Here is a 57,671-nt window from a genome sequence, read left to right as displayed (position 1 = left end):
GCGCACGCGCCGGCCTTGCCGCCGATGCAGGCGTGCGAGTCCCGCCGTCACCGTGGTCTTGCCCTGCCCGGATGCGGGCGCGGTGATGAACAGCGCGGGACAACGGCGCACGCTCATGTCAGAACTCCACGCCGCGCTGCGCTTTCACGCCTTGCTCGCGATACGGATGCTTGACGATGCGCATTTCGGTGACGAGATCGGCTGCTTCGATCAATGCGTCGGGCGCATGACGGCCCGTCACGACCACGTGCAGCATCTCCGGGCGCGCATCGAGCACGCCGAGCACTTCGTCGAGCGGCAGATAGTCGTACTTCAGCACCGTGTTCAGTTCGTCGAGGATCACCATCGCGTATTCGCCGCTTTCGATCATCCGGCGCGCTTCGTCCCAGCCTTTGCGCGCGGTCGCGATGTCGGCGTCGCGGTTTTGCGTATTCCACGTGTAGCCGTCGCCCATCGTGACGAAATCGCAGGTTGCGATCGCGCCGAGAAAGTCGCGCTCGGACGTATGCAATGCACCTTTGATGAACTGCACGACGCCCAGTCGCATACCGTGTCCGAGCACGCGTACGGCCATGCCGAATGCAGCGGTGGTCTTGCCTTTGCCGGTGCCGGTGTTGACGATCAGCAGACCCTTTTCGACGGTCGCGCCGGCCTGTTTCTTTTCATGTCCCTCGCGACGGCGTTGCGTCATGCGTTGATGCGATTCGGGATCGGTCTTCATCGAATATCCTGGTGTTGATGCGTGTCTTGATAGGTATGGGCGTGTCCGGCGCCATCGCTCGCGACGTTCGCGATGCGCGCAACCGCCACGGTCACGCGGCCGGTGATCGTCTTTCCGACGATCAGGCTGGCGCCCGGCGCGGCGAGCAATGCGCACGGTTCGCAGACGCCCGCGACGCCCGCATGCTCGCATGCGGCTACGGAATGCGAGAGTCCGGCAATCGGTCCGGACATCAGCGCAGTGATCTGTTCACGGCTGAACGTTCGCAATGGAAAATCGTGGCATGCGCAAAACGCATGCAAGCCGGGTTCGGCGGCTTTTGTGTCGAGCGTGGCGATCGCGAGGACTGCGTCGAGCGAATGCGTGCCGAGCGCGGCACGGACCGCCGCGTCGATTTCGTCCGCCGACACGCCGCGCCTGCAGCCGATCCCGACCACCAGCGTCTTCACGGTGCCGCCACGACGGCGCTTGCTGGCGTCGCCAGCGTCGCCACCGCGCCGATCACGACGATCGACGGCGAACCGAGCCCGAGCCGGTCCACTTCGTCGGCGAAACCGTGCAGCGGCGCGAGCGCGTGACGCTGCTCGGGGCGCGTCGCGGATTCGATTGCGGCGCATGGGGTATCCGGCGCCATGCCGGCGTTCAGTAGCGCGGCCGTGATGTCATGCAGACGACGCATGCCCATGTAAATCACCAGCGTCATGCGGGTTGCGACCAGCGTGGTCCAGTCGGGCTCGGCGCTGCCCGCGCCGTGGCCGGTGACGAACACCACGCCTTGCGCATGGTCGCGATGCGTGACGGGAATGCCGATCGCAGCGGGCGCGGCGATGCCGGCCGTAATGCCGTTGACGATGTCCACCTGAACGCCGACCGCCTGCAACGCCTGCTGTTCTTCGCCGCCGCGTCCGAACACGAACGGATCGCCGCCCTTGAGTCGCGCGACGCTGCGTCCTGCGTTTATATGTTCGAGCATCATCGCGACGATGCCTGCCTGCGGCGTCGACGGATGACCGCCGCGTTTGCCGACGTAGACGATCTGCGCGTCGTTGCGCGCGAACTGGAGCACGTCGGGATTGACGAGGTCGTCGACGAGAATAACGTCGGCTTGTGCCAGCGCGCGGGTTGCCTTCAGCGTCATCAGTTCGACGTCGCCGGGGCCCGCGCCGATCAGCCATGCGCGCGTCATGCGAAGGCCCGTCGCGTAGACGTCGTGGTAGAAGCGGCCAGCGAACGGATGCATGAACGCAGCACGAGGGTCGACGTGCCGGTGCAGTAGATAAAGAGTTGGGTCATGCGTGAATCATACAGAGCGCGCGATGCGCTGAATAACTGCATGCGCGAACGCGCGTGCGGGCACCAGATGCGCGCATACGATAGCACACGCGATACCGGAAACGCCGCACTGGCGGGCCTTTTGCTTACGATGCGCTTTCTTGACGTTGACGGCGCGCGGGCCTAAACTCGCACGCACTTTGGTGCTCGCGTGCGCGCTCGTTTCGCACGCGGTTAAACGGGAAACAGGGTGTCGTTCCAGCTTGAACGGCTCAACCTGTGCTGCCCCCGCAACGGAAGGCAAAGGCATTGCGCGAGCAATGCGGAGCCGGCTTCAAGGCGTGCGCATCGTGACGCGCGCCTTACATCCACTGTGCGCGGCAACGCGCGCGGGAAGGTGAAGCGGCGCTTTTGCCAGCCCGGATACCGGCCAGATACATGTGATGAACGCCGCGGGGATGCGGTGTTGATCGTTCACCTCATTCTTCAGCCGTTTCGCGCACGGGTTGCTGCAGTCACACATCCGGCACCCGACGCAACGGCTTGCGCGCCGTTCGAACGGCGTACCACGGAGTAGCGATGCAGACCCAACAGATGCGCAAGATTCCCGTGACCATCGTCACCGGCTTTCTCGGTAGCGGCAAGACCACGCTGCTGCGGCACATTCTTCAGCATGCGGGCGGCAAGCGCATTGCGGTGATCGTCAACGAGTTCGGCGAGCTCGGCATCGACGGCGAAATCCTGAAAGGCTGCGGGATCGGGTGCGACGACGAAGGCAACGAAACCGAAGGCGCACTGTACGAACTCGCGAACGGCTGTCTGTGTTGCACCGTGCAGGAAGAGTTTTTCCCGGTGATGGAAAAGCTGGTCGAACGTCGCGACCAGATCGATCACGTGCTGATCGAAACCTCGGGTCTCGCGCTACCCAAACCGCTGGTGCAGGCATTCAACTGGCCGTCCATCAAGAACAGCTTCACGGTCGATGCCGTTGTCACGGTCGTCGATGGTCCGGCAGCGGCAAGCGGCCAGTTCGCGGCTAACCCGGGCGCGGTCGATGCGCAACGTCGCGCCGATCCGAATCTCGATCACGAATCGCCGCTGCATGAACTGTTCGAAGATCAGTTGTCGGCGGCGGATCTGGTGATCCTGAACAAGACCGATCTGCTCGACGACGTGCAACAGGCCGCGGTCGAAACGCTGATTCGCGAAGAAATTCCGGCACACGTGAAGGTCGTGCGCGCGCAGGCGGGTCGCCTGGACCTGCATGCGCTGCTCGGTCTCGAAGCGGCGTCGGAGACCACGATTCACCTGCGTCACGATCATCACGGCTCGGCCGACGACGCCGATCATCATCACGACGAGTTCGATTCGGTCATCGTCGAGACTCAGGCGACCTCGCGCGAAGCGGTGATCGCCGCGTTGCAATCGCTGGTCGAAACCAGCACGATCTATCGCGTGAAGGGTTTTGCCGCGCTGCCGGGCGCGCCGATGCGTCTGGTGATTCAAGGGGTCGGGCGTCGTTTCGACAGCTATTTCGACCGCCGCTGGCAAGCGGGCGAAGCGAACGTCAGCCGCTTCGTGCTGATCGGCGAAGACCTCGATCAGCACGCGTTGCAACAGGCGTTCGACGCGGCGCTGGCCGCGCCCGCCGTCGCGCGCACCGAAGCGCAACAGGCGTAACCCGGATGCATTCTGCTGCGCACGACACCCGGCGGTTTCGTCGACGATACCGCCGGCGTGATCCGGATCGATCAGCGGCCCGCTGAGATCGTCGTGCTCAGTTCGGCTGATACGACGCTGTCGCTGCTCGCGAGCGTCGTGGCGAGGCTCGGAGAGGGCTTCCCGAGCGTCCGGCTCGCCAACGTTACGTATCTGCGTCAACCGGCGTCCGTCGACTTCTACCTCGACGACGTGCTGCAGCATGCACGCGTGGTGATCGTCGATCATCTCGGCGGCGAAGCGTACTGGCCGTATGGCATCGAACAGGTCGTCGCACTGGCCGGGCGCAAAAACCAGACGCTCGCGATGTTCTCCGGCGATCTTCAGGAAGACCCGAACCTGCTCGCGCGCAGCACGGCCGACGCTGCGTTGTGCCATCAGCTATGGCGTTATCTGCGCGAAGGCGGCCCGCAAAACGCCGAAAATTTCCTGCGATGCGCGGCGCATCGCGCGCTCGGTTGGGGCGACGAACCGGCGCCGCCGCGTACCTTGCCCGCCGCGGCGCTCTATCATCCGCAGCACGACGTACCGACTATCGCCGACTGGCAGGCGCGCTGGCACGCCGACGCGCCGGTCGTCGCGATCCTGTTCTACAAGGCGCATCTGCAGGCAGCCAATACGGCCGTCTTCGATGCGTTGATCGACGCACTCGATGCAGAAGGATTGAATCCGCTGCCGCTCGCGATTACCTCGCTGAAAGACGCGGTGAGCCGCGACGTGCTCGACCGGTTGTGCGCGCAACATAACGTCGCGCTGGTGCTGAATACCACTGCATTTGCCGCCTCCGCGATCGACGATCCGGCGCCGCTCGCGCTGGCCGGCGACGCGCCGGTGATGCAGGTGATCCTCAGCGGCGGCAATCGCGACGACTGGCAGAAAGACAATCACGGCCTCAACTCGCGCGACATCGCGATGCATATCGCGTTGCCCGAAGTGGACGGCCGCATCGTCACGCGCGCGATCAGTTTCAAGGGGCTCGCGTACCGCTGTCCGCATACCGAGGTGGACGTGGTGCGCTATCAGCCGGATCACGAGCGCGTTGCGTTTCTCGCGGCGTTGAGCCGTCGTTGGTGCACGCTGCGCACGCGTCCGAACGCGGACAAAAAGCTTGCGCTGATCCTCGCGAACTATCCGATGAGCGAAGGGCGCATCGGTAATGGCGTGGGGCTGGATACGCCGGCATCGGTGGTCGGCATTTTGCAGATGTTGCGCGACGAGGGTTATCGCGTTGCCGATCTGCCCGAAGACGGCGATGCGTTGCTGCGATTGCTCACGCAAGGCGTGACGAACGATCCGGTCGTGCGCGATTTGCGTCCCGCGTTGCAAAGCCTGTCGCTCGACGATTATCTGCGTCACTTCACGCAGCTTCCCGCCGATGCGCGCGACGCGTTGAACGCGCGCTGGGGCACGCCGGAACAGGACCCGACGCTGCGTCGCGGCCGTTTCGTGATTGCGGGCTGGCGATGCGGCAATGTATTCGTCGGAATACAGCCGTCGCGTTCACGCGAACAGGGCGATTACGCGAGTTATCACGACGCCGATCTGGTGCCGCCGCATGCGTATCTCGCGTTCTACTTCTGGCTGCGTGACGCATACGGAATCGATGCGGTCGTGCATGTCGGCAAGCATGGCAATCTCGAATGGCTGCCGGGCAAAAGCGTCGCGTTGAGCGACGCGTGCTGGCCCGACATGATTCTCGGGCCGATGCCGCATCTTTATCCGTTCATCGTCAACGATCCCGGCGAAGGCAGCCAGGCGAAGCGGCGCGCACAGGCGGTGATCATCGATCATCTGATGCCGCCGCTCACGCGCGCGGAAAGCTATGGCCCGTTGCAGGATCTCGAACGCCAGGTGGACGAATACTATGAAGCGCTGATGGTGGATCCGCGCCGCGCAAGACTGTTGCGCCGGACGATTCTCGCCACCATTGTCGATCACAAACTGCACGACGAACTCAGCGTCGACGCACCGAGCGGGCAGGATGCGGAAGACGCATTGCTGACGCGCGTCGATGCGTGGCTATGCGAGCTCAAGGAAGCGCAGATCCGCGATGGCCTGCATACGTTCGGTCGATCGCCGCAAGGCGTGCAGCGGCGCGATACCTTGCTCGCGCTCGGTCGTTTTCCGGTGGGCGATGGTCAGGGCGCCAAAGCGGGTTTGATCGATGCACTCGCCAAAGACTTCGGGATCGATCATTTTTTCGATCCGTTGACGGTCGATTGGGCCGCGCCGTGGAGCGGTCCGCGTCCCATGCGTTTAGCGCATGTCAGCGATGCGCCGTGGCGTCATACCGGAGACACCCGCGAGCGGCTCGAATTGCTGGCCGCGCAGTTGCTCGAACAGGTCTGCGATGACGTACACGCATGCGAGCATGCGAACGATGAATGCGCGGCGGCGTTGCCGCATGCGCATCGTGTGATCGAACGTTTGCGGCAGGATGTGTTGCCGCGTCTGGACGCATGCGGTCCGCAGGAATTACAGAACCTGAAGCGCGGTCTCGACGGGCGTTTCGTGCCGCCGGGCCCGAGCGGCGCGCCGTCGCGCGGGCGTCCCGACGTGTTGCCGACCGGCCGCAATTTCTATTCGGTCGATACCCGCGCCGTGCCGACACAAGCGGCGTGGTCGCTCGGTTTAAAGTCGGCGCAGCAACTGATCGAACGCCACTTGCAGGAGCATGGCGATTATCCGCGCGCGATCGGCCTGTCGGTATGGGGCACGGCGACCATGCGCACCGGCGGCGACGATATTGCGCAGGCGCTCGCGTTGCTCGGCGTCAGGCCGAAATGGGCGGCGGGCAGTCATCGCGTGACCGATTTCGAAATCATGCCGATCGAAGCCTTCGACCGGCCGCGAATCGACGTGACGCTGCGGGTGTCCGGCTTCTTTCGCGATGCATTCGCCAATGTCATGCATCTGTTCGACGCGGCGGTTCAAGCCGTCGCTGAACTCGACGAACCGGAAGATCTGAACCCGATCCGCGCTCGCGTGATGCGCGAACGCGACGCGCTGGTCGCGAGCGGCATGGACGCGGCCGAAGCGCGTCGGCGGGCGGGCTGGCGCGTGTTCAGCGCGCGTCCGGGCTCGTATGGCGCAGGGTTGCAGGACATGATCGACTCGCGGCAATGGCAGACCGACGCCGACCTCGCGAACGCGTATCAGGCGTGGGGCGGCTATGCATACACGCAGAAAAGCAGCGGCGAAGCCGCACATTCCGCGTTCGGCGCACGGCTTGCGTCGATGGATGTGGTGCTTCAGAACCAGGACAATCGCGAGCACGACGTGCTCGATTCGAACGATTACTACCAGTTTCAGGGCGGCATGGTCGCGGCGGTGCGGCACCTCGCGGGCGCGCAGCCGCATGTGTATCACGCGGACCATAGCAACCCCGCCGCGCCGCGCGTGCGAACCTTGACCGAGGAAATTGCGCGCGTGATCCGTTCGCGCGTGGTCAATCCGAAATGGCTCGACGGCGTGAAGCGTCACGGCTACAAAGGCGCGGCGGAAATCGCGGCGACCGTCGATTACCTGTACGGCTACGATGCGACCGCACGCGTGATCGCCGATCATCAATACGCGCTCGTGACCGATGCCTACCTGAACGACGCCGACACGCGTGCGTTTATCGAGCGTCACAATCCGCATGCGCTGCACGGGATCTGCGAGCGTCTGCTCGAAGCGATGCAGCGCGGTTTGTGGCAGGCGCCGGGCGCGTATCGCGCGCAAGTCGAACAGCATCTGCTCGCCAGCGAGCAGCATATCGAAGGAACCCGAACATGAATGCAGCGGCGCAGCGGCCGGCGTTTCCGTTTGCCGCGCTGGTTGGTCAGCAGGCGTTGCAGCAGGCGTTGTTGCTTGCGGCGATCGATCCCGGTCTTGGCGGCGTACTCGTCACCGGTCCGCGCGGCACGGCGAAATCCACCAGTGCGCGAGCGCTCGCGGAGTTGCTGCCGGAAGGCCAGCTCGTCACGTTGCCGCTCGGCGCGAGCGAAGACCGTCTGATCGGCACGCTGGATATCGAAACCGTGTTGCGCGACGGTTCCGTGCGTTTTTCGCCTGGATTGCTGGCGAGAGCGCATCAGGGCGTGCTCTACGTGGACGAGGTAAACCTTCTGCCCGACGCGCTGGTCGATGCGTTGCTCGATGCCGCCGCGAGCGGGGTGAATACCGTCGAGCGCGACGGCATTTCGCATAGCCACGACGCGCGTTTCGTGCTGATCGGCACGATGAATCCGGAAGAAGGCGAACTGCGTCCGCAACTGATCGACCGCTTCGGTCTGATGGTCGAACTCGACAACTGTTTCGATCCGGCCGTGCGTCAGCAGATCGTCAAGGCGCGACTCGCGTTCGATCTCGATCCGCATGCGTTTCGCGCATCGTGCGCGGCGCAGCAGGCCGGGTTTGTCGAGCGGATTCGTGCGGCGCGGGCGGTGCTGGCTGGTCTCGCATTCAGCGATGCGTTACACGCATACGTCAGTCAGCGCTGTATCGAGGCGGCCGTAGACGGGTTGCGCGCCGATCTCGTGATGCTGCGCGCGGCGCGCGCGCTGGCCGCGCTCGAAGCGGCGGAGTCGGTGACGACCGCGCATGTCGACCGGATCGCCGATGCGGTGTTGCTGCATCGACGGCACGAGCGCAGCGAGTCCGATGCGCAGCAGCAACCGCAAGCGCAAACGCGCCAGCAGCCGCAAGCAGGTGCGCAGCAAGAACCGCGAGACGACACCAACACCCGCGCATCGGAAGACGGCAATTACGGCTATCTGCCACCCGAGCCTACCGGCATTACGTCGGTCAAAGGCGTGATTCCGCTGAATCCAAAAAAACGCTAGGCCATCGGAACGACGCCGCCGCTGACGCGCTCAGCGGTTTTCGATGGCGCGACAGGGCGCAAATAGTAACGACGTCACCGCGTGCGCATGCTGGCATGCGCGCCACGCATGCGAAACCGCAAGCCATGCGTGGGAATCATGCAGGCGCGGCACGCATCGCGTGGCCCGCGACGTTGATCGCCCGACGTCAGCATCCGCTGCGTGCCGATCACCTGCGCTTTCTGCCGAAGACATCGCAACGCAGCACGATGCACTGCTTCCTGCTGGATTGCTCGGGATCGATGCTGAGCGGCCAGCGTCTCGCCGATGCCAAGGGTTTGCTGGTCGCGCTGTTCGATCGCGCGAGCGCGGACCGTGCGGAGGCGGCGCTGATCTGTTTCGGCGGTACGGGCAGCGATCTGCGTTTCGGACCGGCGGTGCCACGCTGGTGGAACGAGCGCTGGCTGCGCCCGGTAGGTGGAGGTGGCGGTACGCCGCTCGCGTCCGGTGTGCGGCACGCGTCGGCATTGCTGTCACAAGCCGCGCGGCGGCGACCGGCACAGCAACGCTGGTTATGGATTCTGACCGACGGCCGCAGTCGCGACATGCCGATCCGGCCGGATCACGCCGACCGGATCGTATTCGTCGATTTCGAAAGCGGCGCAGTGCGCCTGGGACGCTGTGAAGCGCTGGCGGCCGCGTGGGACGCGGCGTGGCTCAAGCCGCAAGACCTGCTGGTCTAGCGGGTCGGATTCGACCAGTACTGCACGTCGTCCTGCCGGTCGAAAACGAATACCTTCAGCGCCATCTGCTGCACGGTATCGAGCTGGTCGAACTCCATACCGTGCATCGTCAGACCGTCCGGCGTGGCCGGGCGCTGCACGTTACGCACGATTGCCGTGGTCTCGACATGGGAACCCGGCGCGGGCGATTTCAGACCGAACGACACGCGGACCCGGTCACCGACCTGGCCGAGCGGCAGTGGTGCCGACAACGAAATACCCAATGCGCTGATACCCGTCGCCAACGCGACGCCGTCGTAGCTGTCGCCGGTCACGCCAAGGCCATAACGCACTGCGAGGCGGGTGCGCACGCGAATCGACTTGCGCTCGCGCAAGCGGCGTATCACACCAGGCCTGGACAGCACGACGTAATCGAAGGGCAACTGGCAGACCGCATCGACCGTGCAGACGAAGCGGAATACAGCCTGGCTCGCAATCGCGACGATCTCGACATTCTCGCCGGGCGCGAGCGGAACGGGCCGGCCGGACGTCATCGGCGGGGTGATGAAGATCGATTCGTTCGGCGCAAAACCGATGATCCGGCAAGGCTGCATCGGCGTGCCGCCGCCTACCTGCGAGCGCAGTCCAAGCAACCCGCCGATCGCGAGATGCATGTCCTTGACCGTCAGCGGCACCGTCGAGTCGGGCTTTGCCGCTTGGTTGTCGGCCGACGCGGGACTCGCGCCGGCGTCTTCCAGGTCGTCGCCGCGAATCGGTTTGAACGTGTCGAACAGGAAGCGACGTTCGGCGTCGTTGAGCAGGATAGCGCCGCGATCGTAGAGCAACGCGTGGTCGCTCGCGTCTGCGATGGGCCATTCGAGCGGCGTGCCGGTCGGCACCATGTCGACACTCAAGATTTGAGGTGCGGCTTCGCGGGACGCTTCAGTCGTGGTTTCCATTGGCTCTCAGACTATTTGATGTTTTTTGTCGGTCACTTTGACGCGTGATCTCAACGCGTCGCGTCATTGTGACCCGAAATTACTTTTTCGGCACCTGTCTGCCGATACCGCTTTTAACTCAAGGTTACAGGGCTTGGGAATTGCTCGACTCCGTGGAAGTACCGGCAAGCATGTCGCGTCCGACATCGGCCAGAACAACCAGAACGGAGCGTATCGTGATCGGTGTCATCATTCCGGCCCACAACGAAGCGGGCAGCATCGCGCGCTGCGTGAGTTCAGCGCTGGCTGCGGCGCGTCATCAGGACCTTGCCGGCGAAGCAGTGAAGGTGATCGTCGTACTCGACAGTTGCAGCGACGACACGGGCGCGATCGCGACGGCGTTGGGTGCCGATGTCATCGAAATTACACATCGCAATGTCGGGTTTGCGCGTGCCGAGGGCGCGCGTTGTGCGCTCGACGCGGGCGCGCGATGGCTCGCCTTCACCGATGCAGATACCGTCGTGCCGGCCGACTGGCTGGTGTGTCAGCTCGCGTGCGACGCGGAAGCGGTCTGCGGTGTGATCAGCGTGGACGACTGGACCGGACACAGCGAGCGGGTGCGCGAGGATTTCTTGCAAACCTATCGCGATGCGGACGGGCACCGGCATATTCACGGCGCGAACCTCGGCGTGTCGGCGGCCGCTTATTTGCGCGTGAATGGTTTTCGCGCACTCGATTCGAACGAAGACGTAGCGCTGGTCGAAGCATTGATCGCGGACGGTGCGACGATTGCATGGACCGCGTCCACGCGTGTCGTGACGAGCGCGCGACTCGACTCGCGCGCACCGCGCGGATTCGGTGCGACCTTGCGTGAAGTGGGGCGACGTCTTGCGTCGCCGGACTGGTCGCCGCTCAACGCGGTGGGTGAACTCGACTAGTCCGGCGCAGGGGAATGGCGACTCGCCATGTTCGAACGTGCTAGCGGCTTACCGGCGAACGCGCTATATCAAGCGCGTAAGCGGGTCGGCGGATCAGTCGTGGCGAGTGCTTGAGTCTGAGTAGTATGTAGCTTTAGTGCAGTGAAGGCGGGCGATTCAATGCCACGAGAAAAGTACTGAAGTTTTGCGACCACGGATTGTAGTCGGCGAGATCGTGAACCAGCGTGTGCAGCAGTTCGGGCGCCATATCGCGCTCGAATTCATTGGCATCGGCCAGTTCGATGCGCGACACGAGGTCTTCATCGACGATCACGACGAGATCGCGCGGATAACCCGAGCGTGCGGAATGCTTCGGTTGCAGATGACGAATGCAGAATTCCCGCTCTGCCAGACGCGTAATCGAGCTATGCGGAAGAAGGGCAGACAGTAGGGCGCTAATGCGACTGGCAAAGTTATCCATTTTTTCTGAGTCCATGAAAACGGGTTTGGAAAGTCGCCTGCTCAGCTGCGAGACTGAGGCGCAACATCGTGTCGCATTTCCCGATTCGCCCAACGGACAGACAGAAGCGGGAAAAGCGTTACGCTGCAGTGCGCAATGAAAATAGCATGAAGCGTGCCTAACCGGCCAACATAAAGCGTAACTGTCTGGAAGGATTTGTCAGCATAGGTTTCAGGCGCTCATCGCAAAGCGCGAATATCGCTGTATGACCGGGATTGGGGCGGAAACTGCATGCTGCGCGCGTATGTTTTACGCGGACGGCGAAACCGTGCATGCGAAACGGGCATTCAGGCCGCGCCAACTCACGTCCACGGAACATGAACGCCGTCGATACTGCGATCGAGTTGATACGCAGCGCTGATAAGTGCCAGATGGGTAAGCGCTTGCGGAAAGTTGCCGAGGGGTTCGCCGTCGATTGCGACTTCTTCGGAAAACAGGCCCAGATGATTCGCATGCGCGATCATCTTCTCGAACACGAGCCGGCCTTCGTCGATGCGGCCGGCGCGCGCCAATGCCTCCGCATACCAGAACGAACACGCGCTAAAGCCCCCTTCCACGCCGGGCAAACCGTCGAGATTATCGCCGCGCGTATAGCGGAAAATCAGCGGGTCGACGCTGAGTTCGCGGCCGATCGCGTCGAGTGTCGACACCCAGCGCGGATCGGTCGAGCTGATAAAGCGGACTAGCGGCATCATCAATATCGACGCGTCGAGTGCGTCGGATTCCGGCGTCTGCACGAATGATTTTCGCGCGCTATTCCAGAAGTTTTCGTGAATGTCGCGATGAATCGCATCACGGGTTTCGAACCACGTCTTAAGCGGCGCGGGCAGCGAGCGCTTGTCCGCGAGTCGCAGCGCACGATCGACGGTAACCCAGCACATCAGACGCGAATGCAGCAGCGGGCGCTGGCCATTGCGAAATTCCCAGATGCCGTGATCCGGTTCCTGCCAGTGATCGACGACATAGTTGACGATGCGCGTCACGTTGCACCAGCCGTCGTATGAAATCGCGCGACCATACTTGTTGAACAGATACGCTGCATCGAGCAGCGCGCCGTAGACATCGAGTTGAATCTGGTCGCGTGCGCCATTGCCTCGCCGCGCGCGATTCTTGTCACGCTTGTCGAGCAATGCGTCGAGATCCGCTTCCTCGGGCGCGGGTTCGCCATCCACCGTGTACATCGCGCGCAACGCGCCATCCGATGCGCAATCGCGATTGCGCGCGCCGATCCATCGCATGAAGTGCGCGGCCTCGCCGGTATAGCCCAGTCGCAATAGCGCATAGACCGAAAACGCCGCATCGCGAATCCATGTAAAACGATAATCCCACCGACGTGTGCCGTTTTGACTCTCGGGCAAGCCGAATGTCGCGGCCGCAACGATCGCGCCGTGCTCGCGTGAACTGAGTAGTTTCAGCGTCAATGCCGAACGCATGACGATCTCGCGATAGCGGCCGCGATAGGTCGAGCGCACGGACCAGGTACGCCAGAATGCAGTCGTATCGGCGAGCATCGTGTCGAAATCGAACGTGTAGTTGTCGAGCGTGCGCGCATCGCCCAAAACGAAACACGCCGTCTCGCCCTGGTTGAGTTCGAACTGCGCGCGCGCGTCGTCGTGGTGAAGCGACAGTGGTACCGATGCTTTGAGCGCCAGCATGTCGACCGTCGGCGCAGTGCTGTCCGGGTTGTCGTCCGATGCATCGTCTATCGTGAATTCGGCCGTGTGTCCGGTATCGCCGAGTCGCGCCCGATGACCGCGTTGTGCATAGTCGAAACGTGGCGCGCAATCGAGCGATATCGTCATCGTGCCGTAGACCATCCGTACCATGCGGATCAGGCAATTCGGCGCGGCATCGGCAGTGCGGGGGCCGTCGTCGGTGACGGGCATCAGGTCGATGAGTTCGCACACGCCTTCGTCCGACATGAAACGTGTCAACAGTACATTGGTTTCCGGCAGATACATCTGCTTGATGTTCGTCGCTGCCGTGTGCGGCGCGATCGAAAAATGGCCACCGCGCGCAGGGTCGAGCAACGCAGCGAAGACGGTCGGCGAATCGACGCGCGGATAGCACATGAAATCCACCGATCCACTCAGCGACACCAGTGCCGTGGTTTCCATATTGCCCACCACACCCTGTTCGCCGAACGTAACGTGTGGCTTCGAGCGCGCCGCGCGCCGCTCAGCCATTGTCTTCAAAGCCCGGATACAGCGTCATGCCGCCATCGACGAACAACGTGGTGCCGGTCACGTAATCGCTTTCGTCGGAGGCGAGCCAGACGGCCGCCTTGCCGATATCGTCGGGCTCGCCGACGCGTCCATACGGAATCAGTTTCAGAAGGCGCTGCAGCGCTTCCGGCGACTCCCACGCGTCCTTGTTGATGGGCGTCTTGATCGCGCCGGGCGCGATGCTGTTCACGCGTATGCGTTGCGGCGCGACCTCTTGTGCGAGAGTCTGCATCATCATCTGCACGCCGCCTTTCGAGGCCGCATAGTTGATATGACCGGCCCACGGGATGACCTGATGAACCGAACTCATGCAGATGATCTTGCCCAGTGCTTTGGACACGGGCCGCGCGCCACGTCGCAGGAATTCGCGGACCGCCGCCTGGGCCGTCAGGAACTGGCCGGTCAGGTTTACGTTGAGTACCGCATTCCAGTCACGCAATGTCATTTCGACGAATGACGCGTCCTTTTGCAAACCCGAATTTGCAACCACGATATCCACGGTGCCGAACCGCGTGCGACACGCTTCGAAAAGCGCATCCACCTGCTGTGGATCGGAGACGTCCGCCTTGACGGCGATGGCCGCGCCACCCGCACGGATGATTTCCGCGGCGAGCGCTTCGGCCGGTTCTGGTTGCGAGTAGTAGTTGATGACAACGGATGCACCCGCTTCGGCGAGCGATGTCGCAACGCCGAAGCCGATGCCCGAACTCGCGCCCGTGATCAGCGCGACCTGGTTTTCAAGGAGTTTTTGCATGGGACTCGATTGGAAAGTGAAAGGCCAGGCCGCGCAATGCGATCACAGTCGCGAAGTGCGCTAGACGATGCCCATCACCAGCAACACGATGACAATGATCAGAACAAGACCGAGACCGCCGCTTGGGCCATATCCCCACGAACGGCTATGAGGCCAGGACGGAAAAGCGCCGATCAGAAGAAGAATCAGCACAATCAGCAGAATAGTTCCCAACATATAGACCTCCCGGTTTAAGTAAGACGACCGGATAGGCTCTCCGGTCGCCACGCGCCGTTTGCAGCTCACGCACTGCGTGAAGTCTGCGACGGCCGGCGACGATAAACCTGTGTCAGCAATACGTATGCCCGCACGCACGCGTTGTTTATCGTGCGGTGCAGCAGCCTCCGATGTGCGCTGCAGCGCGCACTTTTCGGCGGACGGGTAGACTTGACGATCAGTTGTCGGCAGTTATCGCGGTCGATCCGCAAGCACTCATCGGAGGATGTTCGATGGAATACAGGCATTTGGGCGCGTCGGGTTTCAAGGTTCCGGCACTGAGTTTCGGTACTGGCACGTTCGGCGGTAAGGGCGAGTTTTTTCAGGCGTGGGGCCAGACGGATGTCGCCGAAGCGCGTCGTCTGATCGACATCTGTATGGATGCAGGCGTCACGATGTTCGACACGGCCGATATCTACTCGGGCGGTGCGTCGGAGTCGGTGCTGGGCGAAGCGCTTAAGGGCAAGCGCGACAAGGCGATCATTTCCACTAAAGCGACATTCCGGTTCGACGACTCGCCGAACAATGTTGGCTCATCGCGTTTCCATCTGATTCAGGCAGTCGATGCAGCGCTCAAGCGCTTGCAAACCGACTACATCGATCTCTTTCAATTGCATGGCTTCGACGCGAAAACGCCCGTCGCCGAAGTACTGTCCACACTCGACGATCTGGTGCGCGCGGGCAAAATCCGCTATACGGGCGTGTCGAATTTCTCCGGCTGGCATCTGATGAAATCGCAGGATGTCGCCGACCGCTATGGCTATCCGCGCTACGTTGCGAATCAGACTTACTACTCGCTCGTGGGGCGTGACTATGAGTCGGAGTTGATGCCGCTTGGAATCGATCAGGGCGTCGGTGCCGTGGTGTGGAGTCCGCTAGGCTGGGGACGTCTGACCGGCAAGATCAAGCGCGGTCAAGCGTTGCCTGCGTCGAGCCGTTTGCATAAAACCGCGGATCAAGGGCCGCCGGTACCTGAAGAGTACTTGTACCGCGTGCTGGATGCGATCGAGGAAGTGGCGGCGGAGACGGGCAAGAGCGTGCCGCAAATTGCATTGAACTGGGTGCTGCAACGCCCGACGGTATCGACCGTACTGATTGGCGCTCGCAACGAAGAACAGTTGCGTCAGAATCTCGGCGCGGTGGGCTGGAATCTGACTGCGGAGCAGGTCGCGAAACTGGATGCCGCGAGTGCAGTGCGCCCCGCGTATCCGTATTGGCATCAGGAAGGATTTGCGGAGCGCAATCCTTCTCCGGTTTAGTGGGTTAGTGGCTTAGTCGTTTAGGCAGCTCAAGCAGTTCAAGCGGTTCTTTAAAGGAGAGAGGGGCGTGGCCCCTCTCTCTGTCTATTTTTCCATCGACACCTGATACTTCCCAAGACTCGCTTCACTATTCAGTTGAGCGCGCTTGAGCAATGCCTGTTGCGCCGCTTCGACGTTCTCGTCTTTTCCTTTCCACGCAGTCAAAGGCGGTTCCTGAAGTGCGCGGCCATATGAAAAGGTCAAGCCCCAAGGTAGCGGCCCGAGCCGGTTCATCGCATCGAGATTGAGTGTCGCTTCTTCAGGCGTTTGTCCGCCCGACAGAAACACGATACCCGGCACGGCTGCCGGCACAGCGCGTTTAAGCACTTGCACGGTGTGCGCTGCGACGGCGGCGGTGGCGGCGACTGGTTTGCTGTCAGTGCCGGACAACACCATGTTCGGTTTGAGCAGCATATGTTCGAGCGTCACGCGATGACGATGCAGCGCGCCGAATACCTCGTGCAGCACTTCCGCCGTGACCTGCGCGCAGCGCTCTATCGTGTGCGCACCATCCATCAGTACTTCAGGCTCGACGATCGGCACGATACCGGCCTGCTGACAGATCGCCGCGTAACGTGCCAAAGCGTGCGCATTCGCTTCCATCGCGAAGGCGCTGGGTAAGGTCGCGGTGATGTTGTAGACGGCGCGCCACTTCGCAAATCGCGCACCCTGTTTCTTGTAGCCGTCGAGTCGCGCTGCCAGCCCGTCGAGCCCTTCGGTGATTTCGTCGCCAGGCGCAAGCGCGAGTGCGGTTTTGCCGAGATCGACCTTGATTCCCGGCACGATGCCCGCGCTGGCCGCGAGTTCGGGCAAAGGCGTACCGTTGTCCGCTTTCTGACCCAAGGTTTCTTCATAGAGGATCACGCCGCTGATAAACGCCCCGAGTCCCGGCGTCGATAGCAGCATCGTCCGGTATCGGCGGTGATTCTCTTCCGTCGAGTCGAGTCCGATGGTCTTGAAGCGTTTGGCGATGGTCGGGCCGCTTTCGTCTGCGGCAAGCAGCCCTTTGCCGGGTTGGACCATCGCATCGACTGTGGCTTGAAGTTCGCTTTGGGTGCTCATGAACGTATCCTCGTTGATGTAGCCGACAGGCAACCGGCCAGCGGTCCCAACCAGGCGGACCGCGCCGCGCCGTATTACTCGCCGATCAGATGAAGCACGATATCGCGCGCCGACGGATGCCGGCGGTGTTCGAACAGATACAGACCTTGCCACGTGCCGAGCACCATCCGGCCATGTTCGACCGGCACCGACAACTGCACCTGAGTCAATGCCGTGCGCAGATGCGCAGGCATATCGTCGGGGCCTTCGGTGTCGTGCTCGTAACGGCCGGGGGCTTCGGGGGCGATGGTGTCGAAATACGCTTCGAGGTCGCGACGCACCGAAGGATCGGCATTCTCCTGAATCAGCAGCGAAGCCGACGTGTGCCTGCAAAACAGCGTCAGCAGGCCGGTGCGGATCCGCGTCTCGCTGACGAATGCGCGTGCGTCATGCGTGAACTCGGTCAACCCGCGCGTGCGGGTTTCGATTGTCAGTGTGTGGATGGCTTGTCGCATTGCCTGTCCGGACGTGTGCTGGCCGGCGATCAATGCGAGCCCGCGCGTGCGAGCGCGGCGAAACCTTCGTCCACCTCGGACGCACTACCCGGACGCACCACACGCGCGACCTCGGCGCCGTCGCGGATGAAAATCAGCGTGGGCCAAAGCTTGACCTTGAAAGAACGACCAAGCGGGCGGCCCGGGCCATCTTCGATCTTCAGATGACGGACGTCGCCGTGCGGTGCGAACGCTTCACCGATCGACGCTTGCGCGCCCTGGCAGTAGCCGCACCAGTCGGTGCCGAATTCGAGTACCGCGGTCCCGGCGAAAGCGTCGACTTCCGCGCGGCTCGGTGCGGTGGTCGAATAGGCGGCGGGAGATTTCATGGCTGCTCCATTGTCGTGTTGGAATTGCAGGCGATGCAGCAAACTGGATGCCGTCAACGGGCAACGTGCCAACTATGACCTGCTTCTTTCCGCAGACGTTCAATGTACCCAAAAGCGCCGCGCAGTGCAGAGACGGTGCCACGCATGGCTTGGCATGCTCGCATGCGTTAGCCGCATGCGAGCATTCGCGTCGGTGGTTACAGGCCAGCGGTTGCTACACCGTTCAGGTATCCATCGACCGCGATCGCGACGCGGGCTCGCAACGCAGCCGCATCGGTCTCGCGACGTTCACCGGCCATGTCGAGAATGCCGCGCACCAGCGCGAGCACGTCGAATGCGGCCGTTTGCCGATCGACGATTGCAGGCCCATCCGGCAATGCCAGCACCGTAACGACTGCTTCCTGTAAGACTTCGCCGACGCGCCGGTTGTGCTCGCCCACCGGCAGCCGCCGCTCCTCGAAGTCGAGAATCCGCGCGAGATCCGGCCGACGCATCTGATGCGCGACGGCTGCGTCGATCAATAACGCGAGCGCGTCCGCACAACGGATGCTCTGCGCGGCAAGGTCAGCCTGCGCGAGCAGCGCGCCGGTCTCGCGTTCGATCAGCGCGGCGGTCAATGCGTCGCGATTCGGGAAGTACTGATACAGCGAGCCGATGCTGACGCCCGCTCGCGCGGCGATCGCATTGGTGGTGTATCCGGCGAGTCCGTCGGCTTCCAGAATGCGAGCGGCGGCCTCGACGATCGCGTCGACCGTGGCGGCGGATCGCCGCTGGGCCGGCGCTTTACGGGGTTCCAGGCCTTCGGCGGGTGGCTTTTTTTTCATCACGGGAAAGCGAGTAGTGAACGCGAGTGTTTGCTCATATTCTATCTGTTCTTCTATCCGCTTCATCAATTCGACAGGACAGACCTGGCCATGAGCAATACGCATGCGAGCATCGATCACCCCTCGACCCGCGCAAACGTCGCCAACCCGCCCATTTATAACGACGACACCACGGTGATGACCGTGTTCATGCTCGTCAAAACCCGCGAAGCATGGTTGCAGATGCATTCAGGCGAGCGCGCGCAGCAACTACATACGCATCTCGCGCCGCTTCTCAGGCAATACGCAGGACGCGTACGGCTGCGTTTTTTCGACACCGAGTTTTACTCGGCGCGCGTCACCGATGTGTGGATGTGGGATATCCAGGATCGCGGCGCGTACGAGGAAGTGGTGGAAGCACTGCGTGACACACCGTTCTGGGACCGACTGTTCGATATCGTCGAAATCCTGCCGGGCGCTGAAAATGCCGATGCGAAGCGGTATCTAGGCGAGGCGATGATCGGCTAATACGAACCGCGTGCCCGTGCCCGTGCGGAGATATAGCCAGACAAAAAAAGCGGCGCACCACATGACATGGTGCGCCGTTGGAGATCGCATCGACGAAAAATCTTCGCGTCACTGCCTGTCGATAACCGGCAGTGCTTAACCGCTTGCGAGTTTCTTGAAGTCGGCGACGGACTCCGTATAGCTGCCGCTCTGGCCGTTCGACGTCACGGTAATCTGGACCGTGCTCGCGTCTTGCGCCGTGATCGTTTCGGTCGCGTCGCTCGTCGTCAACTGGATCGTGCCGGCTTGCAGATCGCCGTCGCTGAGCGTAACCGGCGTCGGCGTGGACACGTTGAAGGCCATCGTCGCGTCGGTGATCTGGATATTGATCGCGCCGCTGGTGGACAGCGTGTCCGACGACGGGTTGCCGTTCTGATGCGTGCGCGAATACTGAAGCGACGTGATCGTGATGTTGCCGGAGATCGTGCTCGACGTGGACAGCGTCTGCGTGCGGTCGAGCGTAACGGTCGGCGCGCTGGCGGTCGTCGTTGTGACGCCGGTGGCGGCATCGTAGCTCATCGTGAACGTGACCGTGCCATTGACCACGGTTTTTGCGGTGTCCGTGGTCAGCGTCAGCGCATTCGCGGTTTCGACGGCCGTGTAAGACCAGTCCGCCGAATTCTTGCCGACCACGCCTTGCACCGATTGAACCTGAACCGTCACCGATCCGCTAATCAAACTGCCGCTTGAAACGCCCGGCGCTTTCACCTGGCCCACGCACTGATTGAACGTCACCGTCGCGGTTTCACCCGTCTGCATGCCGAGCAGACCGGCGTTTTGCGCGATCACGTCGACCGAGCCGCTGGTCGGGCACGCGACGTCGGCCGACGGTGCGCCTGCCGTGATCTGACTGACGATCGATTGCGAGACCGACGTGTAGATTGCCGCGACACCCGGGCCCGACAACATGCCGAATGCAGCCGCATAGCGCGCGACGTGCTCGCTCTGCACCGCGGACGACAACTTCAGCACGCTGCTGCTGGCCGCCGCGCTCGAACCGCTGCTGCCGCCACCACCGCCGCCGCAGGCGCTCAGAAGCGCGGAGGCCGCGACGATTGCGCCAATCGCGATTGAACGGGATGTCTGATACAGGGACATAACTTCTCCAGAATATTCTCGTCGTGCACACGGCACGGCTTCATGCGCGAAGTGCATATCGCACTCCTGGGAGATCCGTACTTCGGTCCGCCGTGTGTGCGCATCGACGCGCTCGGGCCGGATCAATGACAGCGATTATCCGGTCGGCTCAGGCGGCTCAATTCGTCGAAAAGCCCTTTAAAAACGGTCTAATCCGCTGCAATAAACCGGCCGGTACGTTTTGCCGGAAAGAGTTACGCGGCATTTGTACCGATTGGTGAGTCCGCCGGGTCGTAGACGCAAACTGAGGCGAAAAGAGGGCGCTGTTCACCTCATTGAACGCATGTTCGAAACCGTAGAGTCTGTTCATCGCGGGTGGGTATCCAGCCCGGTTACAGATACGGAGAAGGGGTAGTGAACAAGATCATCGGTGCTGCGGGGGTCGCAGCGGTCGCAATGCTTGCAACGGGCGTGCAGGCGCAGGAAATCTATATTCATGGCGGCACGCTGGGTGCCGGCATCGGCGCGGCGCTGCCGGTCACGACGTGGGCGGGCGTCCACGCCGAAATCGAAGGCTTCGGTTTTTCGCATTCCGTGAACGTCAACGACAACCAGTACGACGGCCATTTGAGCCTCAAGCAGGGCGGCCTGTATCTCGATCTGTTTCCGTTCGCGTCGAGCAGCTTCCGCGTGACGGCCGGGGCATTGATCAACGACGACGAACTGAGCGCGCATGCGGTTCCGAATGCGCAAGGCAACTACAAGATCGGTGACGACTACGTGCCGGCGGTCGGTGCTGCGCCTTCGGCGAAAGTGAAACTGCCGACGGTGATGCCGTACCTCGGGCTCGGCTTCGGTCACAAGCCGGTCTCGAAGGGTTTCGGCGTGACGTTCGATATCGGCGTCGCGTACGGCCGTCCGCGCACTACGTATAGCGTGCCGGAGATTTACACCGCGTTCACGTCGGCGCAAAACATCGCGGAACAGGAACAGAAGATCAGCGACAAGGTCGAGCGCTACAAGCTTTATCCGGTTTTGCAACTCGGCGTCACGTATCGCTTCTGACGTCTTTCTGCATACCATACGATTCGCTCAAGTATTTCTTACTGACGGCCGTTAGTGCTGGGTAACGTGACGCTTCCAGCGATAAAGCAGAGCGTTCCTTCGTTCTACGGTCATTCAGTTTGAGGTGTCATTCGTATGAGGTTATCGTTTGTTCAGAAGTTGTGGTTACCGCTCGTGTTGAGTCTGGTGTGCCTCGTCGGCATGTCCACTTACAACGCGTTTCAGGCTCGGCAGGCGCAATTCGACGCCCGCCGGCATAACCTCACCAATGCGATGGAACTCGCGCTCAGCGCGATCAACACGCTCGCGGCCGAAGCGAACGCAGGCCGGATGTCGGTCGATGAGGCAAAGAAGCAGGCACTCGCGACGATCCGCAACATGCGCTACGGCAGCGAAGGCTATTTCGCGGTGATCAATTCGTCGTCGGTGGTGGTGATGCATCCCACGCGAGCCGAGATGAACGGCAAGGATCTGAGCGGCTATCAGGATCCGAACGGCGTCTACGTGTTTCGCGAGTCGGCCGCGATCGTCAAGCGCGACGGCAAAGGCTTTACCGAATACGCTTTCCCAAAGCCCGGCACCAATGTCGCCGCACCGAAGATTTCGTATAACGCCGGCTATCAACCGTGGGATTGGGTACTCACCACGGGCGCCTACGTCGACGATATCGACGCGCAATTTCATGTCGCGCTGTTCAAGAACCTGGGCGTGCTCGCGGTACTCGGCGCGGCGTTGTCGTTCGTCGTGATGTCGCTCAATCGCGGCATCATGCGTTCCCTTGGCGGCGAACCGGCTTACGCGGCGGAAATTGCCAATCGCATCGCCAACAACGACTTGAGCGCGCTCGTGCAAACCGCGTCGAACGACCGGTCGAGTCTTCTGTATTCGATGAAACGCATGCAGACGCAACTGACGGATACGCTGGGTGCGATTCGCGTGTCCGCGGATTCGATCGCAACGGCCGCGCAGCAGATCGCGGCGGGCAATCAGGACCTGTCGCAACGCACCGAAGAGCAGGCTGCGTCGTTGCAGGAAACCGCTGCGAGCATGGAAGAACTGACATCCACCGTGACGCAGAATGCGGAGAATTCGCGGCAGGCGAATCAGCTCGCGGCGCAAGCGGTGCAAGTGGCCGAGCAGGGTGGCGCTGTCGTCGCGAATGTCGTCGAGACGATGAACGGTATCAATACGAGCTCGGGCAAGATGGCCGAGATTGTCGGCATCATCGAGAGCATCGCGTTCCAGACCAATATTCTCGCACTCAACGCAGCCGTCGAAGCGGCGCGCGCGGGCGAAGCCGGGCGCGGTTTCGCGGTGGTCGCATCGGAAGTGCGTGGGCTTGCGCAACGTTCGTCGAGTGCGTCGAAGGACATCAAGGAACTGATCGGCGAATCGGTTCAGCGCGTCGAAGCGGGCACGGATCACGTGCAGGAAGCGGGCGCATCGATGGAGAAAATCCGTCATGAAATCCGTCGCGTGACGGACATCATGAACGAAGTCGCAGCGGCATCCGTCGAGCAAAGCAAGGGCATCACGCAGGTCAATCAGGCCGTCACGCAAATGGACGAAGTCACCCAGCAAAATGCGGCACTGGTCGAGCAAGCCGCCGCTGCGGCGAGTTCGCTGGAGACGCAGGCGGCCGAGTTGAAGCGCTCGATCGGCGTGTTCCGTCTCGCTGCCTGAGCGTCAGTCAAGGCAGTCATTGCAGTCTTCGCCACCGTAGTTTCCGTTCTCCCTATGCCGGGGAATGCCTGTTGACGTCGTCGACGCGGTAACATCCGCGTCACGATGAAAACGAGGCATGCAATGAACAGAACGGAGGCGCAGTGATCAGACTGCTGCATACAGCCGACTGGCAGATCGGCACGCAATTCGGGCAGTTCGAGCCTGACGAAGCCGCGCATCTGGCCGAGGCGCGCTTTGAAACAGTGCGCCGGATCGCCGCCGAAGCCGCGTCGCGCGGCGTCGATGCGGTACTGGTCGCGGGCGATGTGTTCGACCAGCAAACCGCTTCGGATACGGTGATCCGGCGGCTGTTCGGCGCGCTCGCGGGTTATTCGGGTCCGTGGATCTTGCTGCCCGGCAATCACGATGCCGCGCTGGTCGAAAGTGTATGGACTCGCGCGCAGCGTCTGAACTGCATTCCCGCCAACGTGCGTGTGGTGCTGACACCGGGCGTGATTGCACTCGACGAGGCGCGCTGCGCGTTTCTGTGCGCGCCGCTGACCCAACGCATTACCTACGACGACACCACGTCCTTTTTCGACGCATTGCCGACGCCTACCGGTTATTTTCGCGTGGGCCTCGCGCATGGCAGCGTCACCGGCATCCTCCAGGAAGGCATCGATTCCACCAATCCGATCGACCCGAATCGTGCGGCCAGCGCGCGCCTCGACTATCTCGCGCTCGGCGACTGGCATGGCCGCTTCCAGGTCGACGATCGCATCTGGTATTCGGGCACGCATGAGCAGGATCGCTTTCGTGCGAACGATCCGGGCTTCGCGCTCGACGTGACGATTGCGGAACCCGGCGCCGTGCCTGTCGTCGAGGCGCTGCGGGTCGGCAAATATCGCTGGCATCGCTGGGAGCAGGGAGTCGATGTTCCGAGCGATGTCGCGACGCTGAAGGCGCGGCTCGAAACCCTGAACGCCGACGATGTACTCAAGCTCGACGTAAGCGGCGTAGCGGCGCTCGCCGACGCCGAAGCGGTGCATGTCGCCGTCGATGAAGCGCGGGCCCGCACGCGCGCGCTACGGGCCGACCTGACCGCTTTGCAGGTCATGCCGACCGACGACGACCTCGCGGCGCTCGGTGCGCAAAGCGGTTATCTCGGCAAGGTGGTCGCGCGCTTGCGCGATCTTCAGGTGAACAGCGCGGACGCCGGACAGACGGCGCTTGCCGCCGAAGCATTGCTGTTGCTCGCACGCATTCAGCGCGAAGCGAGGTCCGCATGAGATTGAACCGAATCGCGATTCGCGAGTTCAAGCAGTTCGCCGATCCGCTCGTGATCGATGGGCTGGAGCCTGGGCTCAATCTGTTCACCGGTCCGAACGAAGCGGGTAAAAGCACGATTGCCGAAGCCGTGCGCACGGTGTTTCTGGAGCGCTACAAGGCATCGCATCTGAAGGATCTGTTGCCGTGGGGCAAATCGGGCGGTCAGCCTGCCGTCGAAGTTTCGTTCACGCTCGACGGCGTCGAATGCACGTTGGCCAAACAGTTCGTCAGCCGTCAGCGATGCGACTTGCGTATCGGCGCGAAGGCGTTTAGCGAAGACGAAGCCGAGGAGCAACTGGCGGCCTTGCTCGGTTTTTCGCGCGCGACACGCGGCGCGGTCAAGGCGGAACATGCAGGCGTGCCCGGCTTACTGTGGGTTCAGCAGGGCGAGACTCAGGAGATCCGCGATTCGAGCGGACACGCGGCGCAGTATCTACGCGATGCGCTGGCTCAATTGTCCGGCAGCCGCGAGTCCGCCGGTGAAGATGCGTTGATTGCGAGCGTGCAGCGCGAATTGCGCAAGCTGTTGACCGAGCGCACGCAAAAATCGACCGGCGCGCTCGCCGATGCCGAGCATGCGTTGGCCGCATCCCAGCATGAATGCGCTGAACTTGCGCGTCAACGTCAGCAGTTCGACGAGAACATCGCGCGGCTTGCATCCCAACAGGACGCATTCGACGACGCGCAGAAAAAGCGCCCGTGGGACGCGCACGAGCAGAAGGCCGTCGATGCGCAAAAGCGCGCCGACGCCGCCGCCGAACTGGAGCGCAGCTTGCAGGGGCTGGCGCAAGCCGTGCAGGTCAGCGAAGCGGAACTCGCGGTGTCGATGCAGCATGAGCAGCGCGCGGTAGAACTGGAGCAGACGGTTGCGCGCGAGCGTTTGCAACTCGACACATCGAATGCGGATGCGGCCGCCGCGCAAGACGCGCACACGCAGGCCGTCGCGCGCGTCGCGCAGCACGAACAGACGCACGCGGACACGAATCGCGCGCTCGAACTCGCGAACGCGGCCGTCACGGAGAAAGACCTCACGCATCAGATTGCGTTGTACCGCGACGAAATCGAACGGCTCGATGCTGCGATAGCCGCTGCCGAAGCGGCGCAAGCGGCCGTGCTGGAAGCCACGCAAGCCGCTGCCGCACTGGAGATCGACGCGGACACGCTGGACCGGTTGCGCAAGCTCGATGCGCGGCTCGTGCCGTTACGCGCGCGTCGCGATGCGGCAATGACGCGCATCGAATACCGGTTGACGGGCGCGATGACGGTCAATGGCGAAACCGTCGGCGGCGACGGCGTGTTGCGTATCGTCGATGCAACGACGATCGGTTTGCCGGGGCTCGGCGAGTTGCGGGTGATGCCGGGTGAATCCGATCTGTCGGCGGTGCTGGACGAACTGGGCGCGCTGGAATCGCAGCATGCGCAGTGTCTGCGCACGCTCGGCGTCGCATCGCTCGCGGACGCGACGCAGCGTCACGAGCAATGGAAAGCCGCGGTCGCGCATCAGCAGAGTCAGACCAGGATTCTGGCAGCGCATGCGCCGAAGGGCATCGAATCCATGCGCGCAGCGCATGCAGCGACGCTGGCGCGGTTGCAGACCGCCGACAGCCGTGTCGCGGCATTGCCGGATGTATCGGATGCGCCTGAACCGGACGTCGCGCGTCGCAGCGCCGACGCTGCCCGTGAAGCGCTCGATACCGCAAGACATGCGCTCGCGCAGACAGCGGAAAAACGCTCGACGGTGCTCGCTACCGCTGCGTCGCTTGCCGCGCAATTGCAGCGCAACGAGCAGTCGTTGCAAGACGTCGCGTTCCGTCAGCAACGCGCGCAGTGGCAGGCAAAACTGGTCGAGCAACGCGCGCACGTTGCGGCATTGAATGCGCAACTGGCGAGCCGCACGCTCGAACTCGATGCCGCGCGCATCGACGATCCGGTAGCGGAAGCGAAGCGCTATCGCGATTCGGCGCAACTGGCGCATAGCGAGCAGCATCAACGGCAACTGCGCATCGCGGAACTCCGGAGTCAACTGGAAACGGTGGGCGCATCGGGGCTTGGCGAACGTCTCGCGCAGGCGCAGGCGGCCGCTGAGCAGGCACAGCGGCGGCACGACGAACTGTCGCTGCGCGCAGGTGCGTTGCGTCTGCTCGACGAGGTGCTGGTGGCCGAACGCGACGCCGCGGTCGCGCAATTGCAGGCACCGTTGACCGAGCGTCTGGGCCACTATCTGAAGCGCATCTTTCCGCAATCGGCGATGACCGTCGGTGACGATCTGAGTCCGGCGACGCTGCATCGCGCGGGCAGAATCGATACGCTCGAAGCGCTCAGTTACGGCACGCGCGAGCAGCTCGGCATTCTGACGCGGCTGGCTTACGCCGACCTGCTGAAGGAGGCGGGGCGTCCGACCTTGCTGATGCTCGACGATGCGGCCGTGCATACCGACGCAGCACGACGCGATGCCATCAAGCGGGCGCTGCTCGACGCGGCGGGCCGGCATCAGATCCTGCTGTTCACCTGTCATCCCGAGCTATGGGACGATCTCGGCGTCAGGCAACGTGCCATCGACGATTTGCGGATCGGAGCCTGAAACAAGGGCGTATCTGCGAAAACAGTGCGGCCATGCCGCGATGCGATTTACGTCAGATACGCCCTGACCATCTCGATCAGATACGACGTGCCGTACAGTATCGCGCCGATCAACCCGCCGACGATCGTGCCGTTGATCCGGATGTACTGAAGGTCTTTGCCGATATTCAGTTCGATCTGCCGCGACATCTCGCGCGGATCCCATTTCTTCACCGTATCGCTGATGTGATGCGTGAGGAATGCCGCAAAGTCGGGCGCCATTGCGGCGGCCGCTTCTTCCAGATGGTCGTTTAACGACTGACGCAATTGCGGGTTGCGCGCCAGTTCATCGCCGACCCATTTTCCCATCGAGGCCACCTTCGCGCGGGTCGCGGAGTCGCTACGGTTCAGGTCGTCCTTGAGCCAGTTGCGCAACTGGTTCCATAAATCGCGGATATACAGATTCAGCGCTTCGCTATCGCGCAGACGCTGTTTGATTTCATCGCCCTTTGCGACAAAGGCCGGATCGTGTTTCAGCTTGTCGATCAGCCGCTGCACGATGTCGTCGAAATTCTTGCGCACCTGATGGTCGGGATCGTCGCCGATCTGCGTCAACACCCGGTTGACGGCGTTGGCCGCCATTTCCGCGCCATGTTCGCCGAGCCATGTGGTCGGCAACAGTTTCTCTTTCTTCGGATGATCGCTTTTCAGCCAGTCGACGATGCGCGCGGCGATAAAACTGCGGGTTTCCGGCTCTTGCAACAGCTTGACGCCTTGCGCGATTGCCTTGTCGAGTAGTTCCTGATGACGGCCGTCTTTCGTCAACGTATCGAGAATCGCGGCGGTGGATTGCGACAGGTCGATCTTGTCTAGCATGGTATGCAGCGCGTCGCGAATAAAGCGCTGGATGCGCACATCGTCGGTCAGATCGAGGATGCCGCTCAGCATGCGCACCACGTAGCCGCCGAGCGCGTCCGCGCTTGCGGGCGACGTGAGCCAGCGGGTCAGCGTCAGCGCGGGGTCGTGCTTCTTGATCAGGCCGACGATCGACGACGGATCGAGAAATTTGTCGCGCACGAAGATCGCGAGGTTGTCGGCGATTCGATCCTTGTTGCGCGGGATGATCTGGGTATGACGCGAGATCACGGGAATCGGCACGCGCCGGAACAGCGCCACCACGGCGAACCAGTCGGCGAGTGCGCCGACCATCGCCGCTTCGGAAACGGCCTTGATTCCGTCGATCCAGACGCCGCGTGGCAGGCACGCGGTCGTCACGAACACGGCGGCTGCGATCGCCAGCAGCAGCAACGCTCGACTCTTGCTGGTCCTTAAGTCTCGTTCCTTGTCCATCGACATCGGTTATCGGGCTCGCTCAGGTGGGTCACGCGGATTGGACGACGGTTTCGATCGTGTTCTGGCTAGTATAGAAGCAAGCTTCGTGCACCATCGCCGATCCAGCGACGCGGTTTGCGCTAAGGTATGCCTCGCTGATGAACCACGCATGAATCACGCATCACACACCACGCACGATGAAAAAAACGGATTCAACCTCGCGACGCAAGGTCGCGCTCGCGATTTTCCCCGAAGTCCAGGCGCTGGATGTCGCCGGCCCGCTCGATGTGCTGGCCGAGGCGAACACGTTTGTCGCGCCGGGCGACGGCTACGACATCGAAATGGTCAGCGTGGACAGCGGCGCGATCCGCGCATCGAACGGCACGCTGATGCTTGCGCATGCAACCTGTGACGCAGCCGACGGCTACTACGATACCGCGCTGGTCGCGGGCGGCCCGGGCATGCCGGACGACGCACCCGATCCGCGACTCGGCGCATGGCTGGTCTCGGTCTCGACACGATGCCGCCGGTTGGGCTCGATCTGCACCGGTGCATTCGCGCTCGGCCATGCCGGTTTGCTCGACGGGCGCGCCGCGACCACGCTGTGGTGTCACACCGACAAGCTGGCGCGCGCTTTTCCGCTGGCCCGCGTCGAACCGGACCGGATCTGGGTGCGCGACGGCCAGCTCGTGACTTCCGCAGGGGTCACGGCCGGGATCGATCTTGCGCTGGCGCTCGTCGCTGAAGACCACGGTCCACGCGTTTCACTGGCGGTCGCGAAACGTCTGGTCGTCTATGCGCAACGGCGCGGTGGCCAGTCGCAGTTCAGTCCGTATCTCGGCGCACTGGTCGCGGACGATTCGCCGGTTGCCCGGGTTCAATCGTTCGTGCTTGCGCATCTGAATGAAACCCTGTCGATTCAGCAACTTGCGCAGGTCGCGAAGATGAGCGAGCGCAGTTTCGCCCGCGTGTTCGTCGAGACGACGGATATCACGCCGCGTGAATTCGTCGAGCGGGCGCGAGTCGATGCGGCGCGCAACGCACTCGAAAGCAGCGACCGTCCGTTGAAAGTGATCGCCTATAACTGCGGTTTCGGTACGGCCGAGCGGATGCGCACAGTCTTCAAAAAGCGTCTCGGTGTTTCGCCGAACGACTATCGGGCGAGTTTTGGTATCGCTTGATGCGTTTTTTGCATGCATGCGCGCCACGCATGCAAACCGCGTCATCGATTCATTTAATGAAAAAATGCTCGCGCGGCGAGCAGATGCACACTTTTCATACGCGCTTTTTTACGGAGTAGTAGAGTGGCTTAACCGTGGCTGAATGCCGACGGCCAGACGTTAGGAGCACGTGATGAATGACGATGACCGCGCTGTTCCAACCGCTAGCGAAGGCATCGAATTTCAGGTGCAGCGCGAAGCGCGTGAAGTCGCGAGCAAGGCAGTTCGCGCGGCAGGTGTGCCGCTTGGGCAATGGACACGCTGGCTCGTCATCGCGACGGGTGTGTGGGCCGTTTGCGAGTTGCCGGTCGAATTGTGGGTCAGTCAGACACCGCTGGATGCAGGCGCCTCCGTGATCGCGAAGCTGGTGTGGATCAGTCTCGTGACGGGTGTGATGCTGCACAGCCGGATTGCGCGGGTGGCCTATGTGTTTCTATGCGGCCTCAGCGTAATGGCGGTCGCATTCGACCTGCCTGCCGAATACCGTCTGTTCCGGCTGGGTTTTTACTGCTCGGCCGTCGAGTGCCTGCTAAAGGGCGCCGCCTTCGTTTCATTCGTCTCGTCCTATATGTTTCCGGACGATCTGGATCGCGGCGACCGCTATAGCGCGCAATAGCGCGTTCTGTCACGCCACACGCGGCGCGCCGTATTCCATTCAGACGGCCGTGCGTATCAATGCGAATGCGCCGGATTGCGGCATGCACCGACCTCGACCGTCGAATCGTTCCACGCCGAGCCCAGAATGATGCTGCAAAAATTCAGGCGCTTATAGCCCGGATCTTTCAGTGCGAGCACGTCGGCCTTCACATTGCCGAACGTCGTTTCGGGCTTGTGAATCGTGCCTTTCGCAAACGCATCGATAATGCCTTCCTTGAAGTTTTGCCCACGCGGATGCGCGGCGACGACCAGTTTGCGTTGCTCGTCGCTGAACTCGTCGTATGCGAGTCCGAGTACATCCATCTCGACGCCTGCCGTCACCAGTGCGACCACCGGCTTCTTGAACTTCGGAATGCCCGGCGTGGTATGCAATGCGATGGAGTCCCACACCTGCTCGATTTCGGCGTCGCCGATTCCATAACCGTTAAGGAAGTTGCGGGCGGCGTTCGCGCCGTCTACTTCGAAACGCTCGGTGGCACTGCTGTATTTTTCCATCAGTCCCATGTCATGGAACATCGCGCCGATGTACAGCAACTCCGCATCGTATTTGAGTTGCTGGCGCTCGCCGGTCAATGCGCCGAACAGAAACACGCGGGTCGAGTGATGAAACAGCAGATCGGTTTCGGTGTCGCGGACAAGTTGCGTTGCTTCACGCGCCATCTTGCTATCTGGGATTTTGATGCCGGCAATGACTGTGCTCATTTCGCTGCTCCATGTGTGTGTGACAGTGGAACGAGTGTACGAAACGGCATGCCGCAGCGCAAAACGAACCGCCCTGCGATTACTGCCAAGCGGGCGGGATTTTCTGCCAGCTTCGTGCAGTGGAGCATATACGGCGCGTTGTAAGCTGGTTAATATGTGGCACTCGCGCGTTACCCACTTGTTCTTTTCGCTCACTCAAATGGATCGAATGTTCATGGCACGTCGCAGCGCCCTTAGCCGGATCATCGAGACCCGGCGGAATCTGCTCGACGGTTGGGGCGTCACCACCACACGCGCGGAAGCGGAAGCTCGCGCGCTTCAGCTTTGGCATCTGGTTCACGATGTGCGCGTTGGCCGCGTCGATGATTTTCAGTTGCCTGGCGAACGGCCTGTTCATATTTTTGTCACGACGCGCTAAGGGTAAAACCTTAGATCGCGCCGCAATTCATTGGGTTTCCTTTAGCACGCCACGCTATTGCGGCACGTTGATCACGCCGCCTGAAACCGTGATCGTGTCGGTGCCGGGTGTGGCGGAAATAGACGGCAGGTTCGCCGTCGTCAATGCCGGCGCCGAGCCCGCCGTGCCGCCACGCGGTGTCGTGTGAATCACCTGCGAAGGCGGCAATGCCGCGCCGTTCTTCAGATACGCCCACATCAGGTTCAGCGCCTGAAGGTTGTAGTAGTGGACCGGCACGAAGCGGTTGTCGAAACCCGCCACGCCGAGGAACGCGTCGAAGTGCTGACCGTTCGTCACTTCGTAAAACACCAGCTTGCTCTTGTTGCCCTCGGCCACCTGGTTCTGCGCAACATAGGGCCGCGACGCGTGATTGATCGGCACGAGCGCATCCGAGCGTCCCTGCACGATGATCGCCGGTTTGCCGTGCAGGTTCGCGCTGACACGGATCGCATCGACGCTCGACGTCATCCGTGAATCGCCGTTGCTCCACAGCGCGCGCAAGCATGCGGCGCCCGCATAGCTGCCGTCCGCGGTGGCCAGCCGATGATCCGCCGCGCCGGACGTCCCGGTGTTGTAGATCAGGTTGACGCCGTTGGTCGGCGGCACGCCGTTGCCGTTGCCGAACACCGTCAGCATCGGCGATACGGCGGGCGTCGCGCCCGCTGCGCCGGCAAGGGTCGTCGTGCCGAAACTGAAGTTGCAGAGGTTGTCGGTGACGCTCGACATCGTGTACGCATTCGCATAGGTCACGGCGACCGCAGGCACGGCCTGGGTGTCCCACATCGGCGCTTGCAGATAGTCCGAATCGACCAGGTAGCCGTTCTGATGCAGCAACGCGAGCGCATTGTTTGCCTGCGTGGTCGTGTCGGAACCGGTGATCACGCCGTCGGCGGCGAGCGACGCGCAACGCGCGGTACGGATCGCCGTGGTCGTCGCGACCGGCAACGCGGTGACATACGGCGCGCCAGCGGCGGCGGGCGCGAGCGCCGCGCACGGCTGCAACAGGTTCGCGAGCGTCATGTAATCGGCAAGCGGTTTGCCGAATGCGCTGACGGGCACGCCGCCTTGCAACACGCCGACCGGCGCGCTCAACTTCAGGTTGATCTGCGGCTCGCCGACCACCACGGCGGTGATCCAGTTGCCGGTGTCCTGCTCGGCCGCCGCCAGCGCTGCGCCGCCACCATTGCTGACCGACGCGGCGATGGTCGTGATGCTGCCCGACGGGTAGCGCACTTTGCGGGTCGAGCCGTCGAGCGTGCCGTACGAATCGTTCAGTGCCCAGTACGCAAACTGCACCGCCTGCAACGTATTCGTGCCCCAGTCCTTTTCCGGATTCTGTTGCGAGTGCGCGTGCTTGAAGCCGTAGCGATTCGGGAAACTGGCGTTGTACGCGGGGAGCGTCGTGCTGCCGGGCGCTGCGACAAAGAGGCTCGAATTTCCCGCGATGCCCGCGATCTGCAATGTGCCGTCGATCAGCGTGACCAGGTTGGTCGCGAGTTCATGCGCGCCGTTGCCCGAGCCTTTGTCCGTATACGCGACCGCGCAGCCGCGTTTCAAGCCCCATTCGCCCGCCGCCGAGATCGCGCCGTAGACGCCCCGCGAACCGGACGACGTCGCGGTCACGATGCACGGTTGATCGGGGTTGAAGCTGGTGGGGATCTGCACCAGCAGGCTGACGTTCTGTTTGCCGCCGCCGTTGTCGGCGAAAGCCAGATATTCCTTGCCGGCGATCTTGCCTTCGCCGAGCGTGTCGTTGCCGCTCAGATCCACATTCGGCCCCCAGAAGCGGCCGTATCCGCCGTTCGCCGTCATATCGACGAGCGCGCGATAGTTCGACCAGATCGCGAGGCGACGCAGTTCGGCGGCGGTCGGTTGCGCGGCATTCGCGATGGCGGGCGCGGTCGCCGACGCGAGTCCGGTCTTGCCGAGTCCGGCCGTCAAAAGGTCGTCGGAACTGCCGTCGTAACTCTGGGTTTTTACCGCGCTGGAGACAAAGCTGGGCAGGGTATTGTTTTGCGAGCTATTGCCGTCATCGTCGTGACCGCTGTGGCAGGCGCCTAGCGCCAGCACCGCCAATGCTGAAAGGGCGGCACACGCCATCCCGGCCGCCGTGTGTGGGCGTGATGTCATCGTCTTTCTCCACCATGTCGTTATAGGAACCGGACCGGACGATCCGGCAGACATCCTCGATCGGCGGGCTGACGTGGGAGAGACACAGAGGACGACGGCCCGCTGTAAGTTTAGGAGCAGTTCGCCGTAAGCGGGAGCGCGAAAGGGGCGGGGTTTTCGCGGAGTGCGGGTGCCGGATGCATGCATGCGTCCACGGCATGCATCGACGCATGATCCACACGCATGCATGCGCGGGACGCATGCAAGATTCCCGCGTTATGCGATTTCGGCGGCCTGACGGTTGAAGTCGTCGATAAAGCTCGCGGCTTCGTCGGGCCGCATCGCGCGGCCGAAGAAATAGCCCTGTACGGTGTGGCAGTTGTGCATCGCCAGAAAGCCCAGCTGTTCGAGCGTCTCGACGCCTTCCGCGACGACCGTGAAGTCGAGCGTGCGGCCGAGCGCCAGAATGGCCCGGATGATCGCTTCGTCTTCGCGGCTCTGGCCGATACCGCGCACGAACGAAATATCGATCTTCAACCGGTCGGCGGCGAAGTTGCGGATATAGGCAAGGCTCGAATACCCCGTGCCGAAATCGTCGATGGCGATGCCCACGCCGATCTGCCGCAGCGACTGCAACGTGTCCGTCGCGCCTTGCGCCATCAACGCGGTTTCGGTGATTTCCAGTTCGAGCAGCTGGGCCGGCAGACCGGTCGATCCCAGCGCGCGCGCCACGACGATTTCGAAATCGCCGCGCGCCAGTTGCCGCGCCGACACGTTGACCGACATCGTGACGCCCGGCAAAACGTCCTTCCACGCCACCGCTTGCGCGCACGCTTCGTTCAACGCCCATTCGCCGATCTGCCCGATCAGGCCATTTTCTTCCGCGACCGGAATGAAGCTGGCCGGGCTGATCGGACCCAGCTCCGGGTCGTACCACCGCAACAGCGCCTCGACGCCCGTGACGATATTGGTGCGCAGATTGACCTGCGGCTGGTAGCTCAAATGAAACTCGCCGTTTTTCAGTGCACGGCGCATCCGCCGCGACATGGCGATGCGTTCTTCGGCGGCGGTCGCGAGCGTCGGCTCGAAGCGGTCCACGCTATTGCGGCCATTGGTTTTCGCGCGATACATCGCGAAGTCGGCGTTCTTCAGCAGCGTTTCGGCGTCGCCGCCATCCGCCGGGAAATAGGCGATGCCGATACTCGTTTCGACGTGCAGTTCGATACCGTCGATCTGGACCGGTTCGTCGAGCGTCGCGCGGATTCGCGCCAGCACGCGATCGAGCCGCCCATTCTCATGCGGACGCGCGATCAGCAGCACGAATTCATCGCCGCCGTAGCGCGCGATCGTATCGTCGTCGTCGATGCAATTGGCGAGGCGCACCGCGACCTCGCGCAGCAGACGGTCGCCCGCGCCGTGTCCGAGGCTGTCGTTGACATCCTTGAAGTGATCCAGATCCATGAACAGCACGGCGAGATCGGTGCCGTTCTGTGCGGCTTCGGTGATCGACGCCGCCAGCCGTTCGCCGAGCATGGTGCGATTCGGCAACGCGGTCAGTGCATCGAAACGGGCCTGCGAATGCAGCATATCGCGCGATTCGACCAGTTCCGTCACGTCGTTGACGACGCTGATATGGTGTGTGACGACGCCGTTTTCATCGGGCACCGGCGCGATATACAGCTGATTCCAGAACAGCGAGCCGTCCTTGCGGTAATTGCGCACGAGCGTGGTGACGTCGCGCTGCGCATGCAGCGCATCGCGTACTTCGTCGATGCCGGGCTGATCGTGATCGTCGCCTTGCAGAAAGCGGCAGTCGCGTCCGGTCACTTCGTCGAAACGGTAACCGGTGATGCGCTGGAACGCCGGATTCGCATAGCGGATCTGATTGCCGCCGGGCATCGCCTCGGTAATCAGCACGGCATTCACGATCGCGTCGAGCGCGCGGCTGCGCAGACGCAGCGCGAGTTCCGCGTCCTTGCGCTCGGTAACGTCTTCGTAGCAGGTCAGCACGCCGGTGACGCGGTCCTGCGCGTCGCGCAACGCGATCTTCGTCTTGCGCAACCAGTGCCAGCGGCGATCGCTCAACCGGTAGCGCTGTTCGTACGGCGCGATCCGTCCGCCTTCGCGCACCACGCGCGCATCGAGCGCGCGCGTTTCTTCGGCGTCGGCGCGCCACGGCATGTCGTCGTCCGTCATACCGGTGATGGCGTTGACCGATGCCATGCCCGCATCGTCCGCGAAGGCCTGATTGCAGCCTACGTAACGCGACTCGGGATCTTTCCAGAAGATCCGGTGCGGCACGGCGTTGATCACGGTTTCGAGCATCTGTTTCGACTGCTGCAACGCTTCCTTGGCCTGCTCGTGTTCGGTGACGTCGATTGCGACGATAAAACACGCGTCGCGTCCCGCGTAGCGCAAATAGTGGTACGAGACTTCGACGAACAGGGTCGATCCGTCGCGGCGAAGCTGGCGTCGCACACCGGCGGAACCGCTCGGATTGGGTACCGTGCGGCACGCTTCGAGATCGGCGAGGAACGAGACCATCCGGTCCGACGGCACGAGATCGGTCAGCGACAGCGCTTCCAGGTCGCCGTCCGCATAGCCGTACTGTTTCGCGGCCGCATGATTCGCGGTCAGCACATCGAGCGAGTGCGAGTCGTAAATCAGCATCGCCAGTGGATGATTGACGAAGTACTCGCGAAAGCGCATTTCGGCTTCTTCCGCGACGATCCGCACGCGTGCACGCGCCAGCGCCGCACGATGATTCGCGACGAATCCATACGTGAGAAACAGGAACGCCGCCGCGCCCGCGACGATCAGCACGATGCGCTGGGTGGCGAGACGTTGCGCGGTCGCTTCCGCATTGTTGGCGATGAACGCATCCTGTTCGATGCGCAATGCAGCCAGGCAATTGGTGATCTTGCGCAGCGTCTCGTTCGCCTGCAATAACGTCGCGCTGTCGACAGCGATGCGCTGACCGGATTGCATCGCGCGATTCGCGACCAGATCGAGTTGCCATTCCCATTGCGCCGTTGCGTGACGCAATGCATCGACGGCCGCGACATCGGCAGGGTGATCGAGATACGCATACGACAGTTCGTTGTAGAGCCGCGTCGCCGCGCCGACGCGTGGAATCGGCCACGCGGACGACGCCCATTGCGCGGTGCCGAGCCCTTTCAGAAAGTCCGTATTGGCTTCGACATGCAGCGTTTGCAGTTCTTCGATGGCATCCTTGATTCGCGATGCGCGTTCGAACTCCGCGCCCGCCTGTTCATGCGAGCGATACAGCAAGGCGGTGGCCGTCCCGACGATGCCGATCGCGATCGCGCTCAGAAGGCTGGCGATCAGCAGCGTGCGAAAACGGGCGAAAAATGGGGTGTAGAGGCGGCCTGACGGTTGCATGGGTTCGTTTAGGGTTCAGTCCGTCGCAGGCGTTTGCCACAACGGCTCGCCGCAGGCTGTCGGCAGCGCGGGAAAACCCGCACCGAAGCTGAAAGCGGCAGTGATCGTCGTGGTTCGGCACATGGTGTATCCGGTGTTCTATGGCAGGCGCTTTCATGTGGATAACGACCTCCCGCCTGAAAACTTGATGAGAGATCGCACGGCCGTACTTTTTGCGGATGCTTGAGCGGGCGCGCGCCGCCACCATTCGCGTTCGAGCAATAGTGAAATCGCCGTGCGCCGTATTCAGCTTCCCGGCGCGCGCGCCTAGACTGCCAGTCATCGAAACCTTGCGTCGTTCACACCACGGAGTCCTGCCATGAAGCTGTATTACCACCCGCTGTCCGGTCATGCGCATCGCGCGCATCTGTTCCTGTCGCTGATTGGCGCGGGGCATGAACTGGTCGTAGTCGATCTCGCCGCGAAGGCGCACAAACAAGCCGATTTTCTGAAGCTGAACCGGTTCGGCCAGCTGCCGGTGCTGGTCGATGGCGACACGGTGATTGCCGATTCGAACGCGATCCTCGTCTACGCGGCGAAGAAGTTCGGCAAGAGCGCGTGGTTGCCGGAAACGCCGGAAGGCGCGGCGGCGGTGCAGCGCTGGTTGTCGGTGGCGGCGGGGCAGATTGCGGCGGGTCCGTGCGCGGCAAGATTGATTACGGTGTTCAACGCGCCGTTGAATGCCGACGAAGCGATCAGCCGCGCGCACGGTGTGTTGAGCGTCATCGACGCGGAACTGGCGGGCCGCGAGTGGATTGCCGCCGCCCATCCGACCATCGCCGATGTGTCGCTGTACAGCTATATCGCGCGTGCGCCGGAAGGCAATGTCGATCTGGCCGCGTATGCCAACGTGAACGCGTGGCTTGCGCGCGTCGAGGCGTTGCCGGGCTTTGTCGAATTCACGAAATCTGCGGCCGGATTGACGGCCTGAGGTCATGTGATGAACACCGAAACTCAAGCCGTACCGGCGTCGCCGTGGCATGCGGGCGAGTTGACGTTGCAGCGACGGGCCGGCGTCGCGGAGAGAATGGATGACGTCGGGCGCCGTGTGGTCCGTCGTCGTCTGGTCGATCAGCATCGTCAGTTTTATCCGTTGCTGTCGTTCGTCGTGCTCGGTGCAGTCGATCCGCACGGCGACGTGTGGGCGACCTTGCGCGCTGGGCGGCCTGGGTTTCTGCGTGCGCCGGACGACGCGCATCTGCGGATCGGCGTGCCGCGCGATCCGTCGGATCCGGCGGACGCGGGAATGAACGACGGCGACGCGATCGGCCTGCTCGGCATCGATCTCGCGACGCGTCGGCGCAACCGTCTGAACGGAGTCGTCGAGCGCGACGACGCGAGCGGTTTCGCGCTGTCCGTCGGCGAGAGTTTCGGCAATTGCCCGCAGTATATTTTTCAGCGCGACCCGGAATTCACACGCGATCCCGCGACGCATTCGAACCACGCGCCGCAGGTGATGGACGCGCTGGACCCGCGCGCGAAGGCGTTGATCGGGCGTTCGGATTCGTTTTTCGTCGCGTCGTATGTCGATCTCGACGAACAGGGCGAACCGCGCGAATCTGGCGAATCTGGCATTAGCGGCGTCCGCCAGCGCAAGGTGGACGTATCGCATCGCGGCGGCAATCCCGGTTTCGTGCGGGTTGGCGACGACGGTGTGCTGACGGTTCCCGACTTCGCGGGCAACCTGTTTTTCAACACGCTCGGCAATCTGCTCGTGAATCCGCGCGCCGGTCTGGTGTTTGTCGATTACACGACCGGCGATCTGCTGCAAGTGAGCGGTGCAGCCGAAATCGTGCTGGATTCGCCCGAAATCGCGACGTTCCAGGGCGCGGAGCGCTTGTGGAAGGTGACGCCGCAACGTGTCGTGTATCGGCCGGATGCATTGCCGGTGCGGTGGCGCGATCGTGTGAATGGTGCATCGCCGAATTCGCAACTGACCGGCAACTGGGCGCAAAGCGCGGCCCGGCTCGCCGCCGCGAAGATCGGCAATGCGTGGCGGCCGTATCGGGTGACGAAGATCGTCGATGAAAGCACGGCGATCCGTTCGTTTCATCTTCAGCCCGACGACGGCGCGGGGCTGATTCCGCACGCCGCCGGTCAGCATCTGCCGGTTCGCGTGACATTGCCCGGCGACCACAAGCCGGTGATCCGCACGTACACGTTATCGGTCGCGCCGTCGGACGGGATTTACCGGATCAGCGTCAAGCGCGACGGCCGCGTGTCGCAGCATCTGCACGACACGCTGAAGGTCGGCGACACGCTCGATGCGCGCGCGCCGGCCGGCGCGTTCACCATCGATGCGTCGAGCCAGCGGCCAGCCGTGCTGATTGCAGTCGGCGTCGGCGTGACGCCGATGCTGGCGATGCTGCGGCAGATCGTCTATGAAGGATTGCGCACGCGTCGGATGCGGCCGGTGTGGTTCATTCACGCGGCGCGCACGAAAGCGGAGCGCGCGTTCGACGAAGAGATCGACGCGCTGGTGAACGCATCGAACGGCGCGGTGGAACGGGTGCGTGTGCTGAGCGACAGGACGGACGCGCAGCGGCGCATCGATTTCGATTTCGACGGTCGCGTGACGGCGGATCTGTTGACGGAGATCCTGCCGTTCAACGACTTCGATTTTTACCTGTGCGGGCCGGGCGGATTCATGCAGGACCTGTACGACGGCTTGCTCGCGCTGAACGTCGCCGACAACCGGATTCACGCGGAATCGTTCGGACCGTCCGGGCTGAAGCGGCAACGCGCGACGGCGGACAGCGGCGCGCGTGACGATAGCGCTGCGACGCATCAGGCGGCGCTTCAGCCGTCTGTCGAAGCGGTGCCGGTGACATTCATCCAGTCGGCGAAGGAAGCGCGCTGGGCGCCGGAATTGGGCAGTCTGCTCGAGCTTGCGGAAGTTCGGGGTTTGTCGCCGGAGTTCAGTTGCCGGGTGGGCACGTGCGGCAGTTGCCGGACGCGGGTGATCGAAGGTTCGGTGGCGTATCTGCGTGAGCCGACGGCAGAGATCGGCGACGGCGAAGCGCTGATCTGTTGCGCGGTGCCGGCCGCGTCGCAAGACGGATCGCCGGGGCGACTCGTGCTGGATCTCTGACGCTGACGTCGCGGAGCGCGGACCGTGGCGGCGTGACGAACAGCGCAAAAGGTGTGCGGTATGCTGGCGGGACCTATCGACATGAGCGCGATTTTTATGGACCGCATGCAGGCAATGACCGCGTTTTTGAGCGTGGTGGACACAGGGGGATTTGCATCGGCCGCGCGCAAGCTGAACGTTTCGCCGTCGGTGGTCACGCGGATGGTGGGCGAACTCGAGGACACACTGGGCGTGCGGTTGTTGACGCGAACGACGCGGATCGTTCGGGTGACCGACGCGGGCGTGGGTTATGCGGAGAGTTGCCGGCGGATTCTGGCGGATATGGAGGAAGCCGATCTGGCCGTAGCTGGTGCGCATTCGCTACCGCGCGGGTTGTTGAGCATTACCGCGTCGGTGATGTTTGGCCGGATCCACGTGACGCCGATCGTCACCGAGTATTTGCAGCGTCATCCAGACGTGGACGTACGGTGCTGGTTTCTGGATCGCGTGGTGAATCTGGTGGACGAGGGATTCGACCTGTCGATCCGGATCGGCGAGCTTGCCGATTCGTCGATGCATGCGGTGAAGGTCGGCAGTGTGCGGCGGGTGGTGTGTGCGTCACCGGAATATCTGGAACAGCATGGCGAGCCGGACGATCCAGCCGATCTGGAGCGTCACGTGCTGGTATCCGCGAGCGGCGGATCGTCGTTGCCGCAATGGCGATTTCGGGCGGGCGTGCCGAGGATGACCGGCACGTTGAAGGCCCGGATGACGACGACGACGAACGATACCGCGATTGCGGCGGCGTTATCGGGGTTTGGGGTGACGCAGGTGTTGTCGTATCAGGTGGCGCAGCATGTCGCGGATGGGCGGTTGAAGGTGGTGCTGGAGGCGTTCGAGCCGCCGAGGCTGCCGGTGCATGTGGTTCATCGGGAGGGGCGCCATGCGGCGAGCAAGGTTCGGGTGTTTGTGGATCTGGCGGTGGAGAGGTTGAGGGGGAGTGAGGTTTTGAAGTGATGGTTTTGATTTGGTTTTTTTGGTTTTTTGATCTTTGGTTTTTGGTCTGCTCTGGGTTGGTTGTCCCGTGTTCACGTCGGTCTGCCAGGATCGTCCCTGTGCGGGACCGCACCTACTTTTCTTTGCTCGCGCAAAGAAAAGTAGGCAAAAGAAAGCGCGTTTACACCGCCGCTTCGTAGCGAGTGGCGTCTATTAATTTTCGGGTAGTGGTCCGCGCACGTTTGGAGTTGGCGGTCCGTTTTTCTCGGTGGTCCGCGCCCGCACATCCCGCCCGCTTCGCGGCGGTAGCCTGCTTCAAAAACCCATTTGCGCCACGTCATTTGCCCGCTTTTTCGACGGTTCCGGCGTCGGATCGAAGCCCGGTTTGCGGCACGGCATTCGCCCGACTTCGCGATGCTTTCGACGTTCCGCGTAGCTTGGAATTTTGCGAGCGAGACCCGACCGGCGCATGCCAGGAAAATGGGTGTTGTGACCGACGGAGTGCAGCGCGCGAATGGCGTTGGGAGAAAAAGACGGGGCTGTGCCCAACGGCTGTCGCGAAGCGAACAGCCGGAACGAATGACTGCCTTTATATGGACGCCTCCCGTTTGCCAAGGGATTTCGTGTGTGTTGGTAGACAGGAAGGCTGCGGCTTTATATCCGGCCTTGTTGCAGGTCGAACCCGCTGGCCTCGATGGAATCCGCTGGCTCACGCCTCACTTGACACACGGGCTGTTAGCCCGCAAGGCAGTTCAGGTTTGGTGAGTCCCGGTCTGACCTGTGTGCCATCACACTCAATTACCTTGCGCAACCTTTGACATCCCATCTCCTGCAAAACCGGTTTATTCAGTCATTGCAGCGCTTACGCCGCTCGCGTACTCACATAGCCTTTCTCGTACGTACGCCCGTGCGCCAGCAGCGCCCAAATCGTTCGGGCCATCTTGTTGGCCAACGCAACGATTACCACGTTATGCGGGCGCCGCCGGCCCAACTGCTCGATCCACGGGCACGGCTCTTTCACGCGCGCGAGCACCGATCGTGCACCGTGGATCAGCAGTGTGCGCAGATACACATCACCGCGTTTGCTGATCCCATGCAGTCTGATCCTGCCACCGGTGCCGGTCTGTCTGGGCACCAGACCCAGCCAGGCCGCAAACTCACGTCCTGAATGAAACGCTTTGGGGTCGCCCATCGTCGCCACAGCAGCGGTCGCTGTCAGCAGCCCGACGCCGGGAATGTCGGCGATCTGTGGCAGGCACGCTCTTCCTTCATCCAGTCCGAGAGCGGCGTTCGATTCGCGCAATCTGCTCATCGAGAACGTCAAGCCGCTGCCACTGCTCACGCAGCGTGTCCACCAGCATCGTGGGCAAACGCGCCTCCAGGCGCGCCAGCACATCAGCCATCGCCCGGTTCAGCGCGGCGCGGCCTACCGCCATCACTTCACCGTATTCCGTCAGCAGCCCACGCAATCCATTGATCTGCATCGTGCGAAACCTGATCAGTTGCTGGCGCATCCGGTGCAATGCCAGCACGGCCTGCTGCGATTCAGTCTTGACCGTCACGGACCTCACGCCCGACTGCTGTACCGCGGTCCAGATTGCCCGTGCATCAGCCACGTCGCTCTTGTTACCGCTCACAAACGCCTTGACCGCCTGGCCCGGCATCAACTTCACCTGATGACCCATCTGCTCCAGATGACGCGCCCAGTGCTGGGAACCGCCACACGCTTCCATGCCGATCAGGCACGGCGCGCGATTTGCAAAGTGCGACAGAAACGTGGCGCGTCGGATCTGCCGGCTGACGACCTCGCCTGTTTGCGGATCAACCCAGTGGACCTGGAACACCTGCTTCGCAATATCGACACCAACCGGAGTAAGCTTCATTTGGGTTCTCCTTCCTCAAGTGGTACGTTGCCCAACTTCCACTCTGGCACATCTGAGGCCGTCGGTTGCGAGAACCCACCTTCCTGGTCGCGCCCCGACCATTCGATCAGCAGCCCTCGCGAGGGGGAGGCGTCCATACCATTTGTCACCAAGTCTAGCGGTGCGGCAACTCAAATCGTGCGCGGACCACTACCCGAAAAATACTAGACGCCACTCGCTACGAAGTGGCGGTGTAAACGCGCTTTCTTTTGCCTACTTTTCTTTGCGCGAGCAAAGAAAAGTAGGTGCGGTCCCGCACAGGGACGATCCAGGCAGACCGACGTGAAAACGGGACAACCAAACCGACCCAAAACCAACCCCAAACCAACCCCAAACCCCAAACCAAAACCATCAAGTCAAAACCAAATCCACATACCTCTTAAACCCAGGCCGATTAGCCACCCTCAAATACCACCGCTCCAACGCCGCGAGCCCAGCGCGCTCCAACCCTTCAACCCCAAACCACCGTTTGGCGAACGCCCCAATCACCATATCCGCAAGCGTAAACTGCTCGCCTTCAAGATAAAAATGCGCCTGCAAATGCGCATCGACCACCCGCCAGAGTGCCTCGACACTCGCCACATCGACGGCGAGTTGCGCGACATCCCGATCTTCCGGCCGGGTCCGCACATAACCGACGAAAACCGGCCGCTCCGCCGGCTGCAACGTCGAAAGAGACCAGTCAAGCCATCGGTCGATGCCCGCCCGCACGCGCGGCTCAGCCGGATACAACGGACTCGTCGGGCCATACTGCATCGTCAGATACCGCAAAATCGAATTCGACTCCCACAACACGAAGTCGCCATCCACCAGCGTCGGAATGCGGCCCGTCGGGTTCATCGCGAGATACCCGGCTTCGGTATTGCGGCCAAACTGCAAGCCCGCATCGATACGCTCGTAAGCCAGACCCAACTCGTCGCAACACCACAAGACTTTCTGCACATTCACCGAATTCGCTCGGCCCCAGATCGTAAGCATCCAGTCACTCCCGTGAAAATCGACGGCCCATTCTCGCGGCCGTTTATGGCAATTGATCGTGCGCGCAACCCGCTGCGTGCGCCCGGCATCGAACGCATAAAGATACACGATCGGGTCCGCGATCGCACCGGCCGTCGCGGCATCGCCCTTGCGTACAATGAGCCGGTCCGATCCGTCCGTTCGATTCACGCCTGATGCTGCGTCAGGCTCGCGTCAACTCTAAGGCACCGCATGGCCCGCATCATTCCCGACGACTGGAAAAATCTCGCCGCCACCGGTGCGGCCGTCCGCGAACGCGAAACGCTGAGCCTGCTGGAAACCGCGTTGCCGGACGATTACACGGTCTATCACGGGGTTCATTGGACCCGGCTGCATGAAGGTTTTTCGGTGTTCGGCGAAGCGGATTTCGTGATCGTCAGCCCGTCGGGCCGCGTGATGATCGTCGAGCAGAAAACCGGCTTTCTCCGCGAAACACCGAAGGGCCTCGTCAAGGTCTATCTGCAAACCGAACGCAATGTCGCCGTCGCGCTCGCGCGGACCATCGAAGCGCTGCACCGGCGGTTCACCGCGGCATTCGGCGCGGGCACCTATTTTCTCGAACCGCTGTTGTACTGCCCGGATCACGTCGTGAAAAACACGGCGATCGCCGGCGTCGATCCGGCGCGTATCGTCGATGCAACGCGCTAAGACCGGCTCGCGTCGATCATTCGCGACGCGCTCCCCGCCGACGAACCGCGCCTCGCGTGCGCGCCGAAAATCCATCACTTTCTCGCCGACGAACTCGCGTTGACGCCCGATGCCAGCGCGCTGGTCGGACAGGCGGGCACGCTCGTCACGCGACTCGCCGGTGGCCTTGCCACCTGGGCGCGCCGTCTGGAATTCACGCCGTTCCGTCTGCGCGTGATCGGCACGGCGGGTTCGGGGAAAACGCAACTCGCGGTGCAGGTGATGAAGGAGGCTGTCGCGCGCGGCCAGCGGCCGCTGTACGTGTGCTTCAACCGGCCGCTCGCGGATCACATCGCGCGGGTCGCGCCGCCCGAAGCCAAGGTCGCGAACTATCACCAGTTATGCGACTGGGTGGCGCGTGACGGCGGCAGCGCACCTGACTTCCAGACCACGGACGTGTTCGATCGTCTCGAAGCGATTTTCGCGGCCACGCCGATCGACGCGCGCTGGCAATTCGATGTGTTGATCGTCGACGAAGGGCAGGATTTTCAGCAGTCGTGGGTCGCTCCGCTCGAAGGCTTGCTGCGCCCGGGCGCGGCGTGGTGGTGGCTCGAAGACCCGTTGCAGAACCTCTATATGCGTCCGCCCGTCGAACTGCCGGGCTGGACCACGCTGAAGGAAACCACCAACTACCGCAGTCCGCGCGACATCCTCGATTACCTGCGCGATGTGGTCGGTGCGTCGGTGCCGATGGCGGCGTCGCTGAGTTCGGGCAGCCCGTTCGGCGGCTCGGAGATCGCGCTGTCCACATACGACGAGACTCACGCGCCGCAAGCCTGTATCGACGCGACCAAGCGCGCGATCACCCAGGCGCTGTCGCTCGGTTTTCGCAAGCAGGATATCGTCGTGCTGTCGTTTCGCGGACGCGAAGGCTCGGCATTGTCCGCGCTCGATCAACTCGGCCCGCATCATCTGCGCAGCTTTACCGGCAAGTACGATCTGTTCGGTAACCCCGAGTTTCGCGAAGGCGATGTGCTGCTCGAATCGATCTATCGCTTCAAGGGGCAATCGGCGCCGTGCGTGATTTTCACGGAAGTGGATTTCGACACGCTCGACGAGCGTATCGCGCGCAAGCTGTTCGTCGGCGCGACCCGCGCGACGATGAAGCTGATCGTGGTCGCGTCGCAGCGTGCGGCCCGTCATCTGCATGTCGGCGAGACGCACGACGACTGACGCGTCTGCTGCGTCTGCTCAGGCTGCGCGTTCGCGCCAGCCGGTCGCACCGACCAGCGTGGCGCTGTGCGAGGGTGCATCCCACCAGATCACGCGCAGCAACGGCGCGGCTTTCGCGATCAGCAACGCTTGCGCCGCCTCGCTCTCGATGAAATGCGTGACGCCCGCGCGCAATGCCGCCGCCGCCTTGTGCGCGGCCGCGCCGCTGGGCGTTTCGTCGTGCGTGTGCGGCGCGCGCATCGTCAACTGCATATGACCGAAACCATGTCGCGCCAGCCACGCTTCGGTGCGCGCGCGATCGGTTTCCGGACGTCCGGTGATGATCATCCTGACGTGTCGCAAGTCGATGTCGGGCAGCACGTCGAACGGCAGCAGCGCGTCGCGCTCGGCGAGTGCGGCGTCGAGATCCTCGTCGTAACGGGCGAGCGGCACATCGGGCAACAGGATGCCGTCGAGATCGATCGCGTATTGCGCGTACTCGTGGTCGTGCGCCATCGCCGCGCGTTCGCCCGCTTCGACGCTCGCCCAATCCGCGCGATACCCCTCCGAGCGCGCCTGTCGTTCCCACGGAAAGAGCGCGAAATAGCCGTGCGCATCGATCGCGAAGTCTGGACGGATACGGCTCAGTTCATCGACCGCGCCCGTCAGCGTGCGGACCGTTAACCCATGCGACTCCAGAAACGCCACGCTGTCGCTGAGCGTGAAGCCGCGTCCCGCGATGTCCTCGCATAGCAGCACGCTCGACCCGCGCGGCGGCATCGGCAGGCTCGAATCCCACGCGACGGTGCGGGTGGCCCGGTCGTAGCGCACGAAGGCGACCGGCACGCCTGCGCTGTGCGACACCATCAGCGCGAGCGGCGCGCCACCGCGCAAAATCCCGACGACCGCGCTGAATTCGCCGGCCTGCAGCGCCGGTTGCAGCGATTCGATCCAGCGATCGAGTTGTTCGTACGTCAGCGGCAAGACCGGCTTGGTTGGCATGCGTATCTTCTATGGGCTCAGGACGCACGGTTTTTAACCCGCGTCCCGTGCGATTTTAAGACTGCTCCGATTTGCACGATATTATGCACGGGGTTCGAAATACAGGGCACGATGGTCCAGGCGCTCGCGACGATTCGCATAATGCGAATATCCGGCTTTCAGCGGCTTTTATATGTCGGTTCCACGCGGTCCAAGGGGTTTTCACGCGGGTTTCCCGGGTTTCGTGTAATGCATTGATCCATCGGCCCGTTTCGTACGTATTGTTTTGAGCGTGACGTTTCCGGACACGTTTTACCTTTCGACGTTTTCTTTTCACGCGCGAGTCGTCCACGCGCGGCGGCAATCGCCTTTCGTGGCGGATTGCCTGCCGGGCGGCGCTTTGCGCGGAAGCAACTGTGTATGCCAGACCATCGTTTCATCCATCGCACGGCCCAGCAACGCTCGCTGCGACGCGTGCTTTTCATCGCGATCTGGATCGTTGCGCTGGCCGCGCCGCTCGGGTCGATCGGCTATCTGCTGTTCGTGAATCCGCTCAATCCGCTGAATCCGTTGAACGTGCTGAAAGAGCCGGTCGAGTCGCCCGGCGCAGGGCTGTATTGGGACGCGGCGCAAATGGAAATTGCGTACGACCGCTTCGAAAATCAGATGCTGATGTACCGGTCGGGTGTGGATGCCGATTATCCGAAGCTGCTCGACCGTTACCGCACGCTGCTCGCCAAGCTCGACGCGCTCGCCGACGTGTCGCGCGGTCAGACCACGCAGCCCGCGCTGCTCGCACGCCAGCAGGGCGAAATCGATACGCTCGGTCAGATGCTCGACCGTTTCGCTGCGCCGCTCGACGCGATGCAGCGCGATCCGTCGCGCGCCGATCCGCTAATCGCGACGTTGCGCGACAACTGGGCCGATGTCGATGCGCTCGCGTCCGATCGCCGCTTCGTCGATGTCGCGGACCGCGCGGCGCTGAATCGCGATTTCGATTCCAAGCGCCGGATACTGTCGATCGCCGGTTTGCTGCTGACGGTGTTGTCGGCGGCGGCCGCGTTGCTGCTCGCGTTGAACGGGCGCGGCCGTAGCCGGTTGATCCGCCAGCAACGCGCCGCGCTCGACGCCGAGCATCAGGCGAGCCGTGCCGCGCGCGAGGCGTCGCTGGCGAAAGACGCGTTTCTCGGTATGGTCAGTCATGAGCTGCGCACGCCGTTGCATGCGATCGTGTCGTCGATCGAATTGCTGAACCTGAATCTGCACGCCGAGGCCGACCGCAAGGTGATTCGCCGCCTCGACGCCGGCGCGCGCCAGCTCGAAGCGCAGATGCGCGATCTGACCGACTACGCGCGACTCGGCGCGGGCAAGCTCGAACTGCGGCATGAAGTGTTCGAGCCGCGCGAACTGCTGGCTTCGATCGTCGACGAACATAGCCCGGCTGCGCGTGCGCGCGGGTTGTCGCTCGAATCGGTCTGTAGCGGTTCGGCCGGTCTCGTGGAATCCGATCCACACCGGATCCGGCAGATCGTCAACAACCTCGTGACCAACGCAATCCGCTATACGGAATCGGGTTCGGTGCGGGTTCAGATGGAACAGCAACGCAACGCGCTGATCGTCGTGGTGCGCGATACCGGACCGGGTTTGTCGCGCGATCAGATTCCGCGCATCTTCCAGGAATTCACGCAGCTCGATGCGCCGCACGCGCGTCGCACCGACGGCGCGGGCATGGGTCTCGCGATCGTGCAAGGTTTGCTCGGGCTGTTCGGCGGCAGCGTGGCGGTCGAAAGCAAAATGGGCGAGGGCACCGCATTCACGGTGACGATTCCGGTCACGACGGCGCCGGTCGCCGAGATTCGCGCAACCGACGCGCCCGATGGGCCGCGTGCGCGCGTATTGATTATCGACGACGACGCGCCGGTCCGCGCGTCGCTGAGCGAGATGATCACGCACATGGGTTCCGACGCGGTCGCCTTCAGCGACACCGACACGGCGCTTGCGTGGCTGAACGCGAACCAATGCGACGTCGTGCTGGTGGATCTGCATATGCCGAAGCGCGACGGCATCGGTTTTGTCGCCGCATTCCGCGAGCGCGTCGATGCGACGAGCGTGCCGGTGATCGCGATCAGCGCCGATTCACCCGATCCGTTGACCGAAGGCGGCAAGGGCGCGAGAAGCGCGAATCCGTTTTTCGAGCGGCTGGTGAAGCCGGTTCACTACGACGAGTTGTGCTACGTGGTGATGCGCGCGCTGGCGGTGCGCGTGGCGTGAACCGGATGCGGAACGGTCGTTTTATTTTTGGGTGTGTGACGTCGCGCTAGCCGACGTTCACGGCCAGTTGAGGCGCTTCGACAGATCTGCCACGAGGATCGCCATGCGCGCCGGTTTTTCGTAGCACGACACGTCGAACGTGCGTATGACTTCGCTGATTTCGGACTCGCTCGCCTTGCCCGTCAGCAGTTCGCCGGTCAGCACGAAAATGGCTGCATCGGGATTCTCCGACGCCCGCACCGCGCGAATCGCAGCGGCGGACGTTTGATTGCCGAACAGCCAGTCGATCACGATGCCGTCGAATACTTGCGTTTGCAACTGTTCGATGAACGCGCTTAATCCGTAGATTGCGACGGCGGCGAAGCCGCTGCGTTCGAGATACTCGCGCAGGTTGTCGGCGGACGCCTGGTCGTCGTCGACCACGGCGATCAGCGGTTTGTCGGTTTCCGCGCGACGCGGATAGATCTCGATCTTGTGGACTTCGCACGCGCTCTGATAGAGCGCGCCGTCATGACGCGCGACGCGCCACTGGCCGGCCTTCATATACGCGACGAATTCCGGCCGGCTGCCCGGTTCGAGCGGCACGCCGACCCACGCGGTGCAGGCCATCTCCAGTGCACCGATGCAGAACAACGCTTCCTGCGCGATTGCGCCGACCGTGCCCGGGTCGAGCGTTTGCGCGCCGAACAGTTGCGCGGCGGGCTCGCCATAGACTTCGGCCACCTTCTTGATCTGCGACAGTGTCCACGGGCTATTGCCGCGCAGCTTGCGGTGCCCCTGCGAAAAGCTCAGGTCGAGGATGCGGCACAGCTCCGTGGTTTGCTGACGCTTACCGATGCCGTGCCGGCTCATCAACTCGCGCACGCGTTCCGCGACCGCGATGGAGTCCGTTGAGTGTGCTTCGTTACCCATGCTGCGTTCAAGGCCCGTCGTATTAGAGTGATTGAGGACGTGAATACTGCGGCGCACCGACGGTGCACTTCACCGCAATACCTGCCTGGCGAGCCCCACGGGCCACACAAAGGGAGAGCAAATGTACCGCAAAAAATCGCGTCGTTGCGGGATTTATTCGGTACGCAAATTTTATCGATGCCCGCGCGTTAAAGCGACTCGCGCTGGCCACCGCATGCCAGCCGGATCCCATGTGTTATCGCTGTGTTATCGCTGTGTTATCGCTGTGTTATCGCTGTCGTATCGCTGTTTTATCGGCACGCAACCCGCGCGGCGTATCGGTTAAAACACGGATGGCGACGCGTCGCGCAGGTCTGCCCGGTGCGTGCATCGAGCGGGCATTCTAGAACGAAGTCGCCCGCACAGGACAATCGGAACATCAGTCGTCCTGCGAACACGTATCCCGACCAGTTGCAAAGGATAGGTCGTTCGGATGAACACTCGTTGCGGTGTCATCCGTATCGTTGCGGATTCAGCAATGCCGCGCGCTTGCCGCCCATTGCGATGCGCAACAGCGCGATGCGTGACCGGCGCGCATGTGACGAAGCTTAGGCCATCCGGCCAGGATTGCATCCGCCGACTGCGTTTGCGAAGATGCTCGCACGCTGCGGTTATGATGCAGGCGCTTAACATGCGCCACCCGTACATTTAACTTTGCCACTCCGGATTTTCCGTTTCAGCTCCGATGACCACCACCTATCCGCTGCACTCAGATTTCTCTCCTGCCGATCAACGCTTCCCGACGCAAGCCGACGTCGTGATCGCCGGCGCGGGCATCATGGGCGCGGCCGCTGCGTTCTATCTGGCTCGCCGCGGCATCAAGGCGGTCGTACTCGACAAATCGCGGATCGGTGGGCAGCAATCCACGCGCGCCTGGGGCTTCGTGCGGCAGCAAGGCCGCGAAGCCGCCGAAGTACCGTTGATGATGGCCGGCATGCGTCTGTGGGAACAGCTCGAAACCGAACTCGACACGAACCTCGAATGGCGTCAGGGCGGCTGTCTGTACGTGGCATCGGACGAAGAAAGCTGGACGTCGTTCCAGCAATGGATGGATGTCGCGCGGCAATACGGGCTCGACACGCGCACGCTGAACCGTTCGCAGATCGACGATGTCGTGCACGGCATGCAGGGCCCGGCGCTCGGCGGTCTTTATACGCCCAGCGACGGCCAGGCCGAGCCGCGTCGCGCGGCGGCCGCGTTTGCGTCGCGTGCGGCGCAGGCGGGCGCGCTGTTCTTCGAAGGCTGCGGCGTGATCGGCGTCGAACGGGCGGCGGGCGCGATCACCGGCGTCGTCACCGAGCGCGGCACGATTCGCACGTCGCGTTTTATCTGCGCGGCCGGTGCGAGTAGCTGGAAGCTGCTGAAGACGCTCGGTCTCGAACTGCCGCAACACGCGGTGCGCGGCACCTGCATGCGCACCAATCCTTTGCCGGCTATCACCGCGTCGACGTTCTGGGGGCACGGGCTCGGCGTGCGCCAACGCGCGAACGGCGCGATCAATCTCGCCGACGACATGCAGGTCGATGTCGATATGACCTTCGGCCATTTCCGCGCGCTGAAGTGGTTCCTGCCCGAGTTGTGGACTCACCGCGCAAAGTTCAGCTTCCATCTGAACGGCGCGTTGATCGGCGATCTGCACGACCGTTTGCCGGGCGTCGTTCCGGAACGCGAGCGCGTGCTGCATCCGCGCGACCCGAATCCGCAACCGAACATGGGTCACGCGCCGCGCGCGTTGAAAAAACTTCGCAACCTGTTTCCGGCGTTGAAGGACGCGCAGGTGGTCGAGTCGTGGGCGGGCCTGATCGACGTCGTGCCCGACGGCATTCCGGTGATCGACGCGCCGTCGCAAGTCAGCGGCCTGACGATCGCAACCGGCTTTTGCGGCCACGGTTTCGCGATGGGGCCGATCGTCGGCAAGTTGCTGGCCGAGATCAACGATACCGGCAAGCCGTCGCTGGATCTGACCGAGTTCCGTCTGCAACGTTTCTTCGACGGCACGATGAAGCGTCCGCGCAGCATGCTGTGAGTACGCCGTCTGCTCGGGCCCGCTTTCTGCTAATTCGCAGATAGACGCGCGTCGTGACATGGCGCAACCGCGCGCGTCTTCCAGACCTGCGTTGCCCATTGGAGCGGATATGAAACCACAACACCACGCCCTCACCATCAAGGTGGCGAGCGCCCTTGCGCTGACGCTCGCCACCTTCGCCGCAACGTCGCACGCCGCGACCCGCGATGAACAGGAACAGGCTTGCCGAGGCGATGCGATTCACTTTTGCAAAGCGGAGATTCCCGACAAGGACAAGATCACCGCCTGCATGAAGCAGCACGTTTCCGAACTGACGCCGGGTTGCCGCGCGATGTTCAAGGAAGGCAAGAAGGACCCGAAGGGCGACAAAAACGGCGCGAAAACGAATGCTGGCTAGTTAGCGCATCGCGTCACCGTCAGACTCGCTTTCCCCTCACTTCGGCGCGATATCGCGCCGAACCCGTTTGATATGTTGCTCGACATAGAACGCGGCGGCGTCGGCATCGCCGCCGACGATCGCCTCGTAAATCAGCCGATGCTCCGACACATACAGCCGGATCCGCGCGGCGTCGTCGATCCCCTCGTCCTTCACGCGTTTCCACAACGGTTGATCCATGGTTCGCGCAACTTCGTCCGCGATCCGCACCAGTAATGGATCGCCTGTCATCACGGCCAGCTGGCGGTGAAACAGCCGGTCGCTGTCGTTCCATAGCGCGCGTTGCGCTGGGTCCGTGGCGTCGGTGATCGAATCCATTTGTGCCAGATAGTGCTCGGCCACCGTATCGCGCCGCGCGTGCGCGGCGGCACGACGTGCAATCGCGGGTTCGAGAATCAGCCGGACATCGAGCGTGGACATGGGGCTGAAATCGGCGTGGTCGGAACCGGCATGGTCAGGCGGCGGCGTGGAGAGCCGCTGTAACGCGTCCGCGCAGACGGTCGTGCCGGAATTGCGCCGCGTCACCACCAACCCCTCGTTCTGCAACGCGCCGATCGCTTCGCGTACAGCCGGCCGGCCGACGCCGAAACGCATCGCGAGGTCGCGTTCGGACGGCAGCCGCGACTCGGGCGCGAACGTGCCGTGACGGATTTCGGCGCGAATCCGCGCGGATACCTGCTCGTAAATCTGCTTTGGGCGGAACGGGCTGTCTTGCGGCGGAACCGGCGTCACCATAAATCTGACCTCAGGCCCGAACGGCAGGCGTCCGGACCGACACGATTTTTGAAACTGGTTGATGCGACATCCAGTCTGGTCTACATTTTGACCCAGTATAAAACAGCAAAAACAGGAGACAAGGATGTTTTTCAGCGACGAGCAGGCCGCGCGATGAAACTGAACCGGATGATCAGCACCATCGAAATTCACACCGGCGGCGAGCCGTTCCGGCTGGTCACGAGCGGGCTACCGAAGTTTCCCGGCAAGACCATCGTCGAGCGGCGCGCATGGGCGAAGGCGCACGCGGACGATCTGCGCCGCGCATTGATGCTGGAGCCGCGCGGCCACGCGGATATGTACGGCGGCTACCTGACCGATGCGGTCAGCGCCGAAGCCGATTTCGGCATCATCTTCGTTCACAACGAAGGCTACAGCGACCATTGCGGCCACGGCGTGATCGCGCTGGCGACGGCTGCCGTCACGCTCGGCTGGGTCGAACGCACCGTCCCGGAAACGCGCGTCGGCATCGATGCGCCGTGCGGTTTCATCGAAGCGTTCGTGCAATGGGACGGCGACCACGCGGGCAAGGTGCGCTTCGTCAACGTGCCGTCGTTTATCTGGCAACGCGACGTGACGGTGACGACGCCGGGCTTCGGTGAAGTGCGCGGCGATATCGCGTTCGGCGGCGCGTTCTACTTCTATACGTCGGGCGCGCCGTTCGGGCTCGACGTGCGCGAATCCGGAATCGACCGGCTGATCCAGTTCGGCGACGAAGTCAAACGCGCGGCCAATGCGGCGTTCAAGGTCGCGCACCCGCACATTCCCGAGATCAACCATATCTACGGCACGATCATCGACAACGCGCCGCGTCACGCGGGTTCGACTCAAGCCAACTGCTGTGTGTTCGCCGACCGGGAAGTGGATCGTTCGCCGACCGGATCGGGCACGGCGGGCCGCGTCGCACAACTGTATCTGCGCGGCGAACTGGGCCGCGACGACACACTTGTCAACGAATCCGTGATCGGCACGATCTTTCGCGCGCGCGTGCTGTCGGAGACGACCGTCGGCGAGTTCGACGCGGTGATTCCGGAAGTGGAAGGCGACGCGCATCTATGCGGTTTCGCGAACTGGATCATCGACGAACGCGATCCGTTGACCTACGGTTTTCTGGTGCGCTGACGCGCGCCGGTTCACGCATCATCTAACGGGGAACCTTGCTATGAGCGGCACCGATACGCCCAGTTTCGACGCGACCGCGAGCGCGGCCATGATGCCGTACGCGGCGCTCGTCGATGCGATGCACGACGCCGCGCTCGATTACGCGGCGCAACGGATCGTCAGTCCGGAACGTCTGGTGGTGCCGCTGAACGCAGGCGGCGTGATGCTGTCGATGCCCGCCACCGCGCCCGATCTCGCGATCCACAAACTCGTCAATGTCTGCGCCACCAACCGCACGCGCGATCTGCCGACGATCCACGGCAAGGTGATGGCGTTCGATGCGAACACCGGCGAGACGCGCTTCATCCTCGACGGACCGACTGTCACCGGGCGGCGCACGGCAGCGATCTCGATGCTCGGCGTGCGAACCTTCGCGCATGTTTTCGCTGACGGCGTGCCGCGCGAATTCGTGCTGATCGGCACGGGCACGCAGGCGTCGAATCATCTCGACGCGATCGACGCGCTGTATCCCGGCGCAACCGTCCACGTGAAGGGCAGTGCGCCCGCGCGCGCCGAAGCGTTTTGCGACGCGTACGCGTCGCGCGTGTCGCGACTGAACGTTCGTGCGTTCCACGGCGACGGCGTGCCCGAATCCGCGGACGTCGTGATCGCGTTGACGACCGCGCGCTCGGCCGTCTACGACGAAGCAGGGCGCGCGGACCGGCTGGTGATCGGCGTGGGCGCGTTCACGCCGCAGATGGCCGAGATCGGCGCACGCACGCTGGCCGACAGCGCAATCTTCGTCGATGACAAGGCGGGCGCGAAGCATGAGGCCGGCGATCTGATTCAGGCGGGCGTCGCGTGGGATTCGGTGACGGCGATCGCCGATGTGCTGACCGGCGACGCCGGTTCGGCGCTGGCATTGCAGACGCTGAAAGCGGCCTCGCGACCGGTCGTCTACAAGACTGTCGGATGTGCGGCATGGGATCTGGCGGCGTGTCGCGTCGTCGATGCCGCGATTTGCCGCTAGACGCCGCGCGTTGCCACCGCCGCGCCATCGAGGCGCGGCGCGCCCGGTTGCCAGCGTGCAAACAAATCAAAATCGTTGCACCATAGGCGTTTCCCGAAATGCGCCGGACGGCAAATCGTCCACGCGCATTCGTCCTATTCGCCCTTTTACGACGGTGCGACCGCTTTATGACCAACCAACACGCCCCTGCTACGCCTGACTTGCCGCTGGATATGATCATCTTCGGTGGCGGTGGCGATCTCGCGGCCCGCAAGCTGCTCCCCGCGCTGTATATGGCGCATCTGCACTGCAATCTGCCGCCGGACACGCGGATTCTCGCAATCGGCCGGCGCGACTGGAGTCGCGAGCAGTATCTGTCGTTCATGGAAGAGCAATCGAAGCCGTTCGTCGACAAGAAAGCGCTCGATCCGGCTGCGTGGGACAAGTATCTGTCGCTGTTCGAATACGTGCGCGTCGATGTCGATCAGGCTGACGACTATGCGCGTCTCGCGGAAGCATCGCGCAAGGGCGTGCGCCGCGTGTTCTATCTCGCGACATCGCCGAACCTGTTCACGACGATCTGCGACAACCTGTCGGGCGCGAGTCTGGTGGACGAGCATTCGCGCGTCGTTCTGGAAAAGCCGCTGGGCCACGATCTGGCCTCCGCGCAAGAGATCAACACAGCGGTCGCGAAGCATTTCAGCGAAGCGCAGATCTACCGGATCGACCATTACCTCGGCAAGGAAACGGTGCAGAACCTGATGGTGCTGCGCTTCGGCAACGCGATTTTCGGGCCGCTGTGGCAAGCGCCGTACATCAAGAGCGTGCAGATCACCGTCGCCGAGACGGTCGGCGTGGGCAGTCGCGCGGGCTTCTACGACGAGACCGGCGCACTGCGCGACATGGTGCAGAATCACTTGCTGCAACTGCTGTGCATCGTCGCGATGGAGCCGCCCGTATCGCTCGACCCGGACGCGGTCCGCGATGAAAAGCTCAAGGTGTTGCGTTCGCTGCGCCGGATGACGCCGGAAGATATTTCACGCGATACCGTGCGCGGCCAGTACACGGCGGGCGCGGTCGGCGGCGAGCCGGTCAAGGGTTATCTGCAGGAAGACAACGTGCCGGAAGGCAGCCGCGCGGAAACCTTCGTCGCACTGCGCGCGCGTATCGATAACTGGCGCTGGGCGAACGTGCCGTTCTTCCTGCGCACCGGCAAGCGGATGGCGAAGAAGGTGTCGGAGATCGTCATCGAGTTTTCGGAAATGCCGTTTTCGATCATTCCGAGCGGTCCGCGTAATTACGGCAACCGGCTGGTGATCCAGTTGCAGCCGGAAGAGTCGATCCAGTTGCAGATGCTCGCGAAGGAACCGGGCAGCGGCATGCATATGCTGCCGGTGAACCTGAACCTCGACTTGCAGCAGGCGTTCACCGAGCGTCGTGCGGAAGCGTATGAGCGTCTGCTGATCGATGTGGTGCGCGGACGTCTGACGCACTTCATGCGCCGCGACGAACTCGAAGCCGCGTGGGCGTGGGCGGAACCGATTCTCGAAGGCTGGCAGAAGTCGGGCGAGCGCCCGCGCGGTTATACGGCGGGTACGTATGGCCCGGCGGCATCGACGGCGTTGATGGCGCGTGAGAATGCGGTGTGGTCGGAAGAGTCGCAGTAAGGGGTTGCGCTTGTCTTCCAGAATAAGTAGGTGCCAGCGATAGGATTCTGATGCTGGTGTAGGGGATGCGGCAGCGCACGTGCAATGCGTGTCGATGTCGTGTCCCTCATTTGATGTGTATCAAACAGTGAGACCGATTCCGCGCGAGATCGCGCCTAGAATCGGGTGCTCATGTCTTCCCGTTCCTGACTGCTCCCAACCGAGTTCGCCGCGCTGATCGCGATGCGGCTTGCGTTCGCTCTGGCGTCGATCGAAAGCCGACTCACCGGTTTCAGGTTCCCGTTTGCGGCTTCAGGTCGAATCGGGCAAGGAGAGTCAGAGTAACCGTCAGCCGTCGTGCTTGAAGTATCGATATCAACTGTGAAAAATAGTTAGGATTAGAAAATTGATAAATGTTTTTAAAGGTTTTGGATCGGCTGCAAGTAGTGCAGGAATGGGCGTGACGTTGTTGCTGTCCTGCTGTCACGGGCAGACCGATCTCGGGGCTGGCGATCCGCTTTATCAATATCAGTGGCATTTGCGAAATACAGGTCAACAGGTGTTCGCCGATATCCGCCC

The 57,671-nt window shown here is 62.7% G+C and carries 46 protein-coding genes, 2 pseudogenes and 1 riboswitch (1 of these 49 running past the window's edge); of the genes and pseudogenes, 24 read left to right on the top strand and 24 right to left on the bottom strand.

Annotated elements, in window-relative coordinates; genetic code table 11:
- The 4 genes in view from PW947_RS19045 to cobA are tightly spaced (at most 7 nt apart) and all read right to left on the bottom strand, a layout consistent with a single transcriptional unit that may run on beyond the window.
- Positions 1-111, bottom strand: the start of a protein-coding gene (locus PW947_RS19045; RefSeq protein ID WP_299634070.1) for a cobyrinate a,c-diamide synthase. The gene continues 1,230 nt to the left of window position 1, outside the view; the window shows 111 of its 1,341 coding nt (coding positions 1-111); the start codon lies at positions 109-111; its stop codon lies off the left edge, out of view.
- Positions 112-118: 7 nt separating this feature from the next.
- On the bottom strand, positions 119-721 hold the full coding sequence (gene cobO / locus PW947_RS19040) for a cob(I)yrinic acid a,c-diamide adenosyltransferase (RefSeq protein ID WP_299633912.1): 603 nt from the start codon (positions 719-721) through the stop codon (positions 119-121).
- Positions 718-1,170: a cobalamin biosynthesis protein gene (locus PW947_RS19035; RefSeq protein WP_299633911.1), complete on the bottom strand. Its 453-nt coding sequence runs from the start codon at positions 1,168-1,170 to the stop codon at positions 718-720. The genes cobO and PW947_RS19035 overlap by 4 nt, the downstream gene beginning before the upstream one ends.
- Positions 1,167-1,907, bottom strand: coding sequence for a uroporphyrinogen-III C-methyltransferase (gene cobA / locus PW947_RS19030; RefSeq protein WP_299634069.1), 741 nt, complete (start codon positions 1,905-1,907; stop codon positions 1,167-1,169). Before cobA ends, PW947_RS19035 begins: the two co-directional genes overlap by 4 nt.
- 270 nt (positions 1,908-2,177) lie before the next feature.
- Positions 2,178-2,443, top strand: a riboswitch (cobalamin riboswitch).
- Positions 2,444-2,572: 129 nt separating this feature from the next.
- Between cobA and cobW the strand changes: the two genes are divergently transcribed.
- The 4 genes from cobW (at position 2,573) to PW947_RS19010 (ending at position 9,260) form a co-directional block, all read left to right on the top strand.
- Positions 2,573-3,673, top strand: a complete 1,101-nt coding sequence (gene cobW / locus PW947_RS19025) for a cobalamin biosynthesis protein CobW (protein WP_299633910.1) — start codon at positions 2,573-2,575, stop codon at positions 3,671-3,673.
- 9 nt (positions 3,674-3,682) lie between these two features.
- A complete protein-coding gene (gene cobN / locus PW947_RS19020) occupies positions 3,683-7,489 on the top strand; it encodes a cobaltochelatase subunit CobN (RefSeq protein ID WP_299634068.1) in 3,807 nt (1,268 codons plus the stop codon).
- Positions 7,486-8,538, top strand: coding sequence for an ATP-binding protein (locus PW947_RS19015; RefSeq protein WP_299633909.1), 1,053 nt, complete (start codon positions 7,486-7,488; stop codon positions 8,536-8,538). The genes cobN and PW947_RS19015 overlap by 4 nt, the downstream gene beginning before the upstream one ends.
- A gap of 125 nt (positions 8,539-8,663) precedes the next feature.
- A complete protein-coding gene (locus tag PW947_RS19010; protein WP_299633908.1) occupies positions 8,664-9,260 on the top strand; it encodes a VWA domain-containing protein in 597 nt (198 codons plus the stop codon).
- On the opposite strand, the gene PW947_RS19005 is transcribed toward PW947_RS19010, so the two are convergent.
- Positions 9,257-10,198, bottom strand: a complete 942-nt coding sequence (locus tag PW947_RS19005) for a flagellar brake protein (RefSeq protein ID WP_299633907.1) — start codon at positions 10,196-10,198, stop codon at positions 9,257-9,259. The two genes, PW947_RS19010 and PW947_RS19005, sit on opposite strands and share 4 nt — an antisense overlap.
- A 215-nt stretch (positions 10,199-10,413) precedes the next feature.
- Here PW947_RS19005 and PW947_RS19000 point away from each other — a divergent pair, with 215 nt between their 5' ends.
- Positions 10,414-11,115, top strand: coding sequence for a glycosyltransferase (locus PW947_RS19000; protein WP_299633906.1), 702 nt, complete (start codon positions 10,414-10,416; stop codon positions 11,113-11,115).
- A gap of 133 nt (positions 11,116-11,248) precedes the next feature.
- Here PW947_RS19000 and PW947_RS18995 read toward each other — a convergent pair whose 3' ends face one another.
- The 4 genes from PW947_RS18995 to PW947_RS18980 form a co-directional block, all read right to left on the bottom strand.
- Positions 11,249-11,575: a hypothetical protein gene (locus PW947_RS18995; RefSeq protein ID WP_299633905.1), complete on the bottom strand. Its 327-nt coding sequence runs from the start codon at positions 11,573-11,575 to the stop codon at positions 11,249-11,251.
- Between the two features lie 341 nt (positions 11,576-11,916).
- A complete protein-coding gene (locus tag PW947_RS18990) occupies positions 11,917-13,800 on the bottom strand; it encodes a glycoside hydrolase family 15 protein (protein ID WP_299634067.1) in 1,884 nt (627 codons plus the stop codon).
- The gene (locus PW947_RS18985; protein ID WP_299633904.1) at positions 13,793-14,593 is read right to left on the bottom strand and encodes an SDR family oxidoreductase; all 801 of its coding nucleotides are present in this window, start codon (positions 14,591-14,593) and stop codon (positions 13,793-13,795) included. Before PW947_RS18985 ends, PW947_RS18990 begins: the two co-directional genes overlap by 8 nt.
- Before the next feature lie 60 nt (positions 14,594-14,653).
- Entirely contained in the window at positions 14,654-14,809 is a 156-nt protein-coding gene (locus PW947_RS18980; protein ID WP_299633903.1) for a DUF3309 family protein, read from the bottom strand.
- Positions 14,810-15,081: 272 nt separating this feature from the next.
- Between PW947_RS18980 and PW947_RS18975 the strand changes: the two genes are divergently transcribed.
- Positions 15,082-16,107: an aldo/keto reductase gene (locus PW947_RS18975; RefSeq protein WP_299633902.1), complete on the top strand. Its 1,026-nt coding sequence runs from the start codon at positions 15,082-15,084 to the stop codon at positions 16,105-16,107.
- Positions 16,108-16,191: 84 nt separating this feature from the next.
- Here the strand turns inward: PW947_RS18975 and PW947_RS18970 are convergent, their stop codons facing one another.
- The 4 genes from PW947_RS18970 to PW947_RS18955 form a co-directional block, all read right to left on the bottom strand.
- On the bottom strand, positions 16,192-17,208 hold the full coding sequence (locus tag PW947_RS18970) for a class I fructose-bisphosphate aldolase (protein ID WP_299633901.1): 1,017 nt from the start codon (positions 17,206-17,208) through the stop codon (positions 16,192-16,194).
- Positions 17,209-17,282: 74 nt separating this feature from the next.
- On the bottom strand, positions 17,283-17,702 hold the full coding sequence (locus PW947_RS18965; protein WP_299633900.1) for a secondary thiamine-phosphate synthase enzyme YjbQ: 420 nt from the start codon (positions 17,700-17,702) through the stop codon (positions 17,283-17,285).
- Between the two features lie 29 nt (positions 17,703-17,731).
- A complete protein-coding gene (locus PW947_RS18960; protein ID WP_299633899.1) occupies positions 17,732-18,070 on the bottom strand; it encodes a thioredoxin family protein in 339 nt (112 codons plus the stop codon).
- A gap of 197 nt (positions 18,071-18,267) precedes the next feature.
- Positions 18,268-18,894 (bottom strand): TetR/AcrR family transcriptional regulator, encoded by a 627-nt coding sequence (locus tag PW947_RS18955; protein WP_299633898.1) that lies wholly within the window; start codon positions 18,892-18,894, stop codon positions 18,268-18,270.
- Between the two features lie 90 nt (positions 18,895-18,984).
- On the opposite strand from PW947_RS18955, the gene PW947_RS18950 reads away from it, so the two are divergent.
- Complete coding sequence (locus PW947_RS18950; protein ID WP_299633897.1) at positions 18,985-19,401, top strand: darcynin family protein; 417 nt, start codon at positions 18,985-18,987, stop codon at positions 19,399-19,401.
- Positions 19,402-19,536: 135 nt separating this feature from the next.
- Here PW947_RS18950 and PW947_RS18945 read toward each other — a convergent pair whose 3' ends face one another.
- Entirely contained in the window at positions 19,537-20,538 is a 1,002-nt protein-coding gene (locus PW947_RS18945) for a hypothetical protein (RefSeq protein ID WP_299633896.1), read from the bottom strand.
- A gap of 435 nt (positions 20,539-20,973) precedes the next feature.
- On the opposite strand from PW947_RS18945, the gene PW947_RS18940 reads away from it, so the two are divergent.
- The 4 genes from PW947_RS18940 (at position 20,974) to PW947_RS18925 (ending at position 27,157) form a co-directional block, all read left to right on the top strand.
- Positions 20,974-21,582 (top strand): hypothetical protein, encoded by a 609-nt coding sequence (locus tag PW947_RS18940; protein WP_299634066.1) that lies wholly within the window; start codon positions 20,974-20,976, stop codon positions 21,580-21,582.
- Between the two features lie 135 nt (positions 21,583-21,717).
- Positions 21,718-23,265, top strand: coding sequence for a methyl-accepting chemotaxis protein (locus PW947_RS18935; RefSeq protein WP_299633895.1), 1,548 nt, complete (start codon positions 21,718-21,720; stop codon positions 23,263-23,265).
- 143 nt (positions 23,266-23,408) lie between these two features.
- A complete protein-coding gene (locus tag PW947_RS18930) occupies positions 23,409-24,536 on the top strand; it encodes a DNA repair exonuclease (protein ID WP_299633894.1) in 1,128 nt (375 codons plus the stop codon).
- Entirely contained in the window at positions 24,533-27,157 is a 2,625-nt protein-coding gene (locus PW947_RS18925) for an AAA family ATPase (protein ID WP_299633893.1), read from the top strand. Before PW947_RS18930 ends, PW947_RS18925 begins: the two co-directional genes overlap by 4 nt.
- Positions 27,158-27,204: 47 nt before the next feature.
- On the opposite strand, the gene PW947_RS18920 is transcribed toward PW947_RS18925, so the two are convergent.
- The gene (locus PW947_RS18920; RefSeq protein ID WP_299633892.1) at positions 27,205-28,485 is read right to left on the bottom strand and encodes a DUF445 domain-containing protein; all 1,281 of its coding nucleotides are present in this window, start codon (positions 28,483-28,485) and stop codon (positions 27,205-27,207) included.
- 179 nt (positions 28,486-28,664) lie between these two features.
- On the opposite strand from PW947_RS18920, the gene PW947_RS18915 reads away from it, so the two are divergent.
- Positions 28,665-29,648 carry a GlxA family transcriptional regulator gene (locus PW947_RS18915; protein WP_299633891.1) on the top strand — a complete coding sequence of 328 codons (984 nt, stop codon included), beginning with the start codon at positions 28,665-28,667 and terminating at the stop codon, positions 29,646-29,648.
- A 172-nt stretch (positions 29,649-29,820) separates the two neighbouring features.
- Entirely contained in the window at positions 29,821-30,303 is a 483-nt protein-coding gene (locus tag PW947_RS18910) for a hypothetical protein (RefSeq protein WP_299633890.1), read from the top strand.
- A 56-nt stretch (positions 30,304-30,359) separates the two neighbouring features.
- On the opposite strand, the gene PW947_RS18905 is transcribed toward PW947_RS18910, so the two are convergent.
- A complete protein-coding gene (locus PW947_RS18905) occupies positions 30,360-31,046 on the bottom strand; it encodes an HD domain-containing protein (RefSeq protein ID WP_299633889.1) in 687 nt (228 codons plus the stop codon).
- Between the two features lie 178 nt (positions 31,047-31,224).
- Here PW947_RS18905 and PW947_RS18900 point away from each other — a divergent pair, with 178 nt between their 5' ends.
- Complete coding sequence (locus tag PW947_RS18900; protein WP_299633888.1) at positions 31,225-31,464, top strand: hypothetical protein; 240 nt, start codon at positions 31,225-31,227, stop codon at positions 31,462-31,464.
- A gap of 54 nt (positions 31,465-31,518) precedes the next feature.
- Here the strand turns inward: PW947_RS18900 and PW947_RS18895 are convergent, their stop codons facing one another.
- Both PW947_RS18895 and PW947_RS18890 read right to left on the bottom strand, forming a co-directional pair.
- A complete protein-coding gene (locus tag PW947_RS18895; protein ID WP_299633887.1) occupies positions 31,519-33,633 on the bottom strand; it encodes a 3-hydroxybutyrate oligomer hydrolase family protein in 2,115 nt (704 codons plus the stop codon).
- A gap of 255 nt (positions 33,634-33,888) precedes the next feature.
- Positions 33,889-37,014 (bottom strand): EAL domain-containing protein, encoded by a 3,126-nt coding sequence (locus tag PW947_RS18890; RefSeq protein WP_299633886.1) that lies wholly within the window; start codon positions 37,012-37,014, stop codon positions 33,889-33,891.
- Between the two features lie 358 nt (positions 37,015-37,372).
- Between PW947_RS18890 and PW947_RS18885 the strand changes: the two genes are divergently transcribed.
- From PW947_RS18885 to PW947_RS18875, 3 genes are all read left to right on the top strand, one after another.
- The gene (locus PW947_RS18885; RefSeq protein ID WP_299633885.1) at positions 37,373-37,984 is read left to right on the top strand and encodes a glutathione S-transferase family protein; all 612 of its coding nucleotides are present in this window, start codon (positions 37,373-37,375) and stop codon (positions 37,982-37,984) included.
- A 9-nt stretch (positions 37,985-37,993) separates the two neighbouring features.
- Complete coding sequence (locus tag PW947_RS18880) at positions 37,994-40,144, top strand: pyridoxamine 5'-phosphate oxidase family protein (RefSeq protein ID WP_299633884.1); 2,151 nt, start codon at positions 37,994-37,996, stop codon at positions 40,142-40,144.
- Positions 40,145-40,240: 96 nt separating this feature from the next.
- On the top strand, positions 40,241-41,140 hold the full coding sequence (locus PW947_RS18875; protein WP_299634065.1) for a LysR substrate-binding domain-containing protein: 900 nt from the start codon (positions 40,241-40,243) through the stop codon (positions 41,138-41,140).
- Positions 41,141-41,981: 841 nt separating this feature from the next.
- Here the strand turns inward: PW947_RS18875 and PW947_RS18870 are convergent.
- Positions 41,982-43,002: pseudogene (locus tag PW947_RS18870) on the bottom strand (IS110 family transposase).
- A 390-nt stretch (positions 43,003-43,392) separates the two neighbouring features.
- Complete coding sequence (locus tag PW947_RS18865) at positions 43,393-44,019, bottom strand: glutathione S-transferase family protein (RefSeq protein WP_299634064.1); 627 nt, start codon at positions 44,017-44,019, stop codon at positions 43,393-43,395.
- Between the two features lie 231 nt (positions 44,020-44,250).
- Between PW947_RS18865 and PW947_RS18860 the strand changes: the two are divergent.
- A pseudogene (locus tag PW947_RS18860) lies at positions 44,251-45,918 on the top strand (ATP-binding domain-containing protein).
- An 18-nt stretch (positions 45,919-45,936) separates the two neighbouring features.
- Here PW947_RS18860 and PW947_RS18855 read toward each other — a convergent pair.
- Entirely contained in the window at positions 45,937-46,899 is a 963-nt protein-coding gene (locus PW947_RS18855; protein WP_299633883.1) for a phosphoribosyltransferase family protein, read from the bottom strand.
- A 399-nt stretch (positions 46,900-47,298) separates the two neighbouring features.
- Here PW947_RS18855 and PW947_RS18850 point away from each other — a divergent pair, with 399 nt between their 5' ends.
- Positions 47,299-49,149, top strand: a complete 1,851-nt coding sequence (locus tag PW947_RS18850; protein ID WP_299633882.1) for an ATP-binding protein — start codon at positions 47,299-47,301, stop codon at positions 49,147-49,149.
- A 57-nt stretch (positions 49,150-49,206) separates the two neighbouring features.
- Here the strand turns inward: PW947_RS18850 and PW947_RS18845 are convergent, their stop codons facing one another.
- On the bottom strand, positions 49,207-50,061 hold the full coding sequence (locus tag PW947_RS18845; RefSeq protein WP_299633881.1) for a helix-turn-helix domain-containing protein: 855 nt from the start codon (positions 50,059-50,061) through the stop codon (positions 49,207-49,209).
- 724 nt (positions 50,062-50,785) lie between these two features.
- On the opposite strand from PW947_RS18845, the gene PW947_RS18840 reads away from it, so the two are divergent.
- Both PW947_RS18840 and PW947_RS18835 read left to right on the top strand, forming a co-directional pair.
- On the top strand, positions 50,786-52,126 hold the full coding sequence (locus tag PW947_RS18840; RefSeq protein WP_299633880.1) for an FAD-binding oxidoreductase: 1,341 nt from the start codon (positions 50,786-50,788) through the stop codon (positions 52,124-52,126).
- A 109-nt stretch (positions 52,127-52,235) separates the two neighbouring features.
- Positions 52,236-52,523 (top strand): hypothetical protein, encoded by a 288-nt coding sequence (locus PW947_RS18835; protein WP_299633879.1) that lies wholly within the window; start codon positions 52,236-52,238, stop codon positions 52,521-52,523.
- A 36-nt stretch (positions 52,524-52,559) separates the two neighbouring features.
- Here PW947_RS18835 and PW947_RS18830 read toward each other — a convergent pair whose 3' ends face one another.
- Complete coding sequence (locus PW947_RS18830; protein ID WP_299633878.1) at positions 52,560-53,297, bottom strand: GntR family transcriptional regulator; 738 nt, start codon at positions 53,295-53,297, stop codon at positions 52,560-52,562.
- A gap of 153 nt (positions 53,298-53,450) precedes the next feature.
- On the opposite strand from PW947_RS18830, the gene lhpH reads away from it, so the two are divergent.
- The 3 genes from lhpH (at position 53,451) to zwf (ending at position 57,113) form a co-directional block, all read left to right on the top strand.
- Positions 53,451-54,458, top strand: coding sequence for a trans-3-hydroxy-L-proline dehydratase (gene lhpH, locus PW947_RS18825; RefSeq protein ID WP_299633877.1), 1,008 nt, complete (start codon positions 53,451-53,453; stop codon positions 54,456-54,458).
- A gap of 40 nt (positions 54,459-54,498) precedes the next feature.
- Positions 54,499-55,467 (top strand): bifunctional Delta(1)-pyrroline-2-carboxylate/Delta(1)-piperideine-2-carboxylate reductase, encoded by a 969-nt coding sequence (lhpI, locus tag PW947_RS18820; protein ID WP_299633876.1) that lies wholly within the window; start codon positions 54,499-54,501, stop codon positions 55,465-55,467.
- Positions 55,468-55,634: 167 nt separating this feature from the next.
- Positions 55,635-57,113, top strand: a complete 1,479-nt coding sequence (gene zwf, locus PW947_RS18815) for a glucose-6-phosphate dehydrogenase (protein WP_299633875.1) — start codon at positions 55,635-55,637, stop codon at positions 57,111-57,113.
- Between the two features lie 271 nt (positions 57,114-57,384).
- Here zwf and PW947_RS18810 read toward each other — a convergent pair.
- Positions 57,385-57,671, bottom strand: a 287-nt coding sequence (locus PW947_RS18810; RefSeq protein WP_299633874.1) for a hypothetical protein, incomplete at its 5' end; no start/stop codon positions are given.

Source organism: Paraburkholderia sp. (assembly GCF_028283785.1).
In the GTDB taxonomy this organism is placed as follows: Bacteria; Pseudomonadota; Gammaproteobacteria; order Burkholderiales; family Burkholderiaceae; genus Paraburkholderia.
This window is presented reverse-complemented; position numbering and strand designations above follow the sequence as displayed.

What these genes read in the sequence shown, in the direction of transcription:
- PW947_RS18885 (WP_299633885.1), top strand. Translation starts at nt 37,373, where the DNA reads ATGAAGCTGTATTACCACCCGCTGTCCGGTCATGCGCATCGCGCGCAT.
- PW947_RS19010 (WP_299633908.1), top strand. Translation starts at nt 8,664, where the DNA reads ATGCGTGGGAATCATGCAGGCGCGGCACGCATCGCGTGGCCCGCGACG.
- PW947_RS18975 (WP_299633902.1), top strand. Translation starts at nt 15,082, where the DNA reads ATGGAATACAGGCATTTGGGCGCGTCGGGTTTCAAGGTTCCGGCACTG.
- PW947_RS18945 (WP_299633896.1), bottom strand. Translation starts at nt 20,538, where the DNA reads ATGTCCCTGTATCAGACATCCCGTTCAATCGCGATTGGCGCAATCGTC.
- cobW (WP_299633910.1), top strand. Translation starts at nt 2,573, where the DNA reads ATGCAGACCCAACAGATGCGCAAGATTCCCGTGACCATCGTCACCGGC.
- PW947_RS18855 (WP_299633883.1), bottom strand. Translation starts at nt 46,899, where the DNA reads ATGCCAACCAAGCCGGTCTTGCCGCTGACGTACGAACAACTCGATCGC.
- PW947_RS18995 (WP_299633905.1), bottom strand. Translation starts at nt 11,575, where the DNA reads ATGGATAACTTTGCCAGTCGCATTAGCGCCCTACTGTCTGCCCTTCTT.
- PW947_RS18835 (WP_299633879.1), top strand. Translation starts at nt 52,236, where the DNA reads ATGAAACCACAACACCACGCCCTCACCATCAAGGTGGCGAGCGCCCTT.
- PW947_RS18845 (WP_299633881.1), bottom strand. Translation starts at nt 50,061, where the DNA reads ATGGGTAACGAAGCACACTCAACGGACTCCATCGCGGTCGCGGAACGC.
- PW947_RS18910 (WP_299633890.1), top strand. Translation starts at nt 29,821, where the DNA reads ATGAATGACGATGACCGCGCTGTTCCAACCGCTAGCGAAGGCATCGAA.
- PW947_RS18840 (WP_299633880.1), top strand. Translation starts at nt 50,786, where the DNA reads ATGACCACCACCTATCCGCTGCACTCAGATTTCTCTCCTGCCGATCAA.
- PW947_RS18850 (WP_299633882.1), top strand. Translation starts at nt 47,299, where the DNA reads ATGCCAGACCATCGTTTCATCCATCGCACGGCCCAGCAACGCTCGCTG.
- PW947_RS18895 (WP_299633887.1), bottom strand. Translation starts at nt 33,633, where the DNA reads ATGACATCACGCCCACACACGGCGGCCGGGATGGCGTGTGCCGCCCTT.
- PW947_RS18955 (WP_299633898.1), bottom strand. Translation starts at nt 18,894, where the DNA reads ATGAAAAAAAAGCCACCCGCCGAAGGCCTGGAACCCCGTAAAGCGCCG.
- PW947_RS18940 (WP_299634066.1), top strand. Translation starts at nt 20,974, where the DNA reads ATGCTTGCAACGGGCGTGCAGGCGCAGGAAATCTATATTCATGGCGGC.
- PW947_RS18925 (WP_299633893.1), top strand. Translation starts at nt 24,533, where the DNA reads ATGAGATTGAACCGAATCGCGATTCGCGAGTTCAAGCAGTTCGCCGAT.
- PW947_RS18865 (WP_299634064.1), bottom strand. Translation starts at nt 44,019, where the DNA reads ATGCTTACGATCTGGGGCCGAGCGAATTCGGTGAATGTGCAGAAAGTC.
- PW947_RS18935 (WP_299633895.1), top strand. Translation starts at nt 21,718, where the DNA reads ATGAGGTTATCGTTTGTTCAGAAGTTGTGGTTACCGCTCGTGTTGAGT.
- zwf (WP_299633875.1), top strand. Translation starts at nt 55,635, where the DNA reads ATGACCAACCAACACGCCCCTGCTACGCCTGACTTGCCGCTGGATATG.
- PW947_RS18970 (WP_299633901.1), bottom strand. Translation starts at nt 17,208, where the DNA reads ATGAGCACCCAAAGCGAACTTCAAGCCACAGTCGATGCGATGGTCCAA.
- cobO (WP_299633912.1), bottom strand. Translation starts at nt 721, where the DNA reads ATGAAGACCGATCCCGAATCGCATCAACGCATGACGCAACGCCGTCGC.
- PW947_RS18830 (WP_299633878.1), bottom strand. Translation starts at nt 53,297, where the DNA reads ATGGTGACGCCGGTTCCGCCGCAAGACAGCCCGTTCCGCCCAAAGCAG.
- lhpH (WP_299633877.1), top strand. Translation starts at nt 53,451, where the DNA reads ATGAAACTGAACCGGATGATCAGCACCATCGAAATTCACACCGGCGGC.
- PW947_RS18880 (WP_299633884.1), top strand. Translation starts at nt 37,994, where the DNA reads ATGAACACCGAAACTCAAGCCGTACCGGCGTCGCCGTGGCATGCGGGC.
- PW947_RS18960 (WP_299633899.1), bottom strand. Translation starts at nt 18,070, where the DNA reads ATGAAATCTCCCGCCGCCTATTCGACCACCGCACCGAGCCGCGCGGAA.
- PW947_RS19005 (WP_299633907.1), bottom strand. Translation starts at nt 10,198, where the DNA reads ATGGAAACCACGACTGAAGCGTCCCGCGAAGCCGCACCTCAAATCTTG.
- PW947_RS18965 (WP_299633900.1), bottom strand. Translation starts at nt 17,702, where the DNA reads ATGCGACAAGCCATCCACACACTGACAATCGAAACCCGCACGCGCGGG.
- lhpI (WP_299633876.1), top strand. Translation starts at nt 54,499, where the DNA reads ATGAGCGGCACCGATACGCCCAGTTTCGACGCGACCGCGAGCGCGGCC.
- PW947_RS18990 (WP_299634067.1), bottom strand. Translation starts at nt 13,800, where the DNA reads ATGGCTGAGCGGCGCGCGGCGCGCTCGAAGCCACACGTTACGTTCGGC.
- cobA (WP_299634069.1), bottom strand. Translation starts at nt 1,907, where the DNA reads ATGACGCGCGCATGGCTGATCGGCGCGGGCCCCGGCGACGTCGAACTG.
- PW947_RS18980 (WP_299633903.1), bottom strand. Translation starts at nt 14,809, where the DNA reads ATGTTGGGAACTATTCTGCTGATTGTGCTGATTCTTCTTCTGATCGGC.
- PW947_RS18905 (WP_299633889.1), bottom strand. Translation starts at nt 31,046, where the DNA reads ATGAGCACAGTCATTGCCGGCATCAAAATCCCAGATAGCAAGATGGCG.
- PW947_RS18890 (WP_299633886.1), bottom strand. Translation starts at nt 37,014, where the DNA reads ATGCAACCGTCAGGCCGCCTCTACACCCCATTTTTCGCCCGTTTTCGC.
- PW947_RS18915 (WP_299633891.1), top strand. Translation starts at nt 28,665, where the DNA reads ATGAAAAAAACGGATTCAACCTCGCGACGCAAGGTCGCGCTCGCGATT.
- PW947_RS19015 (WP_299633909.1), top strand. Translation starts at nt 7,486, where the DNA reads ATGAATGCAGCGGCGCAGCGGCCGGCGTTTCCGTTTGCCGCGCTGGTT.
- PW947_RS18920 (WP_299633892.1), bottom strand. Translation starts at nt 28,485, where the DNA reads ATGGACAAGGAACGAGACTTAAGGACCAGCAAGAGTCGAGCGTTGCTG.
- PW947_RS18950 (WP_299633897.1), top strand. Translation starts at nt 18,985, where the DNA reads ATGAGCAATACGCATGCGAGCATCGATCACCCCTCGACCCGCGCAAAC.
- PW947_RS18985 (WP_299633904.1), bottom strand. Translation starts at nt 14,593, where the DNA reads ATGCAAAAACTCCTTGAAAACCAGGTCGCGCTGATCACGGGCGCGAGT.
- PW947_RS18875 (WP_299634065.1), top strand. Translation starts at nt 40,241, where the DNA reads ATGGACCGCATGCAGGCAATGACCGCGTTTTTGAGCGTGGTGGACACA.